This is a genomic window from Rhizobacter sp. P2_H3 (genome assembly GCF_056403355.1).
In genome coordinates, this window is sequence record NZ_JBFUFQ010000024.1 from 1 (window position 1) to 48,341 (window position 48,341).

General features: G+C 68.3%; 42 protein-coding genes and 1 pseudogene. 15 read left to right on the forward strand and 28 right to left on the reverse strand.

Going from position 1 to position 48,341, the window contains the following annotated elements; translation table 11 throughout:
• Positions 1 to 249: 249 nt before the first annotated feature.
• The 3 genes from AC1D1T_RS07310 to AC1D1T_RS07320 are packed head-to-tail and all read right to left on the reverse strand — an operon-like array spanning position 250 to position 6,251.
• Positions 250 to 1,542: an aspartate carbamoyltransferase gene (locus AC1D1T_RS07310; protein ID WP_477826763.1), complete on the reverse strand. Its 1,293-nt coding sequence runs from the start codon at positions 1,540 to 1,542 to the stop codon at positions 250 to 252.
• Positions 1,543 to 1,580: 38 nt separating this feature from the next.
• Complete coding sequence (locus tag AC1D1T_RS07315) at positions 1,581 to 4,877, reverse strand: response regulator (RefSeq protein WP_477991695.1); 3,297 nt, start codon at positions 4,875 to 4,877, stop codon at positions 1,581 to 1,583.
• Between the two features lie 42 nt (positions 4,878 to 4,919).
• On the reverse strand, positions 4,920 to 6,251 hold the full coding sequence (locus AC1D1T_RS07320; RefSeq protein WP_047508694.1) for an ABC transporter substrate-binding protein: 1,332 nt from the start codon (positions 6,249 to 6,251) through the stop codon (positions 4,920 to 4,922).
• A gap of 95 nt (positions 6,252 to 6,346) precedes the next feature.
• Between AC1D1T_RS07320 and AC1D1T_RS07325 the strand changes: the two genes are divergently transcribed.
• Together AC1D1T_RS07325 and AC1D1T_RS07330 are read left to right on the forward strand one after the other, a co-directional pair.
• Complete coding sequence (locus tag AC1D1T_RS07325; protein WP_477827561.1) at positions 6,347 to 6,520, forward strand: hypothetical protein; 174 nt, start codon at positions 6,347 to 6,349, stop codon at positions 6,518 to 6,520.
• Between the two features lie 76 nt (positions 6,521 to 6,596).
• Positions 6,597 to 7,805, forward strand: a complete 1,209-nt coding sequence (locus AC1D1T_RS07330) for a lanthionine synthetase C family protein (RefSeq protein WP_477827560.1) — start codon at positions 6,597 to 6,599, stop codon at positions 7,803 to 7,805.
• 78 nt (positions 7,806 to 7,883) lie between these two features.
• Here AC1D1T_RS07330 and AC1D1T_RS07335 read toward each other — a convergent pair whose 3' ends face one another.
• Entirely contained in the window at positions 7,884 to 8,483 is a 600-nt protein-coding gene (locus AC1D1T_RS07335) for a hypothetical protein (protein ID WP_477827559.1), read from the reverse strand.
• Positions 8,484 to 8,542: 59 nt separating this feature from the next.
• Between AC1D1T_RS07335 and AC1D1T_RS07340 the strand changes: the two genes are divergently transcribed.
• Both AC1D1T_RS07340 and AC1D1T_RS07345 read left to right on the forward strand, forming a co-directional pair.
• A complete protein-coding gene (locus AC1D1T_RS07340; RefSeq protein WP_477827558.1) occupies positions 8,543 to 8,998 on the forward strand; it encodes a winged helix-turn-helix transcriptional regulator in 456 nt (151 codons plus the stop codon).
• A gap of 41 nt (positions 8,999 to 9,039) precedes the next feature.
• Complete coding sequence (locus AC1D1T_RS07345) at positions 9,040 to 9,687, forward strand: glutathione S-transferase family protein (protein ID WP_465111998.1); 648 nt, start codon at positions 9,040 to 9,042, stop codon at positions 9,685 to 9,687.
• A 1-nt stretch (position 9,688) separates the two neighbouring features.
• On the opposite strand, the gene AC1D1T_RS07350 is transcribed toward AC1D1T_RS07345, so the two are convergent.
• From AC1D1T_RS07350 to AC1D1T_RS07380, 7 genes are all read right to left on the reverse strand, one after another.
• Positions 9,689 to 9,895, reverse strand: coding sequence for a hypothetical protein (locus AC1D1T_RS07350; protein WP_477827664.1), 207 nt, complete (start codon positions 9,893 to 9,895; stop codon positions 9,689 to 9,691).
• 114 nt (positions 9,896 to 10,009) lie between these two features.
• Positions 10,010 to 10,264 carry a DUF8617 domain-containing protein gene (locus AC1D1T_RS07355; protein WP_477827663.1) on the reverse strand — a complete coding sequence of 85 codons (255 nt, stop codon included), beginning with the start codon at positions 10,262 to 10,264 and terminating at the stop codon, positions 10,010 to 10,012.
• A gap of 8 nt (positions 10,265 to 10,272) precedes the next feature.
• Positions 10,273 to 10,782, reverse strand: a complete 510-nt coding sequence (locus tag AC1D1T_RS07360; protein ID WP_477827662.1) for a hypothetical protein — start codon at positions 10,780 to 10,782, stop codon at positions 10,273 to 10,275.
• A 4-nt stretch (positions 10,783 to 10,786) separates the two neighbouring features.
• A complete protein-coding gene (locus AC1D1T_RS07365; protein WP_477827661.1) occupies positions 10,787 to 11,173 on the reverse strand; it encodes a VOC family protein in 387 nt (128 codons plus the stop codon).
• A 43-nt stretch (positions 11,174 to 11,216) separates the two neighbouring features.
• A complete protein-coding gene (locus AC1D1T_RS07370) occupies positions 11,217 to 12,404 on the reverse strand; it encodes an MFS transporter (RefSeq protein WP_477827660.1) in 1,188 nt (395 codons plus the stop codon).
• A gap of 190 nt (positions 12,405 to 12,594) precedes the next feature.
• On the reverse strand, positions 12,595 to 13,074 hold the full coding sequence (locus AC1D1T_RS07375) for a DUF6152 family protein (RefSeq protein ID WP_477827659.1): 480 nt from the start codon (positions 13,072 to 13,074) through the stop codon (positions 12,595 to 12,597).
• 44 nt (positions 13,075 to 13,118) lie between these two features.
• On the reverse strand, positions 13,119 to 13,535 hold the full coding sequence (locus AC1D1T_RS07380; protein ID WP_477991696.1) for a hypothetical protein: 417 nt from the start codon (positions 13,533 to 13,535) through the stop codon (positions 13,119 to 13,121).
• Between the two features lie 45 nt (positions 13,536 to 13,580).
• Here AC1D1T_RS07380 and AC1D1T_RS07385 point away from each other — a divergent pair, with 45 nt between their 5' ends.
• From AC1D1T_RS07385 to AC1D1T_RS07400, 4 genes are all read left to right on the forward strand, one after another.
• On the forward strand, positions 13,581 to 13,964 hold the full coding sequence (locus AC1D1T_RS07385; protein WP_477827192.1) for a hypothetical protein: 384 nt from the start codon (positions 13,581 to 13,583) through the stop codon (positions 13,962 to 13,964).
• Between the two features lie 76 nt (positions 13,965 to 14,040).
• A complete protein-coding gene (locus AC1D1T_RS07390) occupies positions 14,041 to 15,273 on the forward strand; it encodes a TolC family protein (protein ID WP_477991697.1) in 1,233 nt (410 codons plus the stop codon).
• Entirely contained in the window at positions 15,270 to 16,508 is a 1,239-nt protein-coding gene (locus AC1D1T_RS07395; protein ID WP_477991698.1) for an efflux RND transporter periplasmic adaptor subunit, read from the forward strand. Before AC1D1T_RS07390 ends, AC1D1T_RS07395 begins: the two co-directional genes overlap by 4 nt.
• Complete coding sequence (locus tag AC1D1T_RS07400) at positions 16,505 to 19,678, forward strand: efflux RND transporter permease subunit (RefSeq protein ID WP_477991699.1); 3,174 nt, start codon at positions 16,505 to 16,507, stop codon at positions 19,676 to 19,678. The genes AC1D1T_RS07395 and AC1D1T_RS07400 overlap by 4 nt, the downstream gene beginning before the upstream one ends.
• Here the strand turns inward: AC1D1T_RS07400 and paoC are convergent.
• From paoC to paoA, 3 genes are read right to left on the reverse strand one after another with little or no spacing between them, the layout of a single operon-like run.
• Positions 19,627 to 21,837, reverse strand: a complete 2,211-nt coding sequence (gene paoC / locus AC1D1T_RS07405; protein ID WP_477827276.1) for an aldehyde oxidoreductase molybdenum-binding subunit PaoC — start codon at positions 21,835 to 21,837, stop codon at positions 19,627 to 19,629. The two genes, AC1D1T_RS07400 and paoC, sit on opposite strands and share 52 nt — an antisense overlap.
• Before the next feature lie 15 nt (positions 21,838 to 21,852).
• Positions 21,853 to 22,806 (reverse strand): FAD binding domain-containing protein, encoded by a 954-nt coding sequence (locus AC1D1T_RS07410; protein ID WP_477991700.1) that lies wholly within the window; start codon positions 22,804 to 22,806, stop codon positions 21,853 to 21,855.
• Complete coding sequence (gene paoA, locus AC1D1T_RS07415) at positions 22,803 to 23,459, reverse strand: aldehyde dehydrogenase iron-sulfur subunit PaoA (RefSeq protein WP_465112011.1); 657 nt, start codon at positions 23,457 to 23,459, stop codon at positions 22,803 to 22,805. Before paoA ends, AC1D1T_RS07410 begins: the two co-directional genes overlap by 4 nt.
• Positions 23,460 to 23,612: 153 nt before the next feature.
• Here paoA and AC1D1T_RS07420 point away from each other — a divergent pair, with 153 nt between their 5' ends.
• Together AC1D1T_RS07420 and AC1D1T_RS07425 are read left to right on the forward strand one after the other, a co-directional pair.
• Positions 23,613 to 24,890 carry a DUF3466 family protein gene (locus AC1D1T_RS07420; RefSeq protein WP_477991701.1) on the forward strand — a complete coding sequence of 426 codons (1,278 nt, stop codon included), beginning with the start codon at positions 23,613 to 23,615 and terminating at the stop codon, positions 24,888 to 24,890.
• A 73-nt stretch (positions 24,891 to 24,963) separates the two neighbouring features.
• Positions 24,964 to 27,177 carry a prolyl oligopeptidase family serine peptidase gene (locus AC1D1T_RS07425; RefSeq protein ID WP_477991702.1) on the forward strand — a complete coding sequence of 738 codons (2,214 nt, stop codon included), beginning with the start codon at positions 24,964 to 24,966 and terminating at the stop codon, positions 27,175 to 27,177.
• A gap of 23 nt (positions 27,178 to 27,200) precedes the next feature.
• Here AC1D1T_RS07425 and AC1D1T_RS07430 read toward each other — a convergent pair whose 3' ends face one another.
• From AC1D1T_RS07430 to AC1D1T_RS07465, 8 genes are all read right to left on the reverse strand, one after another.
• Positions 27,201 to 28,232, reverse strand: a complete 1,032-nt coding sequence (locus AC1D1T_RS07430) for a diguanylate cyclase domain-containing protein (protein WP_477991703.1) — start codon at positions 28,230 to 28,232, stop codon at positions 27,201 to 27,203.
• Positions 28,219 to 29,268, reverse strand: a complete 1,050-nt coding sequence (locus AC1D1T_RS07435) for a chemotaxis response regulator protein-glutamate methylesterase (RefSeq protein ID WP_477825755.1) — start codon at positions 29,266 to 29,268, stop codon at positions 28,219 to 28,221. Before AC1D1T_RS07435 ends, AC1D1T_RS07430 begins: the two co-directional genes overlap by 14 nt.
• On the reverse strand, positions 29,265 to 31,502 hold the full coding sequence (locus AC1D1T_RS07440) for a hybrid sensor histidine kinase/response regulator (protein WP_477825754.1): 2,238 nt from the start codon (positions 31,500 to 31,502) through the stop codon (positions 29,265 to 29,267). Before AC1D1T_RS07440 ends, AC1D1T_RS07435 begins: the two co-directional genes overlap by 4 nt.
• The gene (locus AC1D1T_RS07445) at positions 31,499 to 32,107 is read right to left on the reverse strand and encodes a chemotaxis protein CheW (RefSeq protein ID WP_477991704.1); all 609 of its coding nucleotides are present in this window, start codon (positions 32,105 to 32,107) and stop codon (positions 31,499 to 31,501) included. The genes AC1D1T_RS07440 and AC1D1T_RS07445 overlap by 4 nt, the downstream gene beginning before the upstream one ends.
• A gap of 1 nt (position 32,108) precedes the next feature.
• Positions 32,109 to 33,353, reverse strand: coding sequence for a CheR family methyltransferase (locus AC1D1T_RS07450; protein WP_477991705.1), 1,245 nt, complete (start codon positions 33,351 to 33,353; stop codon positions 32,109 to 32,111).
• Positions 33,353 to 33,826 (reverse strand): chemotaxis protein CheW, encoded by a 474-nt coding sequence (locus AC1D1T_RS07455; protein WP_477825751.1) that lies wholly within the window; start codon positions 33,824 to 33,826, stop codon positions 33,353 to 33,355. Before AC1D1T_RS07455 ends, AC1D1T_RS07450 begins: the two co-directional genes overlap by 1 nt.
• 18 nt (positions 33,827 to 33,844) lie before the next feature.
• The gene (locus AC1D1T_RS07460) at positions 33,845 to 35,479 is read right to left on the reverse strand and encodes a methyl-accepting chemotaxis protein (RefSeq protein WP_477991706.1); all 1,635 of its coding nucleotides are present in this window, start codon (positions 35,477 to 35,479) and stop codon (positions 33,845 to 33,847) included.
• Positions 35,480 to 35,662: 183 nt separating this feature from the next.
• The gene (locus AC1D1T_RS07465; protein ID WP_477991707.1) at positions 35,663 to 36,688 is read right to left on the reverse strand and encodes a DNA glycosylase AlkZ-like family protein; all 1,026 of its coding nucleotides are present in this window, start codon (positions 36,686 to 36,688) and stop codon (positions 35,663 to 35,665) included.
• A 146-nt stretch (positions 36,689 to 36,834) separates the two neighbouring features.
• Here AC1D1T_RS07465 and AC1D1T_RS07470 point away from each other — a divergent pair.
• Positions 36,835 to 36,962: pseudogene (locus tag AC1D1T_RS07470) on the forward strand (SDR family NAD(P)-dependent oxidoreductase); the annotation flags it as partial.
• 163 nt (positions 36,963 to 37,125) lie between these two features.
• Positions 37,126 to 38,973 carry an aspartyl protease family protein gene (locus AC1D1T_RS07475; protein ID WP_082004530.1) on the forward strand — a complete coding sequence of 616 codons (1,848 nt, stop codon included), beginning with the start codon at positions 37,126 to 37,128 and terminating at the stop codon, positions 38,971 to 38,973.
• 130 nt (positions 38,974 to 39,103) lie between these two features.
• Here AC1D1T_RS07475 and AC1D1T_RS07480 read toward each other — a convergent pair whose 3' ends face one another.
• Positions 39,104 to 39,973 (reverse strand): NmrA/HSCARG family protein, encoded by an 870-nt coding sequence (locus AC1D1T_RS07480; protein WP_477825243.1) that lies wholly within the window; start codon positions 39,971 to 39,973, stop codon positions 39,104 to 39,106.
• A gap of 41 nt (positions 39,974 to 40,014) precedes the next feature.
• Entirely contained in the window at positions 40,015 to 40,953 is a 939-nt protein-coding gene (locus tag AC1D1T_RS07485) for an NADP-dependent oxidoreductase (RefSeq protein WP_477991708.1), read from the reverse strand.
• A gap of 103 nt (positions 40,954 to 41,056) precedes the next feature.
• Between AC1D1T_RS07485 and AC1D1T_RS07490 the strand changes: the two genes are divergently transcribed.
• The gene (locus AC1D1T_RS07490) at positions 41,057 to 41,932 is read left to right on the forward strand and encodes a LysR family transcriptional regulator (RefSeq protein WP_465112023.1); all 876 of its coding nucleotides are present in this window, start codon (positions 41,057 to 41,059) and stop codon (positions 41,930 to 41,932) included.
• 9 nt (positions 41,933 to 41,941) lie between these two features.
• On the opposite strand, the gene AC1D1T_RS07495 is transcribed toward AC1D1T_RS07490, so the two are convergent.
• Together AC1D1T_RS07495 and AC1D1T_RS07500 are read right to left on the reverse strand one after the other, a co-directional pair.
• Complete coding sequence (locus AC1D1T_RS07495) at positions 41,942 to 43,591, reverse strand: lectin (RefSeq protein WP_477991709.1); 1,650 nt, start codon at positions 43,589 to 43,591, stop codon at positions 41,942 to 41,944.
• Between the two features lie 171 nt (positions 43,592 to 43,762).
• On the reverse strand, positions 43,763 to 44,137 hold the full coding sequence (locus tag AC1D1T_RS07500; RefSeq protein WP_477841666.1) for a GFA family protein: 375 nt from the start codon (positions 44,135 to 44,137) through the stop codon (positions 43,763 to 43,765).
• Between the two features lie 57 nt (positions 44,138 to 44,194).
• Here AC1D1T_RS07500 and AC1D1T_RS07505 point away from each other — a divergent pair, with 57 nt between their 5' ends.
• Positions 44,195 to 44,629, forward strand: a complete 435-nt coding sequence (locus tag AC1D1T_RS07505) for a VOC family protein (RefSeq protein ID WP_477991710.1) — start codon at positions 44,195 to 44,197, stop codon at positions 44,627 to 44,629.
• Positions 44,630 to 44,635: 6 nt separating this feature from the next.
• Here the strand turns inward: AC1D1T_RS07505 and AC1D1T_RS07510 are convergent, their stop codons facing one another.
• Positions 44,636 to 46,864: a hypothetical protein gene (locus AC1D1T_RS07510; RefSeq protein ID WP_477991711.1), complete on the reverse strand. Its 2,229-nt coding sequence runs from the start codon at positions 46,862 to 46,864 to the stop codon at positions 44,636 to 44,638.
• Positions 46,865 to 46,988: 124 nt separating this feature from the next.
• Between AC1D1T_RS07510 and AC1D1T_RS07515 the strand changes: the two genes are divergently transcribed.
• The gene (locus AC1D1T_RS07515; protein WP_477825237.1) at positions 46,989 to 47,864 is read left to right on the forward strand and encodes a helix-turn-helix transcriptional regulator; all 876 of its coding nucleotides are present in this window, start codon (positions 46,989 to 46,991) and stop codon (positions 47,862 to 47,864) included.
• Positions 47,865 to 48,007: 143 nt separating this feature from the next.
• Here the strand turns inward: AC1D1T_RS07515 and AC1D1T_RS07520 are convergent.
• Positions 48,008 to 48,341, reverse strand: a 334-nt coding sequence (locus AC1D1T_RS07520) for a hypothetical protein (RefSeq protein WP_477991712.1), incomplete at its 5' end; no start/stop codon positions are given.

Below are 48,341 nucleotides of genomic sequence, written 5' to 3' on the forward strand. Positions count from 1 at the left end.
CTTCCAGTTCGGCCTGGGACAGGACCATGTCCTTCGGGAGCGGGCGGTCGCAACGCTCGCACTTCGGGTACCGATTCGTCAGCACGACGAATCCGCAGTGAGGGCATTTTGCGGGGGATGCTGGGCTTGGCATATCGGACCCTGGATGACGGGGATGACGCGAATCATCGGCCGGTATCGGCACGAGGCTGTGGTTCGCTGAGCATGGTGGCTGCGATTGTCGATGAGTCCGTCGCGGGCGATCACCGACTACCCTTCATCGGCAAGCAGTGCATCGTCAGGCCCGATGTGCGTGGGCGATTTCCACGTCGCGTCTCGCATCGACCTTTGCACCAATCCATCGACGCCGAGCATCTGCGCGAAAAGCGCCATGCGAATGGGCACGCCGTTGTCCGTCTGCCTGAAGATGGCCAGACGGGGATCCGAATTGAGATCAACGCTCAGATCGAAAGCGCCGGGCCTGCTGTCGCGCGGCAATGGATGCATGACAACCGTGTCGAGTTTCCCCGTGGCATCGACGATGGCGCGATTGACTTCGAAGCTCTGGTCGTAGCCATCGACCGATTCGTCGGTGAACCGCTCCTTCTGGATCCGGGTGGCATACAAGACGTCTGCGCCCATCACCCCGGTTCGCAAAACGTTGCTCTGCTCCACGACATGCCCGGCACGGGAAGCCATCTCGACGATCTCGGCCGGCATTCCGAGGGAGCGAGGTGAGATCAGCGTGATCTTCAGCCCCCGATGCAGCGCCAGCAGCTTCAGCAAGGAGTGGACGGTCCTGCCGTACTTGAGATCCCCCGCCAGCACCACGTGCGCCCCATCGAGCAACTTGCCGATGCGCGAGAACTCTCGCTGCATGGTGTAGAGGTCCAGCAGGGCCTGGCTGGGGTGTTCGCCGGGGCCGTCGCCGCCATTGATGATGGGGATGTTGGTCGCTTTCGCGAACTCCGCGACGGATCCTTGATCGGGGTGCCGGATGACGAGCGCATCGACATAGCCACTGATGACACGGCTGGTGTCGTAGAGGGACTCACCCTTGGCCATCGAGGAGAACGTGAACCCGGTGGTGTCGCAGACCGAGCCCCCCAGGCGGCAGAAGGCCGCGCCGAAGCTCACCCGCGTGCGGGTGCTGGCCTCGAAGAAGAGGTTCCCCAGCACGGCTCCCTCGAGCACGCGCGTGACCTTCTGGCGCCGAGCAATGGGCTGCATGACGTCGGCCAGGGCGAACAGTGACTCGACCGACTCGCGAGTGAACTGGGACACCGACAGGAGGTGCTTGGCCACGGGCCAAGGCGCGAGTGCCGAGGTGTCTGCGTTATATGCGCTTTGCGTACTTCTCTCACTGCCTTCGGTTCTTGAAAGAATCTCGCCCACGAAGCGCCTGACGATCTCCGGCATGGCACGAAATTCGGCGGATTCATCTGGCAGAAGCCAGGTGTCGAGAGCGCGCTTTCGGCTGCCGATGCGTTCGGCAAAGGCCTCGCGTGTCATGTTCAGGCGACGCATCGCGTCGCGCAAGAGAACCTGCTGGGCTTGAGTCATGGCCCGAGATTGTATGCGCAATGCGTATTTGTTCGGTGTCACGCCGGCGAGTGCGACGCGGGTGTCGATGCGCGCGATTCGGCCACGGCAGGGTGCACCCAGCGGGCCAGCGTCGCGAACATCTCCTCCAGCCGGATCGGCTTCGTGATCTGGTCGTTCATTCCCGCCGCGAGCACCTTGTCGCGGTGTCCGACCATCGCGTTGGCGGTCATCGCGATGACCGGCAGATCGCGCCACTGTGCCTGCTGGCGCAGCGCGCGCGTCGTGGCATAGCCATCCATCACCGGCATCTGGCAGTCCATCAGCACGGCGTCGAAACGCTCCCGGCGCAGCATCTCGAGCGCCGCCTGGCCATCGCCGGCGACGCTGACGACGATGCCGGCGCAGCTCAGCACCGCCAACGCGATCTCCTGGTTGATGGCGTTGTCTTCGACCAGCAGGACGCGTGCACCGCGCAGGCCGGGCCACTGATCGGCAAGCGCTTCTTCAGGCCGTGCGCTGCGCGTGGCGTGCCGCAGCGCCCGGTCGGGCGGGGCGGCCGGCTCCTCATGGAGCCAGGTCAGGTCCAGCGTGGCGGCGATCGCGTCCAGAAGGGCCTTCAGATCGACGGGCTTGTTGATGAAGGCATTCGCGCCCACCTCGCGGCAGCGCGCCTGCGTTTGTGCACTCGCGTTGGCCGACGCGGCAATGACAGGCAGCCTGGCGCCTTCCGGCAAGAGCCGCAGCCGCCGTATCGCCTCGAAGCCGTCCATCACCGGCATCACGAGGTCCATCACGATCAGGTCGGGCCGGAACCTGGCCACCGCGGCGAGCGCCTCTTCGCCATTGCCGGCGTCGGCCATTTCGAAGCCCAGCGCGCCCAGGGCATCGAGCAGCATCGCGCGCCCCTGCGGCACGTCGTCGACCACCAGGATCCTGCGGCGTGCCCCTTCGTAGCCGATCGCCGCGCCACGCGCAGGCTGCGCCTGAACCTGGGTCTGCAGCGCCGGCACCTCGATCTCGAACGCGAAGACGCTGCCCTCGCCCGGCCGGCTGCTCACCTGGATGTCGCCGCCCATCAGGCGGATCAGCTGTCGGCTGATGGCCAGGCCCAGGCCGGTGCCACCCTCGCGTCGCTCGACGTCGGCCACCTGCTCGAAGGGCCGGAACAAGCGCGCCAGTTGCGCCTCGCTCATGCCGATGCCTTCGTCTTCCACGTCGAAGCGCAGGCGCGCCATCGCATCGGCCTCGGCGCCGGTCCCCGGTGACGGCAAGCGCGTCGCGCGCAGCGTCACCTGCCCGGTGTCGGTGAACTTGACCGCATTCGACAGCAGGTTGAGCAGCACCTGGCGCAGTCGCCGCTCGTCGACGCGTATCGTGGCCGGCAGATCCGGCGTCGCTTCGTAGACGAACAGCAGGCTCTTCTCCTCCGCCTTGACGCGGATGATGTCGCCCACCACCTGCAGGAACACCGGCAGGTTGACCTCGGTGGGATACAGGTCGAGCTTGGCCGCGTCGATGCGCGACAGATCGAGGATGTCGTTGATGAGCGTGAGCAGGTGCTGCCCGCTCTCGTCGATGATCTTCAGCCCCCGGGCCTGCCGCTCGGTCAGGGTCGTGTCGCGTTGCAGGATCTGCGCGAAGCCCAGGATGCCGTTCAGCGGCGTGCGCAGTTCATGGCTCATCTGCGCCAGGAACTCGCTCTTGGCGAGGCTTGCCAGCTCCGCCGCCGCGCGCGCATCGCGCTCGATCAGGGCTTGTTTGCTCGCGGTCTGATCGAGCACGAAGCCCACGGCCTGCTCCGACCCGGGCTCGGGCAATGCAACGCCGACCAGGACCGGTACCCGGCTGCCGTCCTTGCGAACGTATTCCTTCTCGTAGGGCCTGCAGGCACCCAGCGTGCGAACTTCCACCAGGGCCTGTTCGGTCGCGTCGCGGTATTCCGGCGGTGTCAGCGTCGCGCGATGGATGCGCCCCTCGCGCAGATCGTCGCGGTCGTAGCCGACGATGCGCAGGTAGGCATCGTTGGCCTCGATGACACGGCCCTCCAGGTCGAAGAAGACGATGCCGGCGAGGTTGGAATCGATCATGTGCTGCAGGCGCGCCTGGCCCGAACGCAGCGCCGCGTCGCTGCGTTCGAGATCGGCGACGCGCTGCTGCAGCGTGCCGACGAGCTCGCGCACCCGTGCGGCCATCTGCGCGAAGGCGCGCGTCAGCACGCCGACCTCGTCGGGCCGTGCCGCCGCGGGCAGGGGCGTGTCGAGATCGCCTTGGCGGATCGCATCCGCCGCCTGCGCCAGGGCGCCGATCGGCCGCACGATGCCGTGCGTCATCCGCAGTGCGATGGCGATCGCCAGCAGCAAGGCCACCGCGGCCACCATCACGATGACGTTGCGCGTGTGGCCGACCTCGGCGAGGATCGCATCGAGCGACTGCTCGTCGATCAGTGTCCACAGCACGCTGCTCTGCCCGGGCGGCCGGATGCGCGCGAACACCTGCAGGGTTTCCGGCCGATCGGCGGACGCGTACAGCGTGCCGGCCGACTGGGCCAGGATGACCGCCGCATCGTGCGGACGCTCGCTGCGCAGCGACACGCCGTCGCCGCGCAGGTGGGCGAAGCGGTGTGCAGGATCGGGGTGCAGCAGGTAGTGCCCCTGCCGGTCGACGACATAGGTGGCGGCCGCGGCGGCGGCGGATGCCTCGAGCGTGCCCAGCACCGGTGCCACCAGCGCGTCCAGCACGACCACGCCGTCGAGCAGTCCGCTGTCGCTCTGCAGCGCCGTCGCATAGCGCAGCACCGGCCTGACGGGATCGTGGGCGCCCGGCGCTAGCAGCGCGAGCTCCGAGATGTAGGTCGATTCCTGGCCGGGAATCGCTCGCAGCTGCAGCGCGCCCGCGAAATACAGCTCGGCCGAGCGATCCGCCAACTCGCTGGGCGGTACCACCGCCGGCACGCCGGCGCTGACACGCGCGCAACTCGCCTCGTGGCCGCTGCTGTCGAGCAGGCACAGGCGGCTGTAGCGCTCGCCCCAGCGCTTGAGCAAGGCGGCGAAGTAGCGCTCCACCTCCCGCGCGACGCTCGCGCGCCCGGCGCCCGGTGCCGCATTCAGGTAGCGGCGCAAGACGGACGCCTGGGCGATCACCTGCAGATCGGTGCCGATGTCGGTGAGCTGACGGTTGGCGGCCGCCGCGCGCACGCCGGCGCCGCGCAGGCCCTCGTCGCGGGCCATCTGGATGATCAGCTCGCTGCTGCGGCTGAGGCTGTAGACGGAGATGATCGCGGTGGGCAACAGGATCACGGCGACGAACGCAGCGATCAACTGGTGCCGCAGACCCAGGCCCGACCAACGCGGCATCACGCGGGCCCCCTCTGCGACGCATTCATGCGTGCCAGGCCCTCACTTGGCCGAGGCCGTGAACAGCGCATCGGCCTGTTGCTGGGCGCGTGCGGCAGCCTGCTCAGGCGTCGACTCGCCGCGCAGCATGTCGTGGTACACGCCGCCCAGAATGTCGGCCAACGCCGACCACTGCGGCACCGCGGGGCGCATCCAGTCGTCGAGCTGGCCGGCGCTGCCCAGCCGTGCGACGGCCTGGAAGGCCGGGTAGCGCTGCGCAAGCGCGGGGTCGCGCATCACCGAGTAGCGGGGCATGCCACCGTTGCCTTGCTGCGCCAGCCAGCGCTCGATCTCGCTGCCCGTCAGCCAGGCGAGGAACGGCCACGCGATGTCACGCCGCGCGCCGATGTTGGCGGGAATGCCCAGGCTCCAGGTGCCGATCGACGTGACCGGCTTGGCTCCCGGCGCGTGCGGCGCGGCCTCGTAGCTGACCCGTCCGGCGACCTGCGAGCCGGGGTCTTCCTCGACCAGGTAGCTGCGCGCCGCCCATTCGTAGGCCATCACGCAGCCGCCCTTGGCGAAGCGCACCGGCCGCTGGTCCCAGGCCATGTTCAGCACGTCGGGCGGCGAAAACGGCAACAGGCTCTGCGCAAAGCGCGCTGCGGCGATGCCGCGCTCGGTGTTCAGGCTCGGCCGCCCACCGGCGTCGAGCAAGGGCTGGCCGAAGGCCGCGTAGAAATGCGCCATTTGCTGGCCGAGCGCCTGGCCGCGCTGGCCGTTCCAGCAAATCCCGAACTGGCCCTGCGCCGGTTGCGTGAAGCGCTTCGCCGCCGCCAGCAACTCGTCGGTGGTCTGCGGCGCGGCCAGGCCGGCCTTCTCGAACAGGTCGCGGCGGATCCACAGCAACTCGGGGTGCGGCTGGATCGGCAGGCCGAGCTGTCGGCCCTTGAACTGCCCCTGCCGGTAGCCGATCTCGAGGAAGTCGTCGGGGCGGATCGTCGCCGCCGACGCCTTGATCCAGTCGTTCAGCGGCAGCAACACGCCTGCCGCGCCGTACTCGCCGGCCCACACGCTGTCGAAGCTGACGATGTCGTAGGCCGAGCGCTGGTCGTGCGCATTGAGCAGCGTGAGCCGGCGCACGTCGTCGTAGCCGACCACTTCGATCTCGACGTTGCCCCCGGCGCGTCGACCCAACTCGCGCGCGCCGGCGCGCAGCGCGATGGAGAACGGGTCGCCGACGATCAGCATGCGCACCGTCTGGCCGTGCAGGAAGCCGGCCACCACCGGCGCGGCCGGCGGCAGGTCGGGCTGCGGTTTGTTCGACGTGAAGTACAGGGCAGCAGCCACCAGAGCGGCGGCGCCGATGGCGATCACGGAGACGATGCGCTTGGACATGGACTCGCTCCCGGCTCGTGACGGCGATGTGCTTGCGCGGCGTGCCTATGCCGTCGTGTGGCCCGACCCCTGCACTGATTCTGCGCCCAAATGACATGAGCAGCCCCATCCGAGTGACCGACTCAGTATTCCTCGCAGGCGGCGGGTCAGCATGGTTCGAGCTCACTGATGCCAAGGGCAGGAAGATTGCGGTTGGCGTAGCAGGGCGTGCATTGCTTCCCGACCCGCTGAAGATCCTCGACTTGAACCGCTATCCTCCGCAAGCTTGATGTGAGGACCGTCATCGGCAGGGCCTCTCATGTCGGCAAACCGGCGCTTGCCGCACTCAAGGATCCGGGGTGAATCATGTTGTTTGACCCAGCGCGCCACGAGCCACTGCGGGTGATTCCCTGGGACGAAGACCTCGTCCGGGGCAGCATTCGCCGGATCGTGACAGAGACCGAGGCCCGGTTCACGCCGGAGAGCTGGTGGTCGCCCCACCCGCGTGATCTGGAGCCGGGCGAAGACGCCGCACAGCCCGCAACGCCGCTCTACTACGGCGCCTGCGGTGTGGTGTGGGCGCTGCACCATCTGCAAGATGCGGGCGCCGTTCGCTTGCAGCGCGACTATCGCGACTCTGCACGGCTGGCCGACCTGCTGGCGCGCAACACATCCTGGCTGGGTACCGAGGCGGCTGCGCATGCCGGCTCTTTCATGATGGGGGAGTTGCCCTTTCGCTTGCTCGAATACGCAGCGACGCCGCTGCCGGCCACCGCGGGCCGCTTGTCTGAGCTGATCGCCGCCCACATGGAACACCCAGCGCGCGAACTGATGTGGGGCTCGCCCGGCACACTGCTGGCTTCTCTCTTCCTGCATCAGCGGACCGGCGAAGCACGCTGGGCCGAACTTTTCCGCAGCACGGCGGCGGTGCTGTGGTCGCAGCTCCTTTGGTCCGACGAGTTTGCCTGCCACTACTGGATGCAGGACCTGTATGGCCGCCAGTCCACCTACATCGACGCAGTCCATGGTTTCGTGGCGACCGCTGTACCCCTGATACACGGCCGCCACTTGCTGGACGAGACCGATTGGGGTGCCTGGCAGTCCTGCATCGAAAACACCGTACTGCGCACTGCCACCTGGGAAGGCCAGCACGTCAACTGGCGCGCCGTACTGACGCCGCCGCCCGCCAGACCCTTGCTGATGCAGTACTGCCACGGCGCACCTGGCTTCGTAGTCTGCGTGGCCGACCTGCCGAGCCCTGCGCTGGACGAAGTGCTCGCCGCAGCAGGTGAAGCGGTCTGGGCCGCCGGACCGCTGAACAAGGGCTCCAACTTGTGCCACGGCACCGGCGGCAACGGTTACGCTTTTCTCAAGCTATACCGGCGCACCGGTGATGCGATGTGGCTGCAGCGCGCGCAATCCTTTGCAATGCACGGCATAGCGCAGACTGAGGCCGATGCGAGGCTGTACGGCCAACTGCGCTATTCGCTGTGGACCGGCGACCTTGGCTTCGCCATCTACCTGTGGAACTGCCTGCATGGTCGCGCCGATTTCCCGACGCTGGACCTGTTTTGAAACGCATGACGGCCCATGCGCTCCCCACATCGGGTCTGCGGCGCCACAGCCGGCGCAGCGAACCGCTGCTCGCCCGACTCACGACCGCGTATCGACCGCGATCCAGTTGATTTCCCACGTCACGCCGCCGTCGGCCGAGAACGCCTGCTCGAAGCGGCAGCTGTCGGCGCCGGCCGACTCGATGACGAAGCGCACGAGCACGGGCCGGCCGTTGAATTCCTCCGCGCTGTAGAACACGCCGCGCGGGGTGCCGCCGAATCCACCCGTCATCGCAGCGGCGAGCGTGCCGGACGCGGCGTTGGAGAAGTTGAGCGTCCAGCGCCTGAGCGTCGTGTCGAAGAGCCGCAGCGACAGCCCCTGGATTCGCCCTGCAGGTCCGGAGACGTCGAGCTCGGCGAGGTTCGCGCGACCGCCCAGCACCGGGCTCACGACGGTCGTGCCGGCGTACTCCGCCCAGGCGTCGGATCCGCTCAGCGGCTGCAGGCGGCGCCGGAGCTGCGTGTGCCAGCGACCGTGCTCGAACTCGAAATCATGCGGCGAGCCGACGGGTGTCGCGGGGATGGCCCGCACGGCGCCGGCTGGTGCAGTCGATGGCGGCGCAGGCACGGCGCAGGCGCCGAGGAGCGCCAGCAGGCCGGCGATGCCGTACGAGATCGAACGGGTGGGCAGCTGGATCATGGTTGCAAGGCATCCGACGGTGAGAGGTGACTACACTCGGGCGCACTCTAGCCAGCACCATGGACACCGCCAAGAAGGCACCTGCAGGTAACCGTCCGCGCGTGGCACGTGCCAACGCGATCCCGGGCTGCGCGCTGACGGCTGCGCTGGCCGCCATCGGCGGGCGCTGGAAGCTGTTCGTCGTGTACCGGCTGTCAGACGGCCCGCGGCACTTTGCCGCGCTGCGTCGCAGCCTGCCGGACGTGTCGGCCAAGGTGCTGGCGCAACAACTGCGCGAGATGCAGGCCGATGGTCTCGTGAGCCGGGAGCGCAGCGGGCCGGTGCCGGCCGTCGTGCACTACGCGCTCACGCCGCATGGGCGCTCGGTGCTGCCGGTGGCGGAGGCGATCCGCCATTGGGGCATGGCACATCAGGCTGCGCATGCGGGCCTGGGCCCGGCGGATGGCGTGGTCGTCGATGCGCGTGCGGTGTGTGGTGATGTCGATTCGGGTCTGCCTCGAACGTCGAGTCTGTGATCGGACCTTCAAGGTCCCGTACTCGAGAGGAGAGATCGACCATGAACCCCACCATTTCGGCCTTTGAATCGTCGCCTGACCGCGGCCGCGGGCTCGCGCGCGACATGCGCGTTCGCTGGGCGCTGGAGGAGGCAGGGCAGCCCTACGAGGTCCGCCTGCTTTCCTTCGCGGCGATGAAGGCGCCGGCGCATCGCGCGCTGCATCCCTTCGGGCAGATCCCGACCTATCAGGAAGACGATCTGGTGCTGTTCGAGTCGGGCGGCATCGTGCTGCACATCGCGGAGCATCACGCCGGCCTGCTGCCCGCCGACGCGAATGCCCGGGCCCGTGCGATCACCTGGATGTTTGCCGCGGTCAACACGGTGGAGGTGCCGATCATCGAGTTCCAGAACGCCAAGCTGCTGGAGCGCGACAAGAGCTGGTACGACGAGCGCCTGCCTCTCGTCGTGGAGCGCGTGCGTGTCCGGTTGGGCGAGTTGTCCGATCGACTGGGCGATGCGGAGTGGCTCGATGGTGCGTTCAGCGCGGGCGACCTGATGATGGTCGCGGTGCTGCTCAGGTTGAGGCCGTCGGGGATGCTCGACGAGGACGCCCGGCTTGCCGCCTACGTGGCCCGTGGTGAGGCGCGGCCCGCCTATCAGCGGGCGTTCGCGGCGCAACTGGCGGTGTTCACCGGCAGGTCAGGTTGATTCAGTCGCCATCCCGGTCACGGGCGGGCTGGTGCCATTCCAGCAGGGCTCCGACCCCGCAGCACACGGCGACAACAAGAGCCTGGGCGGCAAGGAGATCTTCGGCTGGAAACAACCAGTGCAACCCGACGGCGATGCCGACGCCGAGGATGCAGCCCGCTGCAGCGCCGGGTGAAGCCAGGAGGGAGAAGAGGTCAAGCATGTTCATGATCGCCTCCTGCCGGGATTTCTTGGGCGGTTGCCTGTCTGACCTCGAATCCTCCGCGTTCCTGAAGAGTCCGAAACAGACAGCAAGGGCACCTCGGTGTCACGCCTTCATCGTTCATGAGCGAGAAATCGGTTCATACAGCTTGATGTCGTAGTGATCGTCAATGATGGCGATGCAGCCGCACTTGCCGCATTTCGCCACGATCTCCGACTGCTTCACGATCTCATCCAGAAACGGATCCAGATCAGTCGACGCGCCCCCTGATGCGGCATCGACAAGCTCCTCAGCGACCAGCAGGTGCACGCCGTTCCCCTCGAAGAGATTCGTGCGGACGATCTCACCGCAACGACACATGAACTTGCTTGCCATGGGATCTTCTACGGCCGAACGCCTTTCAGTTGCACGAGTATGGATTCGTCGCACTCGACGATGCACAGGCTCCCGTCAAATTGCTCGTGAACTTCGCCCGCGACGAGCCTGAGCTCATTCCCGGACAGCAGGAGCCGTACTTCAGCCGTGGCATTCGGACCGTCATGACGGAGTTCAGTGATCTCGATCTCGCCCGCCGGCCACTCCGGAAACTGTCGATCCCGAAAGAGGAATGGAGCATCTTCGTGGGGCTCCGGCGCCTGAATGGCGTCGAGCTCCATCAGGTAGAGCCCGTGAAAACCGGTCCCGTCCTCGAGATGGGACAACAGCCTGAAGACTTGCCCGTTCGCCAACTGCAAGTCGAGATTGACCAGCTGGAGAAACGGAATGCCCGGATCTTCCCAGCGCACATCTTCGGCGACCTCGCCTGCAACCAGCGCCATCTCCGTGCCTTGCCAGCGGGTGACGACACGGCCAGCGAGCGCCGAAATCGGCAGCCACGTTGGTTCTCTCTTCATGGCCTCATTGCCCCTGCGGCGGCTCCCACAGCTCGAGGCGATGGCCCTCCGGATCCAGCACCCAGCCGAACTTTCCGTACTCGGACTCGTCGACCTTGTCGTCCACCGCGCAGCCTTCGGACCGCAATGCGGCGAGCAGCGCGTGAAGGTCATGCACCCGGAAGTTGATCATGAAGCTCGCCGTGCTCGGAGCGAAGTACGAGGTGTCTTCCTTGAACGGACTCCAGGTCGTGGTGCCGGTGCCCATCGGGTTGTCGGGCGTGACCCACTTGAAAGCGACTCCGCCCCAGTCCGCCACCTCCAGCCCGAGGTGCTTGCGATACCACTCGCCGAGCGCCTTCGGATCCTTGGACTTGAAGAAGATGCCGCCGATGCCGGTCACGCGCTTCATGATGTGCCCCTTTGCTGGCGATGGAGTTTGACACGAGCGGGAATCACGACCGGTGCTCGCACGGCGCGCGGGTGATGAACAGGGCCACGGCAAGCGACAGTGTCGACGTCGTCAGCATGACGCCCAGCACCGCAACGCGGGCGTTCGATGCATCGACGACCAGGCCCGAGAGAAACGCGATGATGCCGGCGCCGGTCACGGTCACGGCGGCGGCCAGCCCCGAGGCCGTGCCGGCCAGCTGGGGGCGCAGCGACAGCACTTGCGCATTGGCCACCGGCATCGTCAGCCCGTTGCCCAGGCCCACGAACACGCAGGGGCCGAAGAACGCGAGCGGATGCGCCCAGCCTGCCGCGGCAAGCGCCAGGCCCGCGAGCAGGCCGATGGACGTGAGCGCGCGGCCCGCGAGGATCAGCCTGGTGGCCGCGTGGCGTGCGCCGATGCGCCCGACCACGTAGCTGCCGACGATGAAGCCGGCAGGAACCATCCCCATGTGAAGGCCCAGCGCCGTGCTCGATGTTTCACCCAGCTGTGCCGCCACCAGGGGCGCTCCGCCCAGAAAGACATACAGCGTTCCAATGGCGAAGGCCATGCAAAGCGAACAGGCCCAGAACTGCATCGAGCGGCTCAATTCGGCATAGCCTTTCAATTGCAGTGCGACGGACTGGGTGCGGTGGTGGTTGGTTTCCTTCAGCTGGAACGCCACCAGGTACAGCCCCGCGAGCCCGAGTGCTGCGAACGCGATGAAGTTGGCGCGCCAGCCGAAGTGGGCATCGAGCAATCCGCCGAACGTGGGCCCGATCATCGGCGCCACGGCCCATGCCGACGAGACGTAGCCGATCCGGCTTGCGGCCTGGCCCTCGTGGGAGGTGTCTCGAATGGCGGCGAGCGACACGACGTATCCGGCGATGACGCTGCTCTGGAGCAACCGGCATCCCAGGAAGGTGACGATGTCGTTGGCCAGGCTGCAGCCGATCGATGCCATCGTGAAGATCGCCAGCGCGAGCAGCGCGACGGGCTTGCGCCCGAACCCGTCGGAGAGCGCACCCGCGATCAGGTGCGTGACGGCGGTGGCCACCGCATACCCCGCGATGGCGACATTGACGAGCGCGAAGTCGGCGTGAAGATCCCTGGCGATGGTCGGCAACGACGGCACGAACATGTTGATGGGCAGGACGGCCAGCGCGGAAAGGGGAACCAGGACCGAAAGGCGAGGGGAGGCCTGTGATGGCATGGCGGCTGGACTCCGTGGATGGACCGAGGGGCGGAGGGCCGTGCGGTTGGCGCGACCTGGGTCTGCTCGTGCTGGGTCAAACAGGAGTCATGCGTCGTCGGGCCTGGTGAAGCCGGCGACGTGAAGGCGGGCAGCTTGTCGGCTGCCCGGGTGGGGCGATGTTAGCGAACCGGCGAGCGGCCGTGTGCAGTCAGGCCGGGCTCGATCGCAGCCCGTAGACCTTGTCGCCCACGAAGAGGTACTCGACCCGCATCACCGCATCGCCCTTTTCATCGGCGCCGGTGTAGCCGATGGCGGAGACGCGCGCACCCGGGCGGATCTCGGCGACCTTCCAGGCTTCCATGCGGGTGAGCGGGGCGAGCTCCAGCTCCCAGCGCCGGTCGCTGCGCCTGGGCAGCGTGGCCTTGGCGAGCAGGGCGGGGCCGTCGACGGCGGCACTCTGCGCCGGCAGCGTGCGCCGGGCCAGGTCGGCCGGCAGCTTGAGGCCGGCGGGCAGCTCGATGATCAACTCGGCATGCGGGTTCTGCCACTTGCTGGTGACCACGGTCCCTTCGAGGTACAGCGGGCGGTCCTGGTCGAAGCTGCCCCACCCATGGTGGGCCGACGCGGGGCGCACGATCCAGGGGGCGATGGCGGCGAGAACGGCGAACTGGCGGCGGCTCAACGGCATGGCGGTCTCCGGTGGGTGAAGAAGATGAACGAAGCGGGCGGTGGTCAATAGGCGATCCAGCGGCCGCAGACCACCACGGCGAGCCAGAGGCCAGTGGACACCAGCATCTGTAGCCGTGCCGCCGAGTCGAGTTTGCGCAGCGAGCCGCGCAGATGGAACGCGGCGGCGTTGACCCCTGCGAGCGCCAGCAGGCCCATCTTGACGACGAAGGCGCGGTTGCCGAGCAGTTCGTCGGGCTGCGTGGCGAACATCAGCAAGCCGCTCGCGGCCGCGAGCGAGAAGCCGGCGAGCGCCAGCGTGAGCGACAGCCGGGCCAGCGCGGGGACGGGCAGGGCGGCGGCGCGGCCGAACACGCGCACCTCGAGCGCGATCAGGTTGCCCAGCAGCAGCGCGATGCCGACGATGTGCGCGACCTCGAGCGTGGGGTAGGCCCAGGGGGTGGTCYTCAGGAAGGTGAACATGGGTCTTCAGCCTGGAAGTATGCGGGCGCTACACTCCGGCTGCCCATGGCACGCCGTTCCGCCCTCCGCCTGACGACCACGCTCTTCGTGGTGCTCTCGCTGCTGTTTTCACAGCTTGCGTTGGCGAGCTACGCCTGCCCGGGACAGGGCGACGCCGAAGCGATGGCTGCGATGATGGCCGCGGGTCAGCCGTGCGAAGGCATGGACCGGGAGCAACCCGTGCTGTGCCACCAGCACGCCGCGGGCACGGCCCAGTCGTTCGAAGCCGTCAAGCTTCCCGCAGCGACGCTGCCGGTTGTCGTCCAGGTGCTCGAGTTGCCCGTGGTGCTCGATGCCGCAGAGGCCATCGCATTGCCGATGGCCGCCACTGCGCAGACCCGTCCTCCGCCCGACCCCCTCTTCCTGTCCACGCTCAGGCTTCGCGTCTGACCCCTCCGTCAACTGACCGGCGCTGGTGCGGCTTGCCCGTTCGCCAGCAAACAGCCCGTTTGCTTTCGGAGTTCCCATGTTCACCCATCCCCTGCGCGCGGCCGCCTTGGCCGCGGCCCTGCTGCCGGCCCTGGCCGCCGCGGCACCTCTGACGCTCACCCAGGCGCTCGACCTGGCCCTGCAGCGCTCCGAAGCCGTTCGGTCGGCACGTGCCGGCGTCGCCAGTGCTTCGGAAACGGCCCGCGCAGCGGGTCAGCTTCCCGACCCGACGCTGCGCGCCGGCGTCGACAACCTCCCCGTGACGGGTGCAGACCGCCTCGGCACGACCCGCGACTCGATGACCATGAAGCGCATCGGCATCGGCCAGGAGTGGGTGTCGGCCGAGAAGCGCGCTGCACGCCAGGCTGCGGCCGACGCCACGATCGGCCGGGAGCTCGTTTCGGCCCAGGCCACGGCGGCCGAGGTTCGCCTGCAGACGGTGCTCGCCTACCTCGACGCCTATTTCTGCGGCGAGGCGCTCAAGCTCACGACGCTGTCGGAGCACCACGTCCACGAAGAGTTGGAGGCCGCCAAGGGGCGGCTGTCCTCGTCCGCCGGCAGCAGCCAGGAGGTGCTGGCCTCGACCGGCGCTCAGGGCATGGCCGAGGACGAGTCGGCGCAGGCGAGGCAGCAGCAGGGCGCCGCACGCGTGTCCCTCGAGCGCTGGGTCGGCATCCCGGTGGACGAGCTCGCGGTTCCGGTGGAACCGGCCGCTGTCGACGAGCGAGCCTTCATCGAAGCCCACCCGACGGTCCTGCTGGCGCAACGCGACGTGGAGCTGGCTCGACAGGACGCTGCCGTCGCCGCCAGCAACCGCGGGCCGAACTGGTCCTGGGAGGTCTCCTACGCCCAGCGCACCGGCTATGCCGACATGGTGTCCTTCGGCGTGAGCATCCCCTTGCCGGTGGCGCCCGCTGAACGCCAGGACCGCGAGACCGCTGCAAGACTGGCCTTGATCGAGAAGGCCGAGGCCCATCTCGCGGAGGCGACACGCGCCGCTCAAGCCGAGTACCGCGGCTTGGCCGGCGACGCCCAGCGCCTGACCGAGCGCGTTCAACGCTACCAATCGTCGGTCGTGCTTGCGGCACAGCAACGCACCGCTGCCGCGCTGGCCGGATACCGCTCGAACCAGGTGACGCTGGCGTTGCTGTTCGAGGCACGCCACATGGAGGTCGAGGCCCGGCGAAAGCTGCTCTCGCTGCAGCGCGAGCTCGCGAAGACCCAGGCGCAGCTGGCTTACAAACCCCTCGTCAACGGAGGCGCTCGATGAAGCGTGCTCAAGCCATTGCGCTGTCGGTGCTGGGCGCAGCAGTCCTCGCCGCCGCCGGCTTCTACGCCGGCCGGCACACGAGCGGTGCTGCGGACATGCCGATGGGCGCCGCCCCGGCCGCTTCCAGTCCCGAGGGACGGAAGGTGCTGTACTGGCACGATCCCATGGTCCCGGGCCAACGGTTCGACCAGCCCGGCAAGTCACCGTTCATGGACATGCAGCTCGTGCCTGTCTACGCCGACGAGGCCGGCGACTCCGGCGTCAAGGTCAGTCCGACGGTGCAGCAGAACCTCGGCATCCGGGTCGCGACAGCGCGGAAGGCCCCGGTGTCGTCGTCGTTCGATGCCGTCGGTACGGTGCAGTTCGACGAGCGCCTCGCCGTGGCCGTCCAGACGCGCGTGGCCGGCTTCATCGAGCATCTTGCCGTGCGTGCGCCCATGGAGCGGGTCCGCCAGGGCCAGGTGCTGGCGACCGTGTTCGCCCCCGAGTGGCTCGGGCCGCAGAACGAATGGCTCGCGCTGAAGCGCGCCGGCGTGTCGGAAGACCTCGTGAACGCCGCTCGAGAACGCATGCGCGCCATGTCCATCCCCGACGGGCTCATCCGCCAGAGCGAATCGGCAGGGACGGCGCAAGCACGCTTCCCGCTCAGCGCACCGGTCAGCGGCGTCATCGCAGAGCTCGGGGTGCGTGAAGGCGCGGCCGTTGCTCCGGGCACGACGCTGTTCCGGATCGACGGCCTCGAGAAGGTGTGGGCCGTTGCAGAGGTGCCCGAGGCCCAGGCGATCCGCCTGGCACGCGGCCAGAAGGTCAAGGCGGTTCTGCAAGCCGATGCCTCGCTCGCATTCGAAGGCGAGCTGAAGGAAATCCTGCCGCAGGTGAGCTCGAGCACGCGCACGCTGCAGGCTCGCTTCGAGGTCGACAACAAGGACGCAAAGCTGACGCCGGGGATGCTGCTGCGCCTGCAGGTCATCGGCCCCGGCTCGTCTCGGCTGGTGGTGCCGTCGGAGGCCGTCATCCGCACCGGCAGGCGCGCCATCGTCCTGGTGCGCAGGGAGAACGGCTCCTTCGAGAGCCGCGACGTCGTCCTCGGCCTCGAGGTGGGCGACGACATCGAGGTCACGCAGGGGCTCACGGAAGGTGAGCAGGTCGTGGCCAGCGGCCAGTTCCTCATCGACTCCGAGGCTCGGCTGCGTTCGGTCACGGGCAGCATGAGCGCGCCGGGGGGTGCGAAGTGATTGCCGCACTCATCCGCTGGTCGGTCGGGAACAGATTCCTGGTGCTCCTGGCGACGGTGTTCCTGATCGCAGCCGGTGTCTGGGCTGTCAGGGCCACCCCGGTCGACGCGATTCCGGATCTCTCGGACACGCAGGTCATCGTGCGGACGACCTACCCGGGCAAGCCGCCGCAGGTCGTCGAGGACCTGGTGACGTACCCATTGACGACCACGATGCTCGGTGTCCCGGGGGCGAAGACCGTGCGCGGCTACTCGTTCTTCGGCGACTCGTTCGTCTACGTCCTCTTCGACGACAGGACCGACGCGTACTGGGCACGCTCACGGGTGGTGGAGTACCTCAACCAGGTCCAGGGCAAGCTGCCACCCGGTGCGACCGCGGCCCTCGGGCCCGACGCCACCGGCGTGGGCTGGATCTACGAGTACGCGCTCGTCGACCGGACGGGAAGGAACGACCTCGGGCAGCTGCGCGCGCTGAACGACTGGTTCCTGAAGTTCGAGTTGAAGACGGTCCCCGACGTGGCCGAGGTGGCGAGCCTCGGCGGCATGGTCAGGCAGTACCAGGTGGTGCTGGATCCGGATCGAATGCGGGGATTCGGTGTCACCCAGGCGATGGTGACGGACGCCCTGAAGAACGCCAATCAGGCGTCGGGCGGCTCGGTCGTCGAGATGGCCGAGGCCGAATACATGGTGCGCTCGCGCGGCTTCCTGAGGTCCCTCGACGACTTCCGTGCCATTCCATTGKCGGTGTCGACTGCAACGCCTGTCCTCCTGCGCGACGTGGCGACCGTCCAGGTCGGGCCGGAGATGCGCCGCGGCATCGCCGAACTCGACGGCGAAGGTGAAGTGGCGGGTGGCGTCATCGTGATGCGTTCCGGCAAGAACGCGCGCACGACCATCGAGGCGGTGAAGGCCAGGCTCGCTGCGCTCAAGCCGAGCCTGCCTGCCGGCGTGGAAGTGGTCGAGACCTATGATCGCTCCCAGCTCATCGACGGGGCTGTCGAGAACCTGGGTTCCAAGCTCGTCGAAGAGTTCATCGTCGTGGCCGTCGTGTGCGCCATCTTCCTGTTCCATCTGCGTTCGGCCCTGGTGGCCGTGGTCGCGCTTCCCGTCGGCATCCTCGCGGCCTTCGTCACGATGCACTGGCAGGGCGTCAGCGCGAACATCCTGTCGCTGGGCGGCATTGCCGTCGCCATCGGCGCGATGACGGACGCTTCGGTGGTGATGGTCGAGAACATGGCCAAGCACATCGAGGCGTTCGAAGCGCGGCACGGCCGGGCGTCGACGGTGGCCGAGCGATGGGTGCTCGTGGTCGACTCGTGCGTGGAAGTGGGGCCGGCGCTCTTCTTCTCGCTGCTGGTCATCGCGCTCTCGTTCGTCCCGGTGTTCGCACTCGAGGCGCAAGAGGGGCGCCTGTTCTCGCCGCTGGCGTTCACGAAGACCTGCGCCATGGCTGCGGCCGCGGGTCTCTCCGTCACGCTCGTGCCGGTCCTGATGGGCTACCTGGTTCGCGGCCGCATTCCGGACGAGGCCGCCAACCCCGTGAACCGCTTGCTCATCGCCCTCTATCGGCCGGTGCTCGACACCGTGCTGCGCTTCCCGAAGGCGACGCTGCTGGTCGCTGCGGGCCTGCTCGCCTTGACCGCGGTGCCGGTGCTGCGGCTGGGAGGCGAGTTCATGCCCGCGCTCGACGAAGGCGACCTGCTGTACATGCCGTCGGCGCTGCCCGGACTGTCCGTGTCGAAGGCGGCGCAACTGCTCCAGCAGACCGACCGGCTCATCAAGACGGTGCCGGAGGTCGAGCGCGTGTTCGGAAAGGCGGGGCGCGCGGACACGGCGACGGATCCGGCACCGCTGGAGATGTTCGAGACCACCATCCGCTTCAAGCCGCGCGATCAATGGCGAGCGGGCATGACACCGGACAAGCTGGTGGAGGAACTCGACCGCGTGGTCAAGGTGCCCGGCCTCTCGAACATCTGGGTTCCCCCGATCCGCAACCGCATCGACATGCTGGCGACCGGCATCAAGAGTCCCGTGGGCATCAAGGTCGCCGGCGCGGACCTGGCCGTCATCGATGGCCTGGCGACGCAGATCGAGGCGGCCGTGAAGGGCGTGCCCGGCGTGTCGTCGGCGTTGGCGGAGCGCTTGACCGGAGGCAGGTACATCGACGTGGAGGTGGACCGCCTGGCCGCGGCGCGCCACGGCCTGTCGGTGGCCGACGTGCAGGCGGTGGTGTCGACGGCCATCGGCGGAGAGAACGTCGGCGAGGTTGTCCAGGGGCGTGAGAGGTATCCCGTGAACGTGCGCTATCCGCGCGAGCTTCGCGACTCGTTGGAGCGCTTGCGGGCGTTGCCGTTCGTGACCGGGAAGGGCGCCACCGTGCTGCTGCAGGACGTGGCACGCGTCGCCATCGAAGAAGGGCCTCCCATGCTGCGCAGCGAGAACGCCCGGCTCTCGGGCTGGGTCTACGTCGACGTGCGGGGCCGGGACCTGCGCTCGGTCGTGAACGACATGCAGTCTGCGGTGGCCCGGAAGGTGGCGATGCCGGCCGGCTACGCCGTGTCATGGTCCGGACAGTTCGAGTACCTGGAGCGCGCAACGCAACGGCTGAAGATCGTCGTGCCGATCACGATCGCAGTCATCTTCGTGTTGCTGTACCTGTTGTTCCGCTCGTTCGCGGATGCGGCGCTCGTGATGGCGGCGGTGCCGTTCTCGCTGGTGGGGGGCTTCTGGCTCATCTGGGCGCTGGGCCATTCCGTCTCCGTGGCCACGGCAGTGGGGTTCATCGCGTTGGCAGGCGTCGCAGCGGAGTTCGGCGTCGTGATGCTCATCTACCTGAAGAACGCGCATGCGCGGCGTATCGCTGCCGGCGAACCGGACAACGAAGCAACGCTGCTGGCGGCCGTCCGCGAGGGCGCGGTGCTGCGTGTACGGCCGAAGGCAATGACCGTCGCCGTTGTCATGGCGGGCCTGTTGCCCATCCTGTCCGGCAGCGGTACCGGCTCCGAGGTCATGACCCGAATCGCCGCGCCGATGGTGGGCGGCATGGTGACCGCGCCGCTGCTCAGCATGCTCGTGATTCCGGCGGCCTGGTACCTGCTGCGCCGGCGGCGGTCTGCTCCTCACGCGAACGGCGGCATCCGGTCGAGCAGCTTGTCGAGCGTGATCGGGTAGTCGCGCACGCGCACGCCGGTGGCGTTGCAGATCGCATTCGCGATCGCCGCGCCGACACCGCACAGGCCGAGTTCCCCGACCCCCTTGGCCTTCATCGGTGACGAGATCGGGTCGGTCTCGTCCAGGAAGATCACGTCCTGGTGCGGAATGTCGGCGTGCACCGGCACCTCGTAGCCGGCCAGGTCGTGGTTGACGAAGAAGCCGCGGCGCTTGTCCACCGCGAGCTCCTCCATCAGCGCCGCACCCACGCCCATCGTCATCGCGCCGATGACCTGGCTGCGCGCCGAGATCGGGTTCAGGATGCGCCCGGCCGCGCACACCGCAAGCATCCGCCGCACCCGGGTCTCGGCCGTCGCCGCGTCGACGGCCACGTCGATGAAGTGCGCCGCGAACGTCGACTGCTGGTACTTCTTGTCCAGGTCGCCGTACTCGATGGCATCTTCGGCCGCGAGCCCCTGGGGCCCCGCCGCCTCGCCCAGCGGCACGCTGCGCCCCGCCGTGCGCACGGTCCCGTCGACGAACACCGCATCGGCGGCCGGCATGCCGAGCTTCTTCGCCACCGCCTCGCGCAGCTTCACGCAGGCCGCATACACACCGGCGGTCGAGTTGTTGCCACCCCACTGGCCACCGGAGCCGGCCGACACCGGGTGCAGCGAATCCCCGAGGCGCACCTGCACGCTGGCCAGCGGTACGCCCATCATCTCCGCCGCCGTCTGCGCAATGATGGTGTACGAGCCGGTGCCGATGTCGGTCATGTCGGTCTCCACCGTCACGATGCCGCGGTGGTCGATCCGCACCCGGGCGCCGGATTTCGTCAGCAGGTTGTTCCGAAAGCCGGCCGCCATGCCCATGCCCATCAGCCAGCGGCCCTCGCGCCGCTGCGCGGGCTGCGCGCTGCGGCGTTCCCAGCCGAAGCGCTCGGCCCCCAGGCGCAGGCACTGCACCAGGTTCCGCTGCGAATACGGGCGAGCGGGCTTCTCCGGATCCACCTGCGTGTCGTTGACGATGCGCAACGCCACCGGGTCCATGCCGAGCTTCTCGGCCATCTCGTCGATGGCGATCTCCAGGGCCATCAGGCCGGGCGCCTCGCCCGGGGCACGCATCGCATTGCCTTCCGGCAGGTCGAGCACGGCCAGGCGCGTGGTGGTCAGGCGATTGGCCCCGGCATACAGCAGGCGCGTCTGGTTGACGGCCGTCTCCGCCTGGCCGCCGGGGAGGTCGCCCGACCAGCCCTCGTGCGCGATGGCGGTGATCCTGCCGTCGGGCAGCGCGCCGATGCGGATGCGCTGGATGGTGGCGGGCCGGTGCGTGGTGTTGTTGATCATCAGCGGCCGCTGCAGTGCGACCTTCACCGGCCGGCGCACCGCGCGCGCGCCGAGCGCGGCCAGCACCGCGTCGGCGCGCACGAAGAGCTTTCCGCCGAAGCCGCCGCCGATGAACGGCGACACCAGGCGCACGTTGTCCTTGGGGATCCCGAGCGTCTTCGCGAGATCGCCGACGCTCCAGGCAATCATCTGGTTCGAGGTCCAGACGGTGAGCTTGTCGCCGCGCCACAGGGCGGTGGACGCATGCGGTTCCATCATCGCGTGCGATTGGTCGGGTGTGGTGTACGTGGCGTCGAGCTGCGCCGGCGCGGCGGCATAGGCGCCATCGAAGTCGCCGACCTTGGATTGCGCAGGCCCACCGAACGCCGTCGGCTTCGGCATCGGTGCCCCGGCCTTCTCCGCGGACAGGTCGTACTTGCCTGCCGCCGGCGTGTAGCGGATGCGCACCCGCTGCGCGGCGGCACGCGCCTGCTCGAAGGTTGTCGCCACCACCAGCGCGACCGCCTGGTGGTAGTGGTCGATGTCCGGCCCGCCCAGCAACTTGGCGGTGTTGAACGAGCCCTTGCCGAGCTTGCCGGCGTTGCGCGCCGTGACGATCGCCAGCACACCGGGTGCCGCGCGCGCGGCGCGCAGGTCCATCGACGCGATCCGTCCCTTGGCGATGCCGGCACCGACGACGCAGCCGTACACCGCATCGGGTGCCGCGTCGTGGCGTTCATAGGCATAGGGGGCGGTACCGGTCGTCTTCAACGGGCCGTCGATGCGTGGCGTCGGCTGTCCGACGACCTTGAGCTGGTCGATCGGATTGGTGGTCGCGGGGGTGTCGAATTTCATGAGCCTTCCCTTGTGTCAGGAGGTTCTGGCCTGGGCCAGCACCGCGGCGAGCGTGCGCTCTGCCAGCACCACCTTGAATGCGTTGTCGTTCGTCGGCCTGGCGTCGGCCAGCAGCCGTGCGGTGGCGGCCTTTGCGCCCTGCGGCAGGGCGGCGTCGGCCGCGGCATCGCGCCAGGGCTTGTGGGCGACGCCGCCGAGCGCGACGCGCCCGGCGCCGTCGCGCTGGATCACCGCGGCCACCGAGACCAGCGCGAAGGCGTAGGACGCCCGATCGCGCACCTTGCGGTACAGGTGCGTGCCGCCGAGCGGCGGGGGCAGCGTCACCGCGGTGATCAGTTCGTTGCGCTCCAGCGTGGTGTCGATGTGCGGCGTGTTGCCCGGCAGGCGGTGGAAATCGGCGATCGGAATCACCCGGGTGCGCCCGTCGGGCCGCACCGTTTCGATGCCGGCGTCCAGCAACCGCATCGCCACCGCCATGTCGCTCGGGTGGGTGGCGATGCAGGCCTCGCTGCCGCCGACCACCGCGAGCGATCTGCTGAAGCCGCCGATCGCGCTGCAACCGCTGCCCGGCTGGCGCTTGTTGCAGGCCTGGTCGGTGTCGTAGAAGTACGGGCAGCGGGTGCGCTGCAGCAGGTTGCCGGCGGTGGTGGCGCGGTTGCGGAGCTGGCCCGAGGCACCCGACAGCAAGGCGCGCGACAGCACGCCGTAGTCGCGGCGCACGCGTTCGTCGGTGGCCAGCGCCGTGTTGCGCACCAGCGCGCCGATGCGCAGGCCGCCGTCGGTGGTCGGCTCGATCTTGTCCAGGCCCAGGCCGTTCACGTCGACCAGGTGCACCGGCGACTCGATCTGCAATTTCATCAGGTCGAGCAGGTTGGTGCCGCCGGCAATGAACTTCGCGCCGGGGTGGCGTTCGACGGCGGCCGCCGCCTCGGCCGGCGCGGTGGCGCGCTCATAGGTGAAGGGGTTCATGTGCGCACCCCCGCGACCTCGGAGATCGCCTCGACGATGTTGGAGTACGCGCCGCACCGGCAAATATTGCCGCTCATCCGTTCGCGCAACTCCTCGGCCGACAACAGCGGCCGCTCGGACAGGCTGGCACTCACGTGGCTCGGCACGCCGCGGCGCAGCTCGTCGAGTGCGCCGACCGCCGAGCAGATCTGTCCGGGCGTGCAGTAGCCGCATTGGTAGCCGTCGTGCTTGATGAAGGCGGCCTGCAGCGGATGCAGCTGGGTGGGCGTGCCCAGCCCCTCGATCGTGGTGACCTTGGCGCCCTGGTGCATGACCGCCAGCGTCAGGCACGAGTTGATGCGCTCGCCGTCGACCAGCACGGTGCAGGCGCCGCACTGGCCGTGATCGCATCCCTTCTTGGTGCCGGTCAGGTGCAGATGCTCGCGCAGCGTGTCGAGCAGGCTGGTGCGGTTGTCGAGCGCCAGCGTGTGTGGCGTGCCGTTGACCTCGAGCGTGACGCTCGAACTCGGCACCGAGGTGGCGGGGTTCGCCTGCGGCGCGGGTGCATCGGCGGCTGGCGCGCCGTGGACCGGCGCGCTGACCGCGGCCGCCGACGCGGCGCCCACGATCAGCACGTCGCGGCGTGAAATTGCGATCTCGTCAGAACTGCCCATCTCGTGGCCTCCTGCTGCGGTGGGTGGGGGTCGTTCGGAGATGCGGGCAAGCGGGATGCCCGGTGCGAGATCCAGACTTTGATGCACCGTGCTCCCGATCCGGACTACAAAGCCTGGCGGCGGTCGTCGCCGCGCCACCTTCGGGAGAGCCTCATGAAGCATCGATTCGCGCGGCTGCTGGGCGCTGTCGCCACCGGCGCATGCCTGTCCAGTGCGGCCTTGTCATCTCACGCCCTGGAGTACAGCGTCACCGACCTCGGCACGCTGGGTGGCATGTGGCAGCACTCGTATGCCACCGGCATCAACAACAGCGGCCAGGTGGTCGGCTACGGCTACGACCTCGGGCAGCTGTACGCCGGCAATTCCGTCTACGGCAACTACCAGGCCTTCGTGACGGGCGTGAACGGCACGGGCCTGGCGGCGATCCCGACCTTGGCCAGCGGCAACTGGAGCAAGGCGACCGGCATCAGCGACAACGGCTGGGTGGTGGGCACTTCGGCCACAGCACCCGGCAACGAAGATGAGAACCCTGCCGTGGGCAGCCCTCGCGCCTTCGTCTATCGGGCCGACGGCAGCATCGCGCCGCAGGCGCTCGCGACGCCCGGAACGCACAGCTTCGGCAACGGCATCAACAACAGCGGGCAAGTGACCGGCTCGTACGCCACGGCGGCGGGCACGCAGCGTGCCTTCGTGACGCAGGCGGGCGGCGCGGCCGTCGTGGAGCTCGGCACGCTGGGCGGCGCCAATTCCATCGGCACCGGCATCAACCAGTCCGGCAAGGTGGCCGGTGTCTCCACGGTGGCGGGCGGCCGCGAGGATTCGTTCAATTTCGGGACCACCCGCGGCTTCATGACGAACACCCAGGATGGCGCTCCCTACGGCGTGATGGCACCGATCACGATCGCCGGTTCGGATCCGACGAGCCCGTACCACACGTCGAAGGCCGCCGGCATCAACGACAACGGCCAGACCGTGGGCACGACCGAGGCCGACTACTACACCGACGCATCGGCCTTCGTCGCCGGGCCGGATGGCATCGGCCGCAGGCTGAACATCCATGACATGGGCGAGTTCGAGATGGGCGGCGCCTGGCAGCTGACCAGCCGCGGGCTGTCGATCAACAACTCGGGACAGGTGGGCGGCAGCTACTTCTGGACCGTCAACATGATGGACCACGCCTTCATCACCGGCGCCAACGGCTACGGATTGGTGGACGTGAACACGCTGTCGTTCAACAATCTGGCGGCCGGGGTGCGCGATTGGTTGTTCGTCAACGTGACCGGCATCAACGACCTCGGGCAGTTCGTGGCCAACGGCGACAACGGGCGCGCCTACCTGATCTCGCCCGTGCCGGAGCCGGCCACCGTGCTGCTGATGTTGTGCGGGTTGGGTGTCGTGGCCTGGCGTCGGATACTGAAAGAGCACGCCTGAACATCGACCTACCTGCTCGCGGCAACCACCTTGCCGTCGACAGTTCGAAGCCTGCCGATCATGGGACAAACACATGAGAACCACCGCATTCGCCGCCTGGATCGCACTGATGGGAGCCGCCTGTACGACGCAGGTCCCGACGTCGAGCGAACCGCTCGCCGCGGTGGGCGGGTCAACGCGTGCGACCCTGGCGCCCGTGAAGCCCGTGACCGAGGTGCTGTGGGGTACGCCGGTGACGGACAACTATCGCTACATGGAATCCATGGATCCATTGACCGTGGAATGGATCCGATCGCAAGGGACGCATGCGCACGCCGTCCTTTCGGCCATTCCGCAGCGTGCCGCGCTTGAAGCAAGGATCGCGGCTTTCACGGCCAGCTTCGGGCTGACGAAAGGCTACGTTGCTCGCGGCGGACGAGCCTTCTACGAGGAACGTGCGCCGGGGTCCGATGTCTTCGATCTCGTCGTGAACGACGACGCCGGCAAGCGCAAGATCRTTGATCTCGAAGCACTGCGCGCATCCACGGGTGGCGCGCCCTACGCGATTGACTATTTCGTCGTCTCTCCAGATGGCTCGCGCGTCGCCGCCGGACTTTCACAAGGCGGATCCGAGGCGTCATCGATCTTCGTCCACGACACCGCGACCGGGAGGCTGGTGGCCGGTCCGCTCGATCGCGCAGACCCGGGCTTCGCCGCCTGGAGCTCCGATTCCCAACGCCTCTATGTGACTCGGCTGAAGCAACCTGCCGTCGGCGAAGACGCGTCTGAAAAATACCGCAACACCACGGTTGACTCCTGGAACATGAAATCCGAGCCGATCAGGATTCTGGGTTCGACCGCAGGTCGCGGGCCTTCACTCTCTGCTGACGAAACCCCCGTGCTCGACATCTGGCCGACGTCGTCCCTGGCGATAGCGTCTTCGCTGAACGGCACGCAGAGCGAACTGGCATTGTGGACAGCGCCCGCATCGAGGTTGAACGACGAGAAGCTCGCGTGGGAGCCGCTGGCTGCGCGCACGGACGACATCACGGCGGTGAAGGCGGCCGGCGATACGCTGTATCTGCTGTCGCACAAGAATGCGCCGACGTTCCAGGTGCTGGGTGTCAAGGCGGGCCAGCCGCTGTCGGCGGCCAAGGTGCTGGTGCCTGCGCAGGAGAACCGTGTCATCGAATCAATCCATGTGGCGGCGGATGCCCTGTATGTGCTGGCGCGCCATCGCGCCTATTCCGTGCTGTTGCGCCTCCCGCATGCCTCGGGGGGAATCGAGGAGGTCGCGCTCCCCTTCAAGGGATTGGTTCTCGAGGCGTTTGCCGATGCGCGCCAGATGGGAATAACGCTCAATGTGCAGAGCTTTGTCGTCCCGCCATCGACCCTCTCATACGATCCGACGAGAAAATCCTTTGCCGATCTGAAGCTCGGTGTGACGCCGCCTTACGACTCCAGCCGCTACACGGTCCACGACCTGGACGCCAAAGGGCACGACGGCGTGAGCATCCCGGAGACGCTGATCCACCGCAGGGACATCAAGGGCCCGCAGGTTGTCGTCATCCAGGCGTACGGCGCCTACGGGATTTCGCAGCTGGCCAACTTCAGCTTTCGCACGGCCAGCTTCCTTGAGGCCGGCGGCGCTTACGCGTACTGTCACGTCCGCGGTGGTGGCGAGTTGGGCGAGGCATGGCGCCTCGCTGGAAAGGACGCGAGCAAGCCCAACTCCTGGCGCGACCTGATTGCCTGCGCTGAAGATCTCATTGCACGCGGCTACACGACGAGGGACAAGCTGTTTGCCTTCGGAGGGTCCGCCGGCGGCATCACGTTGGGGCGTGCACTCACCGAACGACCCGATCTGTTCGCCGGGGTGATCGCCATCGTTCCAGGTGTGAACACGCTGCGGCAGGAGTTCCAGCCGGTCGGGCCGCTGAACATTCCGGAGTTCGGAACCATCGAGACGGAGAGTGGTTTCAGGAACCTCTACGCGATGGACTCGATCCAGCACGTGCGCCCCGGTGTCCAGTATCCCGCGGTGCTGATCACTTCCGGGTTGAATGATCCACGCGTCTCCCCGTGGGAACCGGCGAAGTTTGCCGCTGCGTTGCAGGCGTCGGGATCGGTACGCCCCGTGCTGCTGCGAATCGACGCGGAAAGCGGGCACGGTTTCGGAAACACGAAGTCGCAGGACGATGCGCTCCATGCCGACATGTGGGCCTTCGTGTTCTGGCGCGCGGGGCTTCCTGGGTGGCGGCCGCGCCGCCGATGTAGATCGGGTCGCCGACGCCTGACAGGTGACTGAAGGTGTTGGGGCGCCTGGGTCCGTCAACGCCGGTACTCATGCATCACCTCGCGGTCTTTCCCGGATCGCTTGGCTTCGTAGAGAGCCATGTCCGCGGCTTCGATGAGCTGAAGAGATGAGCCGCCGCGTTGCGGGATCGTCGAGGCGCCGCCGACGCTCACGGTAAGGTGCCGGGCCACCGTCGAACCGCCATGCACCAGTTGAAGGTCCCGCACTGCCCCGCGAAGTTTTTCAGCCATGAAGCTTGCTCCGGTCAGCGGTGTGGTCGTCATGATCAGTGCGAACTCCTCACCACCGTAACGGGCGACCAGATCGGTCGACCGGTTGGCATTCAGCTGCAAGGTGCTTGCCACCTGCTTCAAGGCCTCGTCTCCACCCAGGTGGCCGTAGGTGTCGTTGTACAGCTTGAAGTCGTCGATATCAATCATCAACACGGAAAGCGGGCTTTGGTCGCGCAATGACCGGCTCCATTCCAGTTGGATGTGTTCGTTGAAATAGCGCCTGTTGCAGATCTCGGTGAGTCCATCCAAGTGGGTCAACCGCTCCAGCTCGATGTTGGTCTCCGTCAGTTGTTGCTGGCTCTCGCGCAGGGCCCGGTATGCTTCGTCGCGCTGCAACTGGTTCGAGTACGACTTGGAGTGGTAGCGGATGCGCGCGACCAGCTCGATCTGGCTCGGCAGCTTGACGAGATAGTCGTTGGCGCCGGCTGCGAACGCATCGCCCTTCACGGCCGGGTCTTCGGTGGTCGACAGCACCACGATCGGAATCTCGCTGGTGGCCGGATTCGCGCGGTATCGGCGAACCAGCGTCAAACCGTCGATGCCGGGCATGACCAGGTCCTGCAGGATCACCGTCGGCCGGATCTGCTCGGCCACCGCGATCGCCTTCGCCGGATCGGAGCAATAGTGGAAATCGATGCCCGGCTGGTTCAGCAGCGTGCGGCGCACGGCCTCTCCGACCATCGCCTGGTCGTCGACCAACAGCACCATGACGGGGTAGTCCTTCGCCGCGAATGGCGTCGGCGCATCGAGGTTCTTCGTTTCAAGGTTGACCATCATGACCCCCTGGTTCTGGTTTGATGGAAAGCGCAGCGCGCAATCGAGGCGCGATCGCGTCGATGGGCAGGACATCCACCGCGGCGTCCAGCGCTGCAGCGGCCCTCGGCATGCCATAGACGGCGCAACTCGCCCGGTCCTGCGCGATGGTGTGGTGCCCCTGGTCGCGCAATGCCTTCAAACCGAGCGCGCCGTCGCGCCCCATGCCGGTCAGCAGCACGCCGACGACGTCGCCCGGCCACAGGGCACACGCACTGTGGAAGAACACGTCGACCGACGGGCGGTAGACATACTCCTGCGGGATGGGCGTGTACGCAAGTCGCTCACTCGTCACAAGCCGCAGATGGTCATTGGTGGCGGCGAGCAGCACCGCGCCGCGGGTCGGCCGATCACCCTCCCGGGCGACCTGAACCGGCAGCACCGAATGCTGTCCGAGCCACTCCGCCATGCCGGCGGCGAACTGCTCGTCCACATGTTGGACGATGACCACGGCGGCAGGGAAGTCCGCCGGCAGACCGCGCAGCAGCGTGGCCAGCGCCGCCGGCCCACCCGCGGATGCGCCGATCGCGACCAATGGCTGTGGACGGGTCCCGCGCTTCGCCGAAGCAGCCCGGGCGACCATGGCGCTGACCGGGACGCTGTCGCCGATCAGCTTGCCGATGATCTCGATCTTGGCCAGCAGGGGCGCGGCGCCCGCACGGAGGTCACTGCCGACCAGCGCCGGCGTATCGACGACATCGAGTGCACCGTGGCCCATCGCATCGAAGATGCGAGCGGTGTTGATACCCATGTTGGCGGTGACGAGCAGGATGGCGCACGGTGTCTCGGCCATGATTCGGCGCGTGGCTTCGACGCCGTCCATCACCGGCATCAGCAGGTCCATGAGCACGAGGTCGGGCCGCAACTCGGCGCAGCGCTGCACCGCCTGCGCGCCGTTCTCGGCGACCCAGATGATGCGGTGTTCCGGCCGCAGCGCCAGCACGCGCCGCAAGGCCTCCACCGCCATGGCCATGTCGTTGACGATCGCGATCTTCATGCGACGGCCTCGCCGATCAGGTCGGTGGCCGCCTGCAACAGCGTCTCGTCGTGAAAGCTGCCCTTGGTCAGGTAGTGGTCGGCCCCGGCCTCCAGCCCGCGCCGGCGATCGTCGGCGCGATCCTTGTACGACATGATCATCACCGGCAGCGACTTCAGGTTCGGATCCTTCTTGACCAGCGTCACCAGCTCGATGCCATCCATTCGTGGCATGTCGATGTCGGTCACCAGCAGGTCGAAGTGACCGGTGCGCACGGCGTTCCAGCCGTCCATGCCGTCGACGGCGACCTCGACGTCGTAGCCGTGCTGCGCAAACAGCTTGCGTTCGAGCTCCCGCACCGTCAGCGAATCGTCGACCACCAGCACGCGCTTGCGCCTCTTGGTGTCGGCTGCGTTGGCGCCCGGTGACGCCTGGCTCAGGTGGCCTGACGCGATGAGCTTCTGGACCGAACGCATCATGTCATCGATGTCGATGATGAGCACCGGCGATCCATCCTCCATCAGCGCACCGGCGCTGATGTCCTTGACCTTGCCCAGGCGCGGGTCGAGCGCCTGCACCACGAGCTCGCATTCGCCGAGGAAGCGGTCCACCACCAGGCCGTAGATGTCCTCGTGGTCGCCGACGACGATGACTGACAAGTCGCCACCCGCTGCCTTCGGCTCGCCCGCCTGCAGGATCTGGTGCGCAGTGACGAGGCCGACGCGTCGCCCGTCGACGTCGACGTGCTGCCGTCCCTCGAGGACTTCGACTTGCTGCGGAGCGAGTTTCAGGGCGCGAAAGATGCGTGCCAACGGGAAGGCGTACGGCTCGCCGCCGATGTGCACGAGCAGGGTGCGGACAACCGATAGCGTGAGCGGCACTTGCAGTTGAAAGCGCGTCCCGAGGCCGGCCTGCGTCGACACGCGGACGCTGCCGCGCACCTGTTTCACCATGTCCTGCACGACGTCGAGCCCGACGCCGCGCCCGGACACTTCAGTCACGCGCTGGCTGAGCGTGAACCCCGGCAGGAACAGGAACTCCAGCAGCTCGGACTCCGACAGCTCTGCCGCGAGCTCGGCCTTGGCGTGATTGCGCTCGACCACGGCGCGGCGCAGCGCGTCGAGTGCGATGCCGCGACCGTCGTCGGACACGGTGATCTGCAGCGCCCCTGCGCTGTGGCGGGCTTCGAGCTGCACGACGCCTTCCGCAGGCTTGCCCACGGCGCGACGCTGCTCGGGCGATTCGATGCCATGGTCGAGCGCGTTGCGCAGCAGGTGGCCCAGCGGTGCGTCCAGCCTCTCGAGCATGTCACGGTCCACCGGCGTAGCGGCACCGACGATGTCGAGCCGGACCTGCTTGCCGAGCGAGCGACCGAGGTCGCGCAGCATGCGCGGCGTGGACTGGACACCGTCGGCGAACGGCCGCATGCGACAGGCCACCGCTTCGTCGTACAGCCGGCGCGACAGATCGGCCGAGCGCCGCTCGAAGGGCTCCAGGTCGACCAGCCCCTGCGCCAACAGCTGCTCGCACTCGAGTACGCGGCGCCTGATCTCGTGCAGTGCGGCCCGCGATCGCTCTTCCACGGTCGCTGCCGGCCCATCGTCGAGCAGGGCATCGATTCTTTGCACGGACTCGTGCTGCAGCCGCTTGAGCCGCAGCAGCGAGGTGGCGAAGGGCTTGAGCCAGCGAGCGGCCACCAGGGATTCGCCGGCCAGGCCGAGCAATCGGTTCAGGCTGTCGGCGGTAACGCGCACGACGCGGCCCGAGGTGTCGCGCGCGGCCATGACTGTCTGGCGGGTCGGCAGGACGTCGCTTGGCGGCGCCGGCGCAGCCTCGTTCGGCGCCGGGCCGTCTTCGCCATCGGCCTGCATGGCGCGTGTCAGCGCCTCGACAAAGGCCTTCACTTGAGTCTCGTCAGCGTGGTCCGTCCCGGAGGTTCGAGCGAGGCGTGCGAGCAGATCCACACCGCCGAGCAGCGGGTCGATGTGGCTCTGGCGCAATCGCAGCTGCCCTTCCTGTGCGGCGACGAAGCAGTCTTCCATCGCGTGGGCCACGCGCACCGCGACGCCGAGGCCGACGATGCTGGCGGCACCTTTGAGCGAATGGGCGGCGCGCATGCAGGCCTCGAGCTGGTCGGCCGCTTCCGGGTCCCGCTCCAGGGCCAGCAGTCCCGCCGTCAGCAAGGGCGTGTGGTTCTCCACTTCGATGCGGAACAGCTCCAGCATCGACAGCTCGCTGAGATCTTCGCTGCTCAAGCCAGGCTCCGTTCAAGTGTGTAGAACAGCAGTTGTTCGTCGAGAAGGCCGACGGCGCGCTGTTCCCAGGTCAGGACCGCTTTGGAATAGGTCGCCGTCGCGCGGGCGACGGTGGTGGGCACCGCCTGCAATGTGCCCGGATCGAAGCGCTGGACGCCGCGCATTTCATCGACAGTGAAGCCCAGGCGATGGCCGTCGAGGCCGATCACCACCAGGCGCCGTGATGCGAGGCGTTGCCGTGCGTGCCCGGCCTCGCCCGCCTGCGCTGTGCCGACCAGGTCAAGCACGCTGYCCAGCGAGACGCAGACCAGCAGTTCGCCGCGCACATTGGCAACACCCTGCACGACGCCGTCGCGGCGGTTCGGCAGCGAATGAATCGCCGGCAAGGCGACGACCTCCTGGAACACCGGCGTCGGCAAGGCCAGCCATTCCGTGCCGATGCGAAAGATGACCACCGAGCCCGCATCGGCCCGCCGTGCCTCGGGAGCGTGTGCCATGTGGCGGGTGCAATCGGCGAGGTAGTCGGGTGGCGCTTCCCGATCCAGCAGGGCCAGCGCGGCGGCGGCACGCGCCGGGTCGACAGCGATGATTGACGCGGCCTGCATGTCAGGCCTCGCCGCCTCGATGCAGCCGGCTGGCCCGCCGCTGCAAGCGCTGCGCGCCGGCCGTGTCGCCCTGCTTTTGCAGCAACAGCGCGAGGTGGGTCAGCGCCTCGTGGAGATTCGGGTCCAGGTAGAGCGCCTTGCGGTACTGGTCGGCAGCATCGTCCGTCTTGCCGCTCGCATCCCGGACCAGGCCGAGCAGGTTGAACGCCTCGGCCGTGGGACCGTGCTCGCGCAGATGCGCTTCGCAGTGCGCCGCGGCCTCGGCGAGGTGACCCTGGTCGGCAAGGCGCCGTGCGTGGTCGATGCCCGTCGACGCATCGGCCCGTGCAGACGCCCTCGGCGCGGCAGCGGGCGGCGCCGCTCGGGGCCGAGCGGACTGCGGGGCCGCCAACGCCGGCGCTCGGACGGGCCTGGATGGCGCAGGGGTTGCGCGCAACTTGATGACGCTGCCGGGCACTGGCCCCTTGCGGAAGGCGAACGCGAGCGGAAGCTTCGCAGAGATGAATCCGTGGTCCGACAGCAGGGCCGTCTCCGACGGGCCGACGAACAACCAGCCCCGCGGCGCGAGCAGCCGGCCCAGCACCGCGAGGGCGCGGTCCTGCGTTGCGCGGTCGAAGTAGATCAACACGTTGCGGCAAAAGATGACGTCGTAGAGTTCCGCTCCGGCAACCAGGCCGTCCAGCAGGTTGCCGTGCCGAAATTGCACCAACTGGCGCACCGTGTCGGCCGGACTGTGGCCGCCTGCGGTGGCGACGAAATGGCGATCGCGGAAAGCCAGGTCGTTGCCGCGAAACGAATTGCGGCCGAACACTGCACGCTGTGCTCTCGCCAGCGCACGGTTGCTGATGTCGACGGCATCGATGCGCAGCGCGCTTGCCTGGAAGCCGGCGTCGAGCAGCGCCATGGCCATCGAATAGGGCTCTTCTCCCGTGGAGCACGGCACGCTCAGCAGGCGCAGCACGCCCTGTGCCTGATGGGACGACCCCTCATCGCGGACCAGGCGCGCCAGCGCCACGAAGGACGCCGGGTCACGGAAGAACCAGGTTTCCGGAACGACCACCGCCTCGATGAGTTCCTGCAATTCGGTGCCCGAGCCGCTGAGCCGCTCCCAATACGCCTGTGCGTCGGCCAGCCCGCAGGCCGACAGCCGCTCCTGCACCGCGCGCTCGACGGACGCCGAACCGATGGAGGCCGCGTCCAGGCCCATCGTCTGCTTCAGCAAGTGCTCGAAACGGGCGGTGTCCATCACGCCGCCGTGGCCTCGTCGAACAACAGCGCACGCAGCGACGGTGGCAGCAGGCGCTGCACCTCGATGCGCTGGATCAGCCCGCGCGCGTCGGCAGTCACCCGGCCGAGATAGGACGCCGCGTCGACGCTGACGCCGGGCGCTACGAAGTCCTCCGGGTCGCGACGCAGCGTTTCTGTCGCCCTTTCGGCCAGCAGGCCGAGCAGGTGCGGCCCGCCGACGGGGTCGGGGCCAGGGTGGGGGTATTGCACAAGAACGATGCGCGTGCTCAGCCGGTTGGCCGACGGGCGGCCGAGCGCGAGTTCGCTCAGGTCGATGACCGGCACCGGGCCGCCGCGGTATTGGCACAGGCCGGCCACCGACGACGGCGCGTGGGGGATCGCCTTCACGCCGAGCCGGGGCAGCACGGCGACGACCTGACCCGCATCGAGCGCGTAGCGTTCACTGCCCAGCTGAAAGAGGAGGAATAGCATCCGGCGGGCCCTCGCTCATCAAGCCTCCACCAGTTTGAAGCGCGAGACGCCGCTGCGAAGGCCACCGGCGGCCTGGTGCAAGCCGTCGATCGCCTGCCCCGACTGGCGCAGCGAGTCGACGGTCTGCTGGGCGGCTTCGGTCAACTGTGTCAGCGCCTGGCTGATCTGCTCGGCGCCACTCGCCTGCGYCTGCACGCCTTCATTGACGGCCTCGAAGCGCGGCGCCAGCGCCTGCACCTGCGCGATGATCTGCGACAGCTGCGCGCCGACCTGCTGCACCTCCTGCATGCCGCGGCGCACCTCTTCGGAGAACTTGTCCATGCCCATCACGCCGGCCGACACAGCGGACTGCATCTCCTTGACCATCTGCTCGATGTCGTAGGTGGCGACGGCGGTCTGGTCGGCGAGCCGGCGGATCTCCGTGGCAACCACGCCGAAGCCACGCCCGTATTCGCCGGCCTTCTCGGCCTCGATGGCCGCGTTCAGCGACAGCAGGTTGGTCTGGTCGGCCACCTTGGTGATGGTGGTGACGACCTGGTTGATGTTGCCGGCCTTGTCGCTCAGCACGGCGAGCTTGGCGTTGATGGCCCCGACGGCCTCCATYACGTTGTGCATGGTCTCGGTCATGCGCTGCAGGCCTTCCTGCCCGCCGCCCGCAAGCAGGGCGGTCTCCTCGGCGACGTGCGACACCTCGCTCATCGTCTTCACCAGCTCGCGCGAGGTGGCGGAGATTTCCTTGGAAGTGGCGCCGATCTCGGTGGTCGTGGCGGCGATTTCGCTGGCGGTGGCCTGTTGCTCCTTGGACGTGGCGGCGATCTCGGTCGCCGAGGTGTTGACCTGGATGCCGGACTGCTGGACCTGGCCAAACAAGACCGTCAGTTGCTCCGTCATCCGGTTGAAACCCTGCGCCAGCGTGCCGAACTCGTCGCGCCGCTCCAGGTTCATCCGCTGAGTCAGGTCACCGGTGCTGATCGCGTCGGCGGCGGTGAGCAACCGGCCCAGCGGCCGGGTGATCGATTGCAGCAGCACATGGCCGAGCGCCAGCCCCAGCAACAGGGCCGCAGCGAGACTGACCACGATGGCCATGTTGGCTGTGGCGACCGATCTCATGATCTGCCGGCCTGACTCCTCGGCATCCGTCATGTTGTAGTCGACGATGGATTGCACGGCGGCGCGGATCTTTTCGAACTGCGGGTCGAGCTGGCTGTGCAGCAGCGCCCGGGCCTGGTCGTTCTTGTTGGCCGCGCTCAGCTTCAGGATGTCCTCCTGCGTGCGCAGGTAGGCATCGGCGGCGTGAAGGCTCTTGAACGCGTCGTAGTTCTCGCGATCCCCGGCCGTGAAGATGGTGCCCTCGTAGCTCCTGGTCAGGTTCTCCAGCCTGGCACGGTTGGCCCGCAGCTTTGATTCGACCTTCCGGGCCTCGGATTCTTCCGTCTCGAGCACATGCTCCTGGGTCAACGTGTAGTTCTCTTGCCAGGCGGCCATCAACTGACCGCTGTGCAACATGCCGGGCAGGGCCTCCTTCTGAAGGGTGGTCGCGTCCTGTGCGACGTGCGCGAGGCAGGCGTAGGCGACGGCGCCCATGACGATCATCAGCGCCAGCACGGCGGCGAAGCTGGCGAGAATGCGGTGCCGTATGGTCCAGTTGGCCATGAAGTTCGGTCCCTCACCATGATTTGCGCCTCACCCGGCCACAGCGGACAGGTCGACGTAAAGCAACGGACCATACGCCCTATCCAACGCCTTTTCCATGCGCCGCCGCACATAGGGCCAAATCTTCGCGCTCTCGGGCGTCAAGCGAGCGTTCGAGCTGGCGCTCTCGCTCTCGCTGCATATTCAGGCGATCCAGTGAACGCGTGTCGAATTCGCGGCGCCGGGTAGCGGCAGCGATTCCGCTTCGGCTGTGACCGCATCGCGATCTTCGGACGACATCCGCTGCCACGGCTGGACCGTGACGTCGCGGCCGGCGCGGCGCCACGTACCGACAAGTTCGCCGTCGAGCATGATGGCGCCGGGCCAGACGCGGGACGTCCACAGTGCAGCGCGACGGTCCGCCTCGGGAACCAGCAGCTCGCGATCCGCGCCCTGGAGGAGGAAGTACGCGTCCCCGCTGGGCAGGAGCCGCACGCCTTCGACCGGCCCGGCGATCGCCCGAAACCCGGCCTCCTGCTCCGCCAGGATCCAGGCGTCGCCGGCCGGCGTCCGCACGGCGACGAGGTCTGGCGCGAGTGCCTTGTGCGCCGCCAGTGCGGCGACCTTCGAGATCCCGGCCCACGCGGCGAAGCCCTCAGCCGTAGCGGGACCAAAGACGTGCAGGTGCCGGCGTGCAAGCTCGAGTTGTGCCTGCGCCGGGTCCATCGCGGGCCGCTCGACGGTCCGGACGGTCGGCCGCTTGGCACCGTCCCAGCGAATCAGGACGGTACCGGTCGCTGCCGCATAGCGCAGCGAGTTGGGAGCGACGTTCATCCCTTGTCCTGCCTCGGCGTAAGGCATCGCCCGTCCGTCGAGCCATTGGTGCAGGCGATCGGCGAGATCCTCGGCCCTGCGCCGCTGCGCACCGCCGGCCGGCAGCCTGCCGAGCGAGAAGACGGCTCGATCTTCGGCCGCGACGGCGTAGGCGCTGAACCGGGGACCCCAGAGCTGGACAAGGGACGAATCCGCCCAGGCTTCGGGCGTCGTGCCTGCAACCCGGGCATGCAGCGACAGGACCGCTGCTCGCGGCACGCTGTCCTGGAGGCCGGCGAACGCTGCGCGCCGCACCGATGCCGCGCCGGGTGACAGCCGCATGGCGAGCCCGTTGGCGTCTCGTCGATGGCCCAGGATCTGCTGCCGTGTCAGCTCGAGAGGCCGCAGTGTGTGCATGCCTGTCATTGTCCACCGCGGCTCTCCGTGTGTCCGCCCCCAGGGTTTCCACGATGGCCCCCACGCACATCGCCGATGCCCCGCCGATGTGTCCGCCCGCCATTGAGTCCCCGCCTCGTCGAACAAAGACTGGTCCGTTCCCGACCGTGCACCCGGCGGTGACCCGCTGGGGGCGCATCGACATCCTGGTGAGCAACGCCGGCATCCTGCGCGACAGGAGCTCGCGAAGATGTCGCTCGACGACTTCAGGCTGGTGCTCGACGTGCACGTGATGGAGCGCCGTATGCAGCCGCAGTTGACGTTGGAGAGAATGTGAACCTCGCGGGGGCGGACATACTCGACTTGATTCCAGATCAGGTCGAGGAAACCTCTGCCGTTCTTGTGTCTGCGAGCGGCGGCCTTGCCAGATCAACACGAGCACCGAGGGGGAAATATTGATGCAATGGCGTCGTCGCTTGCTGCGAATTGGCGTGGGTGTGTCCGGCGGTTGCCGGCTCCTGTTGTGCCGGGTGTCGTCGGCACTGGTGGCAGTGCCGGCCTTGCTGGCGGCATCGTCGACTTGGGCCGGCTGCGATCTCAAGCAGATGGAGATCCCGGTGCGCGTGGTCGACCAGCGCCCGATTGCAATCCTGACCCTCAACGGGACCGAGGTGCCGATGCTGGTGGACAGTGGCGCCTTCTTCAGCATGCTCAGCGAGTCCACCGCGACACAGCTGAATCTGTCGTTGCGCAGTCTGCCGTATGGCATGCGCATCGAGGGCTACACGGGGCGCATCCATGCGAAGCTGACACGCGTTCAAACCCTGGGACTGCTCGGGGCTGAATTGAACAACGTGGAATTCATCGTCGGTGGCAACGAGTTGGGCGCCGGCATCATGGGGATTCTGGGCCGCAACATTCTGTCGATGGCGGACACCGAGTACGACCTGGCGCACGGCATCGTGCGCCTGAGTTTTCCGAAGGGTGCGTGTGCCGAGACCAACTTCGCCCATTGGGCCGGCGAGGCCCCGGTGATCGAAGCACCGCTTGGGACGACCCGGCATGACAGGGACACGGCCATCCGTGTGGCAGTCAGCATCAACGGCAAGCGCACGATGGCGCTGATGGACACCGGAGCGCCACATACGTCGTTGACGCTGGCGGCTGCCCGCCGCGCCGGCATCGACGAGGGCAGCCTGACGCCTCTGGGGCGCGTCGGCGGTGCGGGGGAAGGCCGCGTGAAGTCGTGGGCAGGCCCCGTCGCGTTGTTCGAACTGGGCGGGGAGAAGATCGTCAACACCCGCCTGGAGATCGACGATGCCGACGATTCGGAGCAGGGCATGCTGTTGGGGCTGGACTATTTTCTGTCGCACCGCATCTATGTCTCACGCCTGCAGGACAAGGTCTACGCCACCTGGAATGGCGTCGCCCCGTTCGCGTTCGCTCGAGCGGCCCCGGGCGAGTACGACGCTCGTTATGCAGCACTGCCGAAAGATGTCGGGAAGGACGATGCCGATGCCTTGGCGCGTCGGGGATCCGCTGCCATGGCGGCGGGGAACTACACGCGTGCCCTGGAAGACCTGAACCGAGCCTGCGAGTTGGCACCCGAGGTGGCCGACTACCTGTATGCCCGGGCGCGGCTGCATCTGATGATGCGCAAGTCACAGGCCGCGCTCGCCGATCTGGACGAGGCCTTGCGACTTGATCCCCAGCTGAACGAGGCGCGCTTCCGCCGCGCCTGGGGGAGAGTGGCGCTCGACAATCTATCGGGCGCGCAGGCTGATCTTGCACAACTCGACGAGGTTTTGCCGCCATCCTCTGCCCTGCGTGCGGACATGGCAGAGTTGCACGCCGTGCTTTCCCAAGCCCCGCAGGCTCTGCGGCAATTCGATCTCTGGGTGAATACCCACCAAAGAGACGCGCGCCTCGCCAGCGTTCTCAACAGCCGCTGCTGGATGCGCACGCGGCTCAACATGGAATTGACGCTGGCCCTGCAGGATTGCAAACAGGCGGTGGACCTGGATGAGGGGTCGGCGGCATATCGCGACAGCCTCGGCTGGACCTACTTGCGCCTGGGAGATGCGGCAAAGGCCAAGGCGGCCTTCGATGGCGCGATCAAGGTGCAGGCGCTGCCCTTTTCGCTGTACGGACGAGGTCTGGCGAAGCTGCGTCTGAACGACAGCACCGCCGGACAGCAGGATCTGGCAGCGGCCCGCAAGCTGAAACCCTCGATCGACAAGGACGCGCGCACGGAGGGCTTCGATTTCGTGGACGACGTGGCGCCGCCTGGGGTTTCGGGGTCGTGAGGATCACCGCCCGATCCGCGCCTGTGCCTGAGCCTCGACGAGGTCATGGCGCACGCCGGCGAGACCGTGCCGGCGTCGGGCCGGAGCCGTACCGGCTGGAGCTGGCCGAGGCCGAGCTCCAGCAGGCACTCTAGGCTGCGGCGACGGACTCCGCCACGAAGGCGGCGTAGGTGCGCAGCGGGCGTCCCAGGATCGCCTGCAGGCGATCCACCGCGCCGTCTTCGCCCCGCATGCCCAGCTTCTGGATGCCGGCCATCATCAGGCGCATGTCGTAGGCCAGCCAGGCCGGGCCGAACGACGCCATCTGCCCTTCGAAGGCGGCCACGTCGTCGCCGCCGTAGGCGATTTCGCGACCGAGGGCGGTGCTCCAGGCCTTTGCCGCGGAAGTGCCCGTCAGCGCCTGCGGGCCGACCAGGTCCAGCGTCACGCGCGGGAGCGGTGCAGGCGCCCCGTCACGGCGCAACAGCTCGGCGACGGCGAGGTCGGCGATGTCGCGCGCATCGATCATCGAGACGCCGGCCGTGCCGATCGGCATCGGGTAGACGCCGTAGCCCTCGATCACCTGCCGGACCGTGCCCTCGTTCTGCATGAAGTAGGCCGGACGCAGGATGGTCGCCGGCATGTCGAGGCTGTCGATCATGCGCTCGACCGTGTACTTGCTCGTGAAGTGGGGCACGTTGGTGTACTGGTCGGCGTGGATCACCGACAGGTAGACGACGCGCTCGATGCCGGCCTCGCGCGCCAGGTTCAGCGCGATGAGGGCTTGCGTCACCTCATCGGGCGTGACGGCATTCAGCAGGAACAGCGTTCGCACCGACGACAGCGCGGCGCGCATCGAGGGCACGTCGGTCAGGTCGCCGACCACTTCGGTGACGCCTGCGGGGAAGCTGCGCTTGCCCGGCTGGCGAACGAGGGCCTTGACGCTGGCGCCGGCGCCGGCCAGGCGTTGAACGATGAGGGAACCGATGGTGCCGGTGGCACCGGTGACGAGGATGCTCATGTGAATCTCCAGGGAATGATGGATCGGGTGGTTCAGAGGGATCAGCGGGAGAAGTCCGCCACGACCTTGCCGGTGCGCGAGGTGGTGCGATTGCGTTCGATGGCCGCAGGGAGGTCRTTGAAGCCGACCACCTCGCTGACCGGCGACTTCAGCGTGCCGGCGGCGACATCGGCCGCCAGCGTTTCCAGCAGCGCAGCGTCCGGCTTGTTCATGAACCACAGGCCGCGGCGGCCCGCCGGGGTGCGCGCCAGGATGTCGGGGGACGAGGTGCCGACGATGGCGCCGTTCTCCGCCAGGACCTGCCACGAGCGATCGAGGACCTCGCCTCCGACGTAGTCGAGCACCAGGTCGATGTCCCGGGCGATGTCCTCGAAGCGCTGGGTCTGGTGGTCGATGACGTGGTCCGCCCCGAGACCGCGCACGTACTCGACGTGGGCGGTGGCAGCGGTCGCGAAGACCTCGGCCCCCGCCCGTTTCGCGTACTGCACGGCGTGGCCGCCGAGCCCACCCGCCGCGCCGTGGATCAGGATGCGCTGGCCGGGGCGGATCGGACCCGCGTGATGCAGGCTCTGCCAGGCCGCCACGGCTGCCACGGGAATGGCGGCCGCCTGGACATCGTCGAGGCCTGCCGGCGTGCGAGCCAGGTTGCCTTCGTCGACCGCCACGACATCGGCGTAGGCGCCGAGCCTGCCCGGCGCTCCCATGACGCGATCGCCGACACGAAAGCGGGAGGCGCCGGGGCCGACGGCCTCGACCACGCCCGCCAGTTCGATGCCCAGCACGGCCGGCAGTTGGAGCGGGAAGGCGTCCCGGACGTAGCCCTCGCGGACCTTCCAATCGATGCCGTTCACGCCGGCGGCCCGGACCCGGACCAGGACCTCGCCGCGTCCGGCTTGCGGGCTGGCGATCTCGGCCACCTCGGCGGCGCTGGCGCCTCCATAGGCCCGGATCAGTACGGCGCGTTGTCGAGTGGTGCTCATTTGAAGTTCCTCGTATCAGGTTGCGATGACGAGAAGATAGACCGTTGCACTGATAAAACGAAGACGCCAGAATGTAGATACACCGTTTCAAATATGGAACACCATGGATCTGAACGCACTGGCCGACTTCGCGCTTGTCGCGACGAACGGGGGGTTGGGCAAGGCGAGTCGCGCCAGCGGCAAATCGAAGGCGACCTTGTCCCGGCGCATCTCGGACCTGGAGGAGCAACTCGGCGTGCGGCTCATCGAGCGCAGCGCCCGGGGGCTGAAGCTCACCGAAGCCGGCGAGCTGTTGATGGCTCGAACCGAAGGGCCGATCCACGAGGTGGCCGAAGCCATGACCGCGGCCCGGGAGGGGGTGGCCATGCCGCGCGGACGCCTGCGTGTCGCCTCGCCCGTGCTGTTCTCGCAACTGGCGATGGGGCGGATCAGCGCGGAGTTCTGCGCGGCCTACCCGGAGGTCACGTGCGAGGTGGTGGCCGAGGACCGCCTGGTCGACCTGGTCGAGGAGCAGTTCGATGTCGCCATTCGCATCAACCCGAGCCCGGACAGCAGCCTGGTGGGGCGGTGCTTCGCGAAGGACCGGCTGGTCGTCGTGGCCGCTCCCTCGGTGCCGATGCCTGGCCCGGGTGCGGTCAGGGCCGTTCCCGGCATCGTGTCCTCAAGCTTCCAGCCGACCCATTGGAAGCTCGACGACGGACGGCTGGTCCTGGACCCCATCCCGAAGCTGAGGCTGTCCTCGTTCCTGATGGTCCGCGACGCGGCCGTCGCCGGCGCCGGCGCAGCCCTCATCCCGCAGTCCATCGCATGGAACCAGCTGACCCGCGGGGAGCTGGTTCAGTGGGGGACGGTCTCGGGCGTGGAGGTCGCGCTGTGGGTCCTGCACACATCGAGGCGACTGCCTGCGCCGAAGGTCCGGGCGTTCGTGGAGTTCATGTGCAACCGGTACCCGGAGGAATCGCTGGTGCTGATGGGGTGAGGGGGGTGATCACCCGCCGATCAGGTCGAACTGCTCCCACGGCCCGATCGCCGTCCGGTTGGCGATCAGCGGTGCGGCGCCCGCGCTCTCGGCCGTCACGTAGCGGTTGTTGACCAGCGCCCGCAGCGTGACGCTGCCGTTCGGGTTGCGGATCAGCTGGAAGGTCTCCCACAGGCCGATGGCCGTGCGGTTGGCGATCAGCTGCGAGTTGCCGGCGTTGTCGGCGGTGACGAGCTTGCCGTTCGCATGCGAGCGCAGCGCCACGTTGCCGCCGCCGGCATCCAGCAGGTCGAACTGCTCCCAGCCGCCGATGGCCGCGCGGTTGGCGATCAAGGCGCCGTCGCCCGCGTTCTCCGCGCACACATAGGCGTTGTTGACGCGTGCCCGCAGGCTGACGACCCGGCCGGTGACCGGCGTCGTGCCGCCGGCCACCGGCTGCGTCGGGCGGGTGGGCGTGAGCGCGATCTGGCGCTTCAGCATGCGGCCGCCGTCGGCGGTGAGGCGCAGGTAGTAGTCGGACGAGCAGGGCGTGCCGTCTTCGTCGAGCGCGAGCATGCCGGAGTTCGACGGCAGGAAGGCCGTGGTCTCGGCGGTCTTGGCGATCTGGTTGCCCTCGTTGTACTCGTCGAACATCGAGATGTAGATGCCCTGCGCGCCCACCCGCACCATGTTGTAGAACTGCCGCCACATGAAGTCGCCATGGGCCCGCTGGCGCGCGCCCAGGTCGCCCGGCAGCACGCACGGCTGGTAGTCGATGCCGTGTGCATTGCAATCGGCCTGGTCCTGCTGGTTGGCATTGGCGTAGAACCAGTCGGAGCCGGCGGCATCGCCGATGCGCCCCACCATCCACGGCGAGATCATGTTGAAGGCGTGGTACACGTCGAGGTAGCCGGCACGCGAATCGCTGTTGCCGTTGCGCCACCAGGTGGGCACGCCGCCCATCACGTAGCAGCCCTGGGCCTTGAACCAGTTGATGACGTCGAGGCAGGCTGCCGCCGGCCACGGGTGGTTGTCGTCGTTGAAGCCGAAGCCCCAGATGCCCACCACCGGGCGGCCGTTCTGCTTCGCGTAGGCGGGCGAGGCGACCAGCGCCGCCATCTTGTTGGTCCAGTCGGCCTTGATCTCCGGCTGCATGTTCGCCCAGCCGCTCACGTCGTACATGATGTAGAACTTGCGCCCGGTCGCCTCGGCGGCAGTGCGCACCTTGGTCGCCATCGCATCGCGCGTGGCGCCTTCGCCGCCGTTCGGGTTGAAGCGCTGCAGTGCGGCGGTGTCGCAGCCGTTCTGCTGCATCCACAGGAAGTGCGTGTTGACGGTGGATTGGTCGTACGACGAGAACAGCGTGGCGGGCGAGCCGTTGTTCAGGTTGCCGTAGTCGCTGCGGTAGCCGGCGGCGTAGTCGCGCATGTCGGGCCACGCGCTGATGGCCTTGTTCGACGGCGACGGCGGGCGGCCCCAGTCGTTGGACCAGTGCCACCAGCCGCGGATCGGCGCGCCATCGCCCGCGCAGGCGAACCAGCCCTGGTAGCCGACGGTGATCTTGCCGACCACGTCGCCGACGGGGCTCGCGGCATGGGCCGCTCCGGTGGCGAAGGGCAGGGCGCCGGAGGCGGCGCCGGCGGCGGCGGATCCGAGGAAAGTGCGGCGGGTGAGTGTCACGTGGGCTCCAGGTCTGAAGGGTGCGGGCGGATCCTAGGCAGCCGACCTGTTCAGATCTGTGTGCGTGTGCGTCCGTTGCAACGCGATGTATGGGCGAAAGTGGATACGGTTCCACTCTGCGCCTGCGCGCCTGTCGTCACGCGATGTTTCCAAATCGCGGTGCAGCGGGGTTCAGGTGCGGTCCTCGTCGAACTGCTCGGCGCCGTCGACCGGCCGCAGCCATGGCTCGCGGCGCTTGACCCAGAGCTCGTAGCTCGGCACCAGCGGGGTGGGGGCCTGCGACAGCAGGCCGAGCTTGATCTCGGCCTCTTGCTCGTCGACGGAGAACAGCCGCGACCCGCATCGCGTGCAGAAATATCGCCCCTTGAAGTGGGCCGTGTCGCCGGCGTGCTCGAACTGCGGGGTCGGCCAGATGCCATAGAAGGTGAAGGCCGAACCGCTTTCCTGCCGGCAGTCGGTGCAGTGGCAGATGCCGACGCGCAGTGGTTCGCCCCGCACGGACACCCGCACTTGCCCGCACAGGCAGCTTCCCGAAAATGCTTTCATGGTCGAGCCTCATCCTGTCCAATCCACACGGACGATCAAACCTTGCAAGGACTCGCCATGTCAAGCACGTTGCCGAGCAACAAGTCGATGCCCGCTGCGGCCGTCATTCCGGTGCTGCCGTACCCCAGCGTTCCCGAGGCCACTGAATGGCTGTGCAAGGCCTTCGGCTTCACCGAGCGCCTGCGGATCGGATCGCATCGGGTCCAGCTGAATGCGCCGGCGGGGCAGGGCGCGGTGGTGGTGGCGGCGCGCGGGCCGTCCGCCGAGGCCACCTCGGCTTCCGTGGTGGTGCGGGTGCATGGCGTGGACGCGCTGTTCGAAGCCGCGTGCGCCCACGGGGCCACGGTGATCGGGCCGCCCCAGACGCACGTCTATGGCGAGCGCCAGTTCACGGTGGCCGATCCCTTCGGCCATGTCTGGACCTTCTCCGAATCGGTGGCGGATGTCGATCCGGCCGCGTGGGGCGGCGAGTACCTCGGCGAAGGCGACTGAGCTGCATCACGCGGCGCCAGCCCGGAATGCGGCCTTCATCCGCGCCTCCAAGGCCGTTGCATCGGCATCCCGGTGCGTGGCGCGCGCCGCGTGGATCGCGAGCAGATAGGCCCGACGCGTCGGCCGCGCCGCAAGGTTCTGCTGCGCCAGCGCCCAGGCCTGCTCCGGGGCGTCGCCTGCACCCAGGTAGAACTCGGCCGCGTGATCGGCAAAGGCGAGCGGATGCCTCGACAACAGCGCCTCGAAGCCACGCCTCGCCCGCTCGATCTCGCGCTCGCCGCGAGTGCGGTGCCCGGCGCGGACGTGCAGTTGCCCGAGCAAAGCCAGGGCCTCAGGTTCATCGGTGTGCTGCGTCAGGCGCTCGAGCCGCGCCGTCGCCGCCGGCTCGTCGCCACGCCTCACCTCCAGCTCGGCGAGGTGGATGTTCGCCACGACGAAGGCCGGCAGATGTCGCACGGCCTGCGCATACATGGCCTCGCCGCGCACCGGGTCATCGCCTTGCTCGGCCCACATCCGGCCGCGCATGAACCAGGTCCATGCATGGGGGAACGGCGAGGTCGTGTCGAGCTCGTCGAGCGCGGCGGCGTACAGGCGGTCGGCCTCGTCCAGGCGGCCCACGGCGGCATACGCGGTGGCCAGTGCGCTGTGCGATGCGAAGCCGGGGCGCCTCGCCACGTTCGACTCCAGTGGCGCGATCGCGTCGTGCGCCCGCCCTACCGCGACCAGGATCGACGCGCGCTGGGACGCCACCTTCTCGCCCTCGGCGCCAGCCCGCGCCGCGGCCTCCACGTCGGCCAGCGCATCCGCGAAGCGATGCACCGCCGCACGGCTGCGTGACCGGCGGAGCAGGTCGTCGGCGGTGTGCACATTCCGTTCTGCGAGGTCGACGACGCGGTCCAGCGCCGCGTAGTCGGCCAGCGTTCGCGAGCGCAGCAACAGCAGCTCGTCGATGCCCGCATCCCCCGCGGCCTGCGCGATCAGGTGGTCGAGGTTGGCGATGGCGATCGCGCCGTCGGTCGTCGCCGCCAGGAACGGGAACACGGTCGTCGAATGCCGCTTGTCGTCGTGGTCGACCCCGTCGTCGACGGTGTCCGGCGTGCCGCGGATCAGCAGCGAGCGGAACACGCCGTTGACGTTGTAGTTCGGCGTGCGGCCGCCGCAGTCGTTGACCGGTGCGCCCTCGGCCGCCGACTCCACCGCCAGGTAGCGGGTGCAGGTCGAGACCCGCGAGTCCACCCACAGCCTGTCGTCGGCCAGCAGCCTTGCCAGCGGCTGGTAGCGCGCCGGCGTGTCGTCGCCGCGCGCGGCCAGCCACTGGTTGCCGAGGATGCCGTCGAAGCTGTCGTACAGCGCCAGGTTGCGGCCGATCTCGGGCGCGAACTTCTGCCAGTCCACCGGGTCGGCGCGGTTGTACTCCTCCTTCATCGCGTCCGCGTCGTCGCTCGAGCCGATGGTGTGCAGCAGCGCATTGCCGGTCAGCGCGCGCCCCATGCGATCGATCGGCTTGCCCAGCAGCGGGCGGCCCGGTGCGGGCCGTTGCCGGTAGGTCCGCCCCCAGACCGCCAGCAGCGGGCCGCCCTGGTTCACGACCGACAGGTCCACCGAAACGACCAGCGCCGAGGTTTTCCATCCGGCCAGGAAATTCTTCGCCGGCTCGCCCTGGGTCTGGCGCCACTGCGCGAACACCTGCGCGGAGGTCTCGGCGTCGAACGCGAAGCAGCCGGCGGCATCCTTCGGCGCCTTGCCTTTCTGGATCGCATCGGCCGCAAGGTTCAGCGCGGCGCGCGTGCCCTTCACGTTGTTGAAGTACGGGTCGTCGCGCAGCCCGGCGAACACCCTGAAGCGCTTGTGGCGGCCTTCGAGGCCCTCGGCCCGGCTGGCATCGCCGCGCAGCTCGTCGCGGATGTCGCCAGGATCGCCCGCCCAGCATTCGGCCGCGTTCGCGACGTTGAAGCGGCACAGGATCGTCGTGCTGCTGGTCGTGCTGCCGAAGCGCGGGCCGCTGTCGACGTGGAACACGTACTGGACCTGGTCGGAGAACTGGCGGCCGACGATGTCCATCACCAGGTTCAGCCGCCGGCCGTCGGCGGAAGTCCAGGCGTAGAGGTCGCCGATGTCGGCTGCCGGGTCGGCGATCACGGTGGGCGTGTCGAGGTGGTCTGCCGCCTGGGCGGCCGGCGCCATGCCCATCGCGGCGGCGAGGCAGGCCAGGGCGCAATGCAGTCGGGTGTTCATCGTTCGGTGTGGATTGATGGAGGAGCTGCCAGCGTAGGCACTGCACGCGCAGCCGACTTGGCAAAAACTGCTGTCGCCCGCCCCCGGCTCCTAGAATTGCAGCCACTCCACCACCCGGCACGCCATGCCTGCTGCTCCGTCCGAAGGCCCCGCCGCCGACCGCGACTACCGCCCGCTGCGCGGCGCGTGCGGGCTGCACCTGATTCGCTGCGCGTGCCGCGCGGGTGCCGGCGAGCGGCCCCGTGACGAGGAGCACCGGGCGTTCTCGGTCACGCTCGTCGAACGCGGCTTCCTGGGCTACCGCACGCGCGCCGGTCGCGCAGTGCTCAGCCCCGGCTGGCTGATGCTCGGCAACCCGGGCGAGGGCTACGTCTGCTCGCACGAGGAAAGCGACGGCACCGGCGACGATTGCGTGGTGCTGTCGGTCTCGGCGCGGGCCTTCGACGACGCATCCGCTGCGCTCCGCCTGCCGGGCTTGCCTGCGCGCTTCGGCCGCGCGGCCTTGCCGCCGTCGCCGCGGGTGTCCGCGCTGCTGGGATCGCTGGCGGACGACGGCATCGAGGGCTTCGCGCTCGAAGAAGCGGCGCTGCAGGTGATCGGCATCGTGCAGGGTTCGCTGCACGAGGGTGCGGCACCGGCGGCCGTGTCTCGGCAGGACGAGCGGGCGCTGGCCGCCGCGCACTGCATCGAGCGCCGCGCTGCGGAGCTGCTGACGCTGGACGACGTGGCTGCCGCCGTCGGGCTGAGCACCTTCCACCTGATGCGCGTCTTCAAGCGCTCGATCGGCGTCACGCCGCACCAGTACCTGATGCGCGTGCGCCTGCTGCGTGCGATCGACCTGCTGCGGGACACGCAACAGCCGGTGACCTCGATCGCCTACGAATCCGGCTGGTCGGACCTGTCGAACTTCACCCGCACGTTCCAGCGGGACGTGGGCTGCTCGCCGGGGCAGTTCCGGCGGGGCGACAGGAGGCTCCTCGACGGGGCGCCGGGCGCCTGACGTTTGGTTGCAAACGGGCGCATCTCCGTCACGGGGCGGTCAACACTGGGCGGCAGCCCCATCCCAGAATCGCGCGGCCTTCCGGCCTGACGTGAGACTGCGAGAGAACAAGATGAAAAAGGGAACCGCCCGTTTGCATGGGATCAGCAGCTTGCTGATGTCGTTGTGCTTGACCGCTTGCGGCGGATCGTCGGGCGACACGCCGGCGCCGCCGGTGGGCAATGCGCCCGCTCCTGCGCCATCTCCGGCACCGACCCCGGCGCCCGCACCAGCACCCGCGCCCGCACCCGCACCCGCGCCAGCGCCAGCGCCAGCGCCAGCGCCCACACCCGCTCCGGCTCCTGCACCAGCACCAGCACCAGCACCAGCACCAGCACCAGCACCCACGCCGGCCCCGGCCCCGGCCCCGAGTCCTGCTCCGGCACCCGCACCCGCACCCGCACCGGCACCGGCACCGGCACCGGCACCGGCACCGGC

Excerpts from the sequence above, each read along its gene's own strand:
- AC1D1T_RS07310 (WP_477826763.1), bottom strand. The coding sequence starts at position 1,542 with ATGACTCAAGCCCAGCAGGTTCTCTTGCGCGACGCGATGCGTCGCCTG.
- AC1D1T_RS07315 (WP_477991695.1), bottom strand. The coding sequence starts at position 4,877 with ATGCCGCGTTGGTCGGGCCTGGGTCTGCGGCACCAGTTGATCGCTGCG.
- AC1D1T_RS07320 (WP_047508694.1), bottom strand. The coding sequence starts at position 6,251 with ATGTCCAAGCGCATCGTCTCCGTGATCGCCATCGGCGCCGCCGCTCTG.
- AC1D1T_RS07325 (WP_477827561.1), top strand. The coding sequence starts at position 6,347 with ATGAGCAGCCCCATCCGAGTGACCGACTCAGTATTCCTCGCAGGCGGC.
- AC1D1T_RS07330 (WP_477827560.1), top strand. The coding sequence starts at position 6,597 with ATGTTGTTTGACCCAGCGCGCCACGAGCCACTGCGGGTGATTCCCTGG.
- AC1D1T_RS07335 (WP_477827559.1), bottom strand. The coding sequence starts at position 8,483 with ATGATCCAGCTGCCCACCCGTTCGATCTCGTACGGCATCGCCGGCCTG.
- AC1D1T_RS07340 (WP_477827558.1), top strand. The coding sequence starts at position 8,543 with ATGGACACCGCCAAGAAGGCACCTGCAGGTAACCGTCCGCGCGTGGCA.
- AC1D1T_RS07345 (WP_465111998.1), top strand. The coding sequence starts at position 9,040 with ATGAACCCCACCATTTCGGCCTTTGAATCGTCGCCTGACCGCGGCCGC.
- AC1D1T_RS07350 (WP_477827664.1), bottom strand. The coding sequence starts at position 9,895 with ATGAACATGCTTGACCTCTTCTCCCTCCTGGCTTCACCCGGCGCTGCA.
- AC1D1T_RS07355 (WP_477827663.1), bottom strand. The coding sequence starts at position 10,264 with ATGGCAAGCAAGTTCATGTGTCGTTGCGGTGAGATCGTCCGCACGAAT.
- AC1D1T_RS07360 (WP_477827662.1), bottom strand. The coding sequence starts at position 10,782 with ATGAAGAGAGAACCAACGTGGCTGCCGATTTCGGCGCTCGCTGGCCGT.
- AC1D1T_RS07365 (WP_477827661.1), bottom strand. The coding sequence starts at position 11,173 with ATGAAGCGCGTGACCGGCATCGGCGGCATCTTCTTCAAGTCCAAGGAT.
- AC1D1T_RS07370 (WP_477827660.1), bottom strand. The coding sequence starts at position 12,404 with ATGCCATCACAGGCCTCCCCTCGCCTTTCGGTCCTGGTTCCCCTTTCC.
- AC1D1T_RS07375 (WP_477827659.1), bottom strand. The coding sequence starts at position 13,074 with ATGCCGTTGAGCCGCCGCCAGTTCGCCGTTCTCGCCGCCATCGCCCCC.
- AC1D1T_RS07385 (WP_477827192.1), top strand. The coding sequence starts at position 13,581 with ATGGCACGCCGTTCCGCCCTCCGCCTGACGACCACGCTCTTCGTGGTG.
- AC1D1T_RS07390 (WP_477991697.1), top strand. The coding sequence starts at position 14,041 with ATGTTCACCCATCCCCTGCGCGCGGCCGCCTTGGCCGCGGCCCTGCTG.
- AC1D1T_RS07395 (WP_477991698.1), top strand. The coding sequence starts at position 15,270 with ATGAAGCGTGCTCAAGCCATTGCGCTGTCGGTGCTGGGCGCAGCAGTC.
- paoC (WP_477827276.1), bottom strand. The coding sequence starts at position 21,837 with ATGAAATTCGACACCCCCGCGACCACCAATCCGATCGACCAGCTCAAG.
- AC1D1T_RS07410 (WP_477991700.1), bottom strand. The coding sequence starts at position 22,806 with ATGAACCCCTTCACCTATGAGCGCGCCACCGCGCCGGCCGAGGCGGCG.
- paoA (WP_465112011.1), bottom strand. The coding sequence starts at position 23,459 with ATGGGCAGTTCTGACGAGATCGCAATTTCACGCCGCGACGTGCTGATC.
- AC1D1T_RS07420 (WP_477991701.1), top strand. The coding sequence starts at position 23,613 with ATGAAGCATCGATTCGCGCGGCTGCTGGGCGCTGTCGCCACCGGCGCA.
- AC1D1T_RS07430 (WP_477991703.1), bottom strand. The coding sequence starts at position 28,232 with ATGGTCAACCTTGAAACGAAGAACCTCGATGCGCCGACGCCATTCGCG.
- AC1D1T_RS07435 (WP_477825755.1), bottom strand. The coding sequence starts at position 29,268 with ATGAAGATCGCGATCGTCAACGACATGGCCATGGCGGTGGAGGCCTTG.
- AC1D1T_RS07450 (WP_477991705.1), bottom strand. The coding sequence starts at position 33,353 with ATGGACACCGCCCGTTTCGAGCACTTGCTGAAGCAGACGATGGGCCTG.
- AC1D1T_RS07455 (WP_477825751.1), bottom strand. The coding sequence starts at position 33,826 with ATGCTATTCCTCCTCTTTCAGCTGGGCAGTGAACGCTACGCGCTCGAT.
- AC1D1T_RS07465 (WP_477991707.1), bottom strand. The coding sequence starts at position 36,688 with ATGCACACACTGCGGCCTCTCGAGCTGACACGGCAGCAGATCCTGGGC.
- AC1D1T_RS07475 (WP_082004530.1), top strand. The coding sequence starts at position 37,126 with ATGCAATGGCGTCGTCGCTTGCTGCGAATTGGCGTGGGTGTGTCCGGC.
- AC1D1T_RS07480 (WP_477825243.1), bottom strand. The coding sequence starts at position 39,973 with ATGAGCATCCTCGTCACCGGTGCCACCGGCACCATCGGTTCCCTCATC.
- AC1D1T_RS07490 (WP_465112023.1), top strand. The coding sequence starts at position 41,057 with ATGGATCTGAACGCACTGGCCGACTTCGCGCTTGTCGCGACGAACGGG.
- AC1D1T_RS07500 (WP_477841666.1), bottom strand. The coding sequence starts at position 44,137 with ATGAAAGCATTTTCGGGAAGCTGCCTGTGCGGGCAAGTGCGGGTGTCC.
- AC1D1T_RS07505 (WP_477991710.1), top strand. The coding sequence starts at position 44,195 with ATGTCAAGCACGTTGCCGAGCAACAAGTCGATGCCCGCTGCGGCCGTC.
- AC1D1T_RS07510 (WP_477991711.1), bottom strand. The coding sequence starts at position 46,864 with ATGAACACCCGACTGCATTGCGCCCTGGCCTGCCTCGCCGCCGCGATG.
- AC1D1T_RS07515 (WP_477825237.1), top strand. The coding sequence starts at position 46,989 with ATGCCTGCTGCTCCGTCCGAAGGCCCCGCCGCCGACCGCGACTACCGC.